This is a genomic window from Eubacterium sp. BL-380-WT-2B (genome assembly GCF_009696115.1).
Classification (GTDB): domain Bacteria; phylum Bacillota; class Clostridia; order Eubacteriales; family Eubacteriaceae; genus Eubacterium; species Eubacterium callanderi.
Genome location: NZ_VUMP01000006.1, coordinates 287,595 through 345,265, shown reverse-complemented (window position 1 = coordinate 345,265; position 57,671 = coordinate 287,595). Strand labels below are relative to the sequence as shown.

The following is a 57,671-nucleotide window of genomic DNA, read 5'->3' as shown; positions in this document are numbered from 1 at the left end:
GCTTTAACGAAAGTCCTGTGACTGGCCCGGGTGTGGAGCGTGGTATGATGTTCCAAACGCCAGTCCTGTTTGACTGGCTTACTGTCGCGGGTAATGTGGCCTTTGGCCTCAGGCAGGCAGGTGTGCGGGGAAAGGAGCAGCAGGATCGGGTAAACCGTTTTATGGCTCTCACAGGCCTCGCTGATTTCAAGGACTACTACCCTGGCGCCCTGTCGGGCGGTATGCAGCAGCGAGCAGCTCTTGCACGGCTGCTGGTTATGGAACCCCAGTGCCTGCTCATGGATGAGCCCTTTTCCGGGCTGGACGCCCAGCTGCGGCCGAAGATGCAGGAATTGGTATTATCAGTCTGGCGGGATCTGCGGCCTACTGTGCTCTTTGTTACCCATGACGTCGAGGAGGCTTTGGTTCTGGGGCATCGGATACTAGTTTTCAGCAAACGGCCAGGCCATATTGTTAAAGATATTGAGCGAGCGCTTGAAAAAAAAGACCCTCTGGATCAGCTCACAGACCCAGGTTTTGGAAAAGAAAAAAAGAATATTCTGGAAATCCTCCGGGATCTTTAAGTAAACTAAAATCAGATAGAAGGAGCGGCACTTACGGCATACCGCTCTTTCTTTTTTGTTTCTTAAGCCCGAAGTATAATTTAAAGCAGACCTATGCAAATAACAAAGGCTGTGTTAAAATCAATTAAACGGATGGTTTAACATGAGAGGCTTTTATAAACGAAGCTGGGAGGGAGATTAAATGAAAAGAGGTCAGCTGATTTTAAGAGGGGCCGGCGCATTGCTTGCAGCCGTCATATTTTTTTATGCAGCTGCCTGGGTCGGAATTCAGCTGTTTGGCGATGATGACCGCTATCTGAACCCGGAAAAAGCAAAGGTCGTCTCACCACTGGGAGCAGCCAGCGAATGGAGATACCACATTCCCAATACAGGGGATTACACTGTGGGCCTGAACGCTGAGGGAAAGCCTGTTTTTGAGGATCCCCACCGTGCGATCAATGCCTTTAAGAGGGATCATCGCCTCTACTTTATCAGGATAGGCCTGCACTTAGGACCGGTTTTCTTCGGACCGAAAAATTGGAAACGCTTCCAGGAGGAATTTTGGACTGCTGCCCCGAAGGTCTGGGGTGAGATGGATGGGGATCATGAGCTTTATGACTTTCTGAAGGTCTACAGCAACAGCTTTGATAATTTTATTTAAAAGTCATGGGACTGTTTTCATCAGAAGTAAAGTAAACATGTGAGAACCCGAACCGTGGGATTTTATCTTTAAAGGTAAAAATATTGAATATCCCTTTAAGGATAGAAATGTTACAATAGTACTTGTAAGGAAAAACAAAACGATAACCAAATCAACGAGGTGATTCATAAATGATAGAGCGAAATTTCGGACCCAACGATGCGTGGAAAATGCTGAATGATTATACGGTAACCTTTATTACCGACCAGTTTGTATTCAGAGACGGCGGTATGACAATTCCGGCGGAGCTGAACAAATTTTTTGGCGCGGAAAGCGGGGAAACACGGGTTGTTTTCCTGTTTGAGGGACGAGAGTTTCCCTCCTATATTGAGTGCGGCTTTGGCGAAAACAGTGTGAACAACATTAAGTTGACCTGGAGCAAAGCCCTGAGCAGCAAATTTATTGGCCTGTTTCCTGATTATGAAAATTTTTTTGCCAATATGACCGAAAATCAGATGGAGGAGCGGCCGATTCTTCTGTTTGAAAAACTTGAGGCTGACGAATTTCTGGTCAAAATGATTCTGCCCACCGATGAAGCGCTGACAAAAAAACAGGAGCTTTTCGATTATCTGGGACCCGGTAAAACAGTGGTTTCCTTTAAAAGCTCCTACGAGATGGTCTTCTTAAAAAACTATCTGGAGCAGGCGGACAACCGCGGCAAGGCCGATGTGTTTATGGTGTCTGCCGGTGTCAAAAAGTTTTACGAGGCCCGGGAGACACAGGGTAAGTCCCAGGATAAAAACGCGGATAAGACCATCGAAAACGTGAAAGAAGCAGGACTGGATGACGTACTGGCCTTTTTAATGGATGGCCCTTACGCGCTCATGGCAGAAAAGGGCTTTCTGGTCATGGAAACCATTGATGAGCATTTCTACTTTGCTCTTGAGGTCTCCATGCTGGACGAGCTGAGCACTGACGATAAACGGCTGATCATCGAGCTTCTGGATCAGAAAATTGAGCACTACTTTGAGCGTATGGACGGTCCCGGTCTTCAGGAAAATCTGACCAGTCTGATGGACGAGTATGGTCATTATTTTACCAGAGATTTCCGTTACTCCTTTAAAGACATCTTGACTGACGGTATCCCCGGCTGCATTGAAGCTCTGAAATTTGTGGACGGCGACCGCTATAAGGTCACAGGGTTTGCAGGGGTGGAGGAGTGGACCGAGATTCCCTGGGTAGCAATACTTGACCGCAGCATCACCAGGGTGCCGAATACCGGCGTCTTTGTGCAATACCTGCTCAACAAGGATACCCAGAAGCTGTATCTGACCCTGTTCCACGGTTTTAAAGAAATTGAGGAGGAAGCGCTGAAAACCGGACAGGAGGATGTGAAGCCTGTTGTGGCAGCTGCACTGCGTCCATTGGTGGCGGAAATCCAGAGAAGAGTGGACCCCAGAGGCTTTGATACAGGCAGCAAAGACGTGGACCTGTATGACGACCGCTTTCGTGAAAGCGTGATCTTTTACAGAGAATACGACCGCATGGTGCCTGGGGACACACAATTGGAGCAGGACCTTCAGGAAATGCTGGAGGTTTACAACGATTATTACGAGCGCTGTATTCTGAACCTTTACCCTGAGGAAGAAGAACCAGAGGAACCCGAAGCTCCTGAAGTGCATGATGAGGAAGTCTCAGAGATTGATGGGGCCGCCGAAGAACCGCTAACCGAAGCTGAAGCTGAAGTTCATGAAATGGAGGCAGCCGAGATTATTGAACCTGAGAATGAGGAGCGCAGTGAGCCTGAAATCATTGAATGGGAGCCGGTAGAAGAAGCGGTAGAACCTGCGGCCGAAACCAAGCCCGAGCACATGGCGTCTGCTCCTGAGCCGGATCAGCCTGAGCCTGCCTCTGTGGCAGAACAGCCGATGGCCGAGGTATCCAATGAAGCGCCCCAAAAGACTGCCCGCAGCATCAGCGAGGCAGCTTATCTGGAAACTAAGCGTGTTATGGAGGAATCCTCCGCTGAGACTGAGGAGGTCAACGCAGTGGAACGCATCCTGGAGCGGGTCGAAAATCTGGTGGAAGAACCGGTGGACATTCCTGGAACCCTCCGTCAAGTTGGGGGCTACATTACCGCCCACGGCTTTACATGTACACCGGGTATTGTGGAAAACCTCTATCTCTGTCTAAAGGCCAAGCCCTTTGTTATCCTGACCGGTATCGCGGGTATTGGCAAATCCAGCCTGGCACGCTTGTTCGCTGAGGCCATGGGAGCCAACACAGAAAACGGCCGATACAAACAGGTACCAGTCCGTCCAGACTGGAAGGACTCCAGAGGTCTGCTCGGCTATCTGGATTCCTCTGGACGCTTTGTCCCGGGCGCTCTCAATGACTTTATAAAAGAAGCAGTGGACAATCCCAGAAAGCCCTATTTCCTGTGTCTGGATGAGATGAATCTGGCCCGGGTCGAATACTATTTCAGTGAGATTTTATCTGTCATGGAGACCCGGCGTGACCGGGAAGGCCGCACCGTAACGGACCCGCTGCTGGGAGATGAGGCTTTTGGCCGTGACGAGCTGGCAAGGGAACGCTACGGCGAGCTTTACCTGCCGGAAAACCTCTATATCATCGGTACTGTCAGCAGTGAGGAAACAGCTTTTTCACTGAGCCGCAAGGTTCTGGACCGGGCGAGCCTTATCGAGATTGGACAGGTGAGCCTGCATCTGCAGAGCCCGCCGCGCACCATGCCAGAGCCAATCCATCTGGGCAACAGGTTTTTAAAAAGTGATGTTCTGGTTCTGGCTAACTGTACCCGCCAGCGGGACATGATTCAGGAGGTTGTCACGCTGCTTGAGGCGATGAATGGTATTCTCATGAAGGCCAACGCCCAGATTGGTTACCGGGTGCGTGACGAAATCTGTTTTTATCTGCTCTACAATGCCGAGTACGGCCTCATGAGCCAGGAGGATGGGCTGGATCATGCCATCCTGCAGAAGATTCTGCCGCGTATTCAGGGCGGCGGCTCCGCTGTGGAGTCTGTTCTGACCGATCTGTTCAAAATCTGTGCGGGTACCCGTTCCGGCAATGCAGTAAGAAACTATGCAGGCAACCGCGGAGGCCTCTTCCCCAAGAGTGCGGAAAAGCTGAGCGCCATGGTCAAACGCTTTGACCAGGAAGGCAAAACTTCCTTCTGGAGCTAAGCTGTCCACATATTCACATGTATCCACTGGTATTGTGGATAAACTGTTGATGATGTGGATAGATACAAGATATTGAGATTTTGAAATGAGTATGTTTGAAAAATAACAAAATATAGATAGCATCATTCAAAAAACACAGCGGTGCAAAAATTTTTCTGTGGATAATGCTGGTAGGTCATTATTAAAAGATAAATTAAGCTTGCGCTGTCCTCAACTTTGGATTATAATAAGGCGATGATGAAGCATCCGACAGATGTGTATCCAAAACAGATGATTCCTTTTTATTGGAAAGTAAGGAGGGACTGTGACGGCCAGGCACTGCTGTAAACCTACCTTTCTCCACCTATCATGTTGTTAGATTTTCGAAAGCGAATGGCTCTTGTAGGAAACAGCACTCCCCAAACGGTGTTATGGCCCGCGGTTCCGGCCTTACCATTGATAAAAATTAAAACGCAGGGAAAGCTCAAGGTTTTCCCTGCGTTTTTTTAGTGTGAATTAAAATGAATAGAATCTGAGGCAAGGTTTAAAATTTCAAGCGCTGGTATCCGTATCGTTTCAGCGTCGGTCAGTCCTGCATCCATGAGCTTTTGACGTTTACGGATAAGAATATTCCAGCTGTTCATTTCCAGCTGGCGGGCAAAGCTCTCTTTGTCACCAGATTTTAGCAGGCTAATCAGAAGGTCAAGTTCCTCACCCTTTGCGTCCATATCGGAGTCGCCAAGGTAACTTAACGGTATCCCCCAGGACATAATATGGATGAGCGGGCTGAAAATCGCCCGTATTTCAGAGTTTTTATGAGAATAAAACACAGTTTTTAAAATCTGTCCATGAGTATAGAGGTAGTTCCTGCTCTGGGTTTCCTGTTCATAGAGGCGGATGATCTCGTCAATTCTTTCAGGGGTGATTGCGTTAAAGCTTTCCTGGGCAACGGTACGGACGTTAATGGTGACGAGCTGGAGTCCCATGAGGTAAAAAATCAGGCTTTTACGAGTCCCGGGACTGGAAAGATCCAGACTTTCTAAAGGCTTGCGGTACAGGCTTATCCGCGTTCCGCATCCGTTTATGGTCTCAGTCATGCCAACACTATTTAACAATGCGATGGTTCTTCGGATGCTGATCAGGGAGACACCGTATTTTTCGGCAAGAGTAGCCGGTGTTGGCAGAAATTCCTGGTTTTTATAAACGCCTTTTCGTATATCCGCAATTATGCTAACTGCCACGTTATAATATACCTGTGGTCTGCCTGCCTGTATGTGCCATACAAAGGGCAGTTGGTTGGGATTTTTGCCAAACCGATCGGTTACCTCCTTGTTCAAAAGGCCGATCTGTTCCGATAAAAGGCGGCAGACTCTGGTGAGAACCTGGCACATGCCAGCGTAATCCCCGGTGGCCTTGAAATCGGACAACTGGCTGAAGCCGTTCAAAAAAGAGGCAAAGGTGCCCAGATCATAGGGAAGGCCAATGGCGCTCATCTTTTTGGGGGAAAGATAAGTAAACATGGAGGCATCCAGGTGTACGCTTTCCAAAAGAGGGTTTCCAAGACTTGCGAGGACAAATCGCAGAGGATAGAAGAAGGGCAGGCTGTCCTCAAAGCTCGTCTGCAGAAGCAAATCCATCAGCTTTTCGGAGTCCTTTGGCTTCATAAAATAAAAAGCATGGAGCAAGGTCTTGGCAAATATTCCGGGCAGAAAGGCACGAAGCTCCTCCAGAGCGTCATGGCGGGCGGTGAAATGTTCAATATAACGCTCGCGGCATTCATCGTCACTGTAGGTAATGGTAACGATGGCGGGCCTTCCCCTTGTCAGGCGGATAAAGCCGTCTCGTTCAAGATTAATGAGGGATTGCCGTACCGTGTTGATGGAAATATTAAACTGTCCGCTTATTTTTTCAATGGTTGGCAGGGAGTCTCCTTCCCGGTAAAGACCAAAACGGATTTTGTTAGCGTAATGTTCATAAACAATTTGATAGAGATCTTGTGTATCTTTCAAGGTATTCATCCTTTATATTTAGTGTATAATCTATATTTTACCATTTATAGCCTCAAAATACCATGAATTGAGCGGCGAAATGCAATGCGGTTATGATTAAGGTGTAAAAAGAAAAAACTTCACCAAACGGTCACATTGCTGTCAGAAAGCCATCAGATTGGTTTGGTATCCTATTGATTATCAATTTACAAAGGAGTTAACATGAAAACGGAAGCTAAAAAGAAGAATAAAGCCAGTTTGGCCCTCTACATTGCCGCTGTGCTTTTCGGTATTTACGCAATTTTTTCCTTAATTAATACGGCTCTCTATATTTCAAATTTGATCAGTACCCAGTATATTACGGTATCTGAGAGCCTGACGGATATCATCGTTTATTTTGTCACTAATTGCGGTCCGTATATTTTCTATGCAGCTGCCCTGGGAGGTATGGGGTATCTGGTAGAAATGACAGCAGGACCCCGCAGGGAAAAATCAGCTGCGGATGAGAGTCAGACAGAGGAGAATACGGCAGAGGTAACCCCGGATGCCGATCTGAGTTCAGCGATGGAAACCATTGTGGATGAAGCAGCACCGGAGGAAGAAAGCACTGGAGAACCAGCAGCTTCTGGAGAAGCCGAAGCCAAACCGGAAGCAGATTCAGACGAAAAAGAGAACAGTGATAAAGAGGCGTCAGAGCTTTCAGATATTGAGAAAGCTATTTAGACCCTGTAAAAACAGAATATATGTTATTATCTATAACCATAAGACCGTCCGCCATCATGGCAGGCGGTTTTTGTGTTACTGCCCTAAAAATAATCATAAAATACGGTAAACTGTAATTAAAAATAAAATTTACAGGAAAAAATGAAAAAAAATAGAATAAATGATAGATTTCATCTATCTAATTAATTATTTTTATGATAAAATATACAAAATACATGGGAGGTAACAGTGATGGATGGGATTACTAATCAAAAAGAATACGTTGAGAAAAACGCACGTATTGTTGAAGAAAAAATAGCCTCTGTTGAAAAGCTGATCCAGGCTGGAGAAGACAAAACAATTGTACGCGCTGCTTTTAAGGAGCTAAAGCAATTTGTGCGCACAGAATATGATACTTTTCATAAAAAGAAGTATTTTGGGACCTACATCTTTGACTGCTATCACCCTCTGGTTGAAGGCATTCATTTGTCTGCCCTGGGAGAAACGCGTGTCAACGCTACAGTGGAAAACATTCAGGAGGCGGTTCAGGAGGCGCGTGCAGTATTGGAAAGCTGGCGTGCGGACGCCAATGACGAACAGTAAAAAGGCCCTGCTTTAATCAATAAGCAGGGCCTTATTTTATTCGGACAGCAGGTTGATGCCGCGCACCATCAGCTCTTCAAGCCGTTCCTTCTGACCGGTAAGCTCAAGATAACCGACAAGGGCCTCGAGACCGGTGGCGTAACGATAGTCGATGGTTCTGGCATGTTTGGGTACATGGGAGCGGGTATTGCGGCCACGTCTTACAATAGTCTGCTCCTCATCGGTCAGAGAGTCCATGAGGGCCAGCGCCATTTTGGACTGTCCGTCGGCCCTGACGTACTTTATGGATTCCTTTGTCAGGTGGTTAACATTGGAGATACCGCCAGATACCAGAAAACGGCGGATATACTCGGAATAAACACCATCGCCGATATAGGCAAGGGTCAATGGATTGAGGGCCCTTGCCTCAGCGATGGTGTATTTTTTTTGCAGACGTTGTTTTACGCTTTCTTCCATTTGACTCCTTCGCGCGTATCTTCAAGTATAATGCCTTTGGCCAGCAGCACGTCGCGAATTTCATCGGCCAGAGAAAAATCCTTATTTTTACGGGCTTCCTGGCGCTGAGCGATGAGGGCTTCAACCTCAGCTTCCAGATCCGTTTCTTTTTCCTTTGCTGCCAGCCCAATAACGCCGGTCAGCTCCTTAAAAAGATCCAGTGCGGCTTTTACCGCCTCTCTGGAAGAGGCTTCGCTCAGATTGGAGTTGGTATCCCGTACCAGCTCAAAAATGGCGGCTATGGCGTCGGCAGTATTCAGGTCGTCGTTCATGGCGTCAATAAAACCTTTTTTGTATTGGGCCAGATTGTCCATCCATGTTTTTTCATCTTCGCTGGCGGCTTCTGACTTGTTGTTTTCAAGCAGATATTCCATCTGGTATTTGGCATTGTAGAGCCGCTCCAGAGCGTTCTGGGCTTGTCCCAGCAGCTCGTCGGAGAAGTTGACAGGACTTCTGTAGTGAGCCATAAGCATGAACATGCGAACCACCTCCAAATCATAGTGCTTGGCGATGTCGCGCACAGTAAAGAAGTTGCCCTTGGATTTGGACATTTTTTCATTGTTGATGTTGATATACCCGTTGTGGACCCAGTAGTTGGCAAACTTGCAGCCACAGGAACCCTCGGACTGGGCGATCTCATTTTCGTGGTGGGGGAAGATCAGATCCTGGCCGCCGCCATGAATATCAATGCTTTCCCCCAGATGCTTGCGGGACATGGCGGAGCATTCGATGTGCCAGCCTGGGCGTCCCTGGCCCCAGGGGCTTTCCCAGTAGGGTTCTCCATCCTTTTTCTTCTTCCAGAGAGCAAAATCCAGAGGACTGCGTTTTTCGTCGTTCACATCGATACGCGCGCCGGATTTCAGATCGTCGATGGACTGCTTGGAGAGCTTTCCGTAGTCGTGAAAATGGTCGACCTGATAGTAGACATTGCCGTCCACGTTGTAGGCCAGCCCGCGTGCCTCAAGCTCTTTAATCATTTCGATGATCTCAGGCATGTGGTCGCTGACACGCGGGTGCACGTCCGCCCGGCGGATGCCCAGAGCGTCGGCATCCTTGAAGTATTCTGCAATGTACTTGTCAGCGACTTCGGCAGCGGTAATACCTTCCTCAATGCTGCGGTTGATGATTTTGTCGTCCACATCGGTAAAGTTCTGGACAAACTTGACATCGTAGCCGATATATTCTAAAAAACGTCTGAGCACGTCAAAGACGATGAAGGGACGGGCGTTGCCGATATGAAAGTAATTATAAACAGTCGGCCCGCAGGAGTACATCCGTACCTTGCCTTCTTCAATGGGAACAAACGCTTCCTTTTTCTGGGTAAGGGTATTGTATAATTTCATGGCTTTCTCCTTCTTTATTTTTTACGATTGTGTTTATTATAGCATAGGCAGAGCGGTTTTCCTATAAAGGAAATAAAAATCTGTTTACGTTCTCATGGAAAAGTATTGTATACGGGCAGGAGGGGCGTGGTATAATGATTAAAAGGTTTGTAAATTTAGAATTGAAAAGAGATAAAAATGCAGTATTTAAGCCGTTTTAATGTTTTTATCGAAAAGTGGATGCCGCTGGTTACGCCATCCTGTCTGTTCATTGGGGTTATTTTCGCGGCGTGGCTGGGTCGGTTTGCGCCATTGGTACCGTGGCTTTTTGCTTTTATGACCTTTGCGGGCAGCCTTAGTTCCGGGTTCCGGGATATGAAGAAGATCGCCATGCATCCGATTTCGCTGATCGTGGTTCTGCTGATCCTGCATATCGTGGTGCCGGTTACCGCTTTTCTGGTGGGCAGCCTGATTTTTGATGATCCGCTGCTGGTCACCGGGATTATACTGGAGTTTATTGTACCTACGGGCATTGTGAGTCTGGTCTGGGTCAATATTTACCACGGCAATTCGGCGCTGACGCTCTCTATCATTCTCATAGATACGCTGGTCGCGCCCTTTCTGGTGCCCTTCAGCCTGCATGTGCTCATGGGTTCGGCAGTGGAGATTTCGGTTGCCGGCATGATGAAGGATCTGGTGCTGATGATCGCTGTTCCAGCGCTGCTGGCTATGGCACTCAATCATGCCACAAGGGGGCGTGTCAAGCATACACTGTCTCCAAAGCTTGCGCCTTTCAGTAAAATAGGACTCATTCTGGTCGTCATCATCAACTCTACCAAGGTCGCCCCTTTTTTCAGCCAGATGACGCCTGCTCTGCTGTTGGTAACTCTCGTCATCTTTTTGCTGGCAGTCAGTGGCTTTTTCTGGGGGTTTCTGGCCTCCAAAATCTTTAAGGAGGACAATGACGGGCGGGTCTCCATGATCTTTAACAGCGGTATGCGCAACATCAGCGCCGGGGCTGTGATCGCCGGGCAGTATTTTCCGCCCGAGGTCATGTTTCCAGTTATGATCGGGACTCTGTTTCAGCAGATTCTGGCTGCCATGGCGGGCTTCTGCCTGGACCGGCTAGCGAGCCGCGAACGTGTTGTCGAGAAAGTATCTTGATAAAGCTTGAAAATTTATCAATCTGCTCTCGTATGAGGGCTTTTTTTAGTGTATACTATATAGAAATACAAAAACGAAAGAGGGTGTGTACGGATGAAGATGATTTTATCGCCTGCCAAGAATCTCAGAACCTTTGAACTGCCAGGTGCGGTAACCAGTCTGCCGGTGTTTGAAGCAAAAACGGCAGAGCTGGCGGATATTCTTAAAGCCATGACAGAGGATGATTTTAAGGCGGCAATGCAGCTGAGTGATCAGCTGGCAGCTCTCAACAGAGATCGTTTTGCGGCATTTCGGTTTGATACAGACGGCACACCGGCCCTGCTGGCCTACGATGGACAGCAGTACAAAGCTCTGGCGGCCGAAACCTTCACGCCGGAGGACTGGCAGTACGCAAATGCGCATCTGCGGATTCTCGATGCCCTCTACGGTGTGCTGAAGCCCCTTGACAGCATTTATCCCTACCGGCTGGAAATGAAAAATAAAATTCTGAAAAAACAGTCCCTGTATGCCTTCTGGGGTGATTTGATCTACCGGGAGATTACAGGTGGGGGAGATCTGCCTATTGTGAACCTGACCTCCGGCGAGTATGGCAGGGCGGTCGAAAAGCATCTGAAATCTCCGGATGAAATGATTACCTGCACCTTTAAGGTCATGAAAAACGGCGAACCTAAAACTCATTCTACCCAGTCCAAGCAGGCAAGAGGCCTGATGGCAGGCTGGATTATCCGTAATCGGGCAAAGAGCACTGAGACATTAAGAGGCTTTGATGCGGATGGTTACCATCTGGATGAAGCGCTTTCGTCTGACAGTGAACTTGTCTTTGTGAAAGACCTTTCACAAAGGTGATTTTTTGATATTTCTTTGCTTTAGCTGTTCAGCATGATATAATAATCCCATACGCTTTAATGGAGTATAAGATAATTTTAAGTGTTATCAAAGATAATGATTTTAATTTAAGAAAACAGAGGTAAAACCATGGATACAAATGATAAACGCAAAATGTTGGCTCAGGCCATTCTATCAATCGAATCAGAAGAAGAATGTTTTGAACTGTTAGAGGATATCTGTACAATAAAAGAGGTTGACGATATGGCCAACCGTTTTCAAATCGCCCTTTTATTATATGAAGGAAAAACCTTTATCGACGTAGAAAACCAGACCGGCGCAAGCTCTGCGACCATCAGCCGTGTCAACCGCTGCCTGAAGCATGGAAAGGGGTATCGTCAAATCATCGAGAGGATGTTTGACCAAAATGAAGGTGAGGATTAATGAGAACTTTTAAAAAATCCAAAAAGCTGGACAACGTCTGTTATGATATCCGCGGACCGGTCGTAGAGGAAGCAGACAGGATGACGGCGGAGGGGATTGACATCATCATGCTCAATACTGGAAATCCGCCGACCTTCAACCTGAACGCTCCGGACGAGGTTATCCGTGATATTCGCTATAACCTCAGAAGCTCTGAGGCTTATTGCCACTCCAAGGGGATTTTCCCGGCACGAAAAGCCATTGTGCAGTATTATCAGACAAAGGGACTTATGGACCTGAATGAGGAGGATGTGTATATCGGAAACGGCTCCAGTGAGCTGGTCTCTTTCTGTATGCAGGCACTGGTGGACGACGGCGATGAGATTTTAATCCCGGCGCCGGATTATCCGCTCTGGACCGCCTGCGCCACTCTGGCAGGGGGCAGGGCTGTCCACTATATCTGTGACGAGGAGTCCAACTGGTATCCGGATCTCGAGGATATTCGAAAGAAGATTACGCCCAACACCAAGGGAATTGTCGTTATCAACCCCAACAACCCCACGGGGGCTGTTTATCCGAGGGAAATCCTTGAGGGAATTGTCAAGATTGCGGTTGAAAATGAGCTGATCATTTTTTCCGATGAGATTTATGACCAGATCATTTACGATGAAATCGAGCATGTGCCTATGGGAACCCTTACTGATGAAACCCTGGTGGTCACCCTCAATGGGCTGTCAAAATCCCACCGTGTTCCGGGCTTCAGAGTTGGATGGATGGTTTTTTCAGGAAACAGGGAAATGGCCAGAGACTATATCGAGGGTATCAATCTTCTGGCAACCATGCGTCTGTGTGCCAATGTTCCGGCCCAGTACGCTATCCAGACCTCCCTCGGCGGATATCAGAGTATCGACGACCTGGTGCGTCCGGGGGGACGTCTTTACGAGCAGCGCAACATTGTTTACAAGCGGCTCAACGAGATCCCGGGTATCAGCTGTGTCAAGCCTGACGGCGCGCTGTACTGTTTCCCGAAGATTGACATCAAACGCTTCAACATCACAGACGACGTTCAGTTTGCCCTGGATTTCCTCAAAAGGGAACGCGTGTTGCTGGTACAGGGCACAGGCTTTAACTGGGCCGAGCCCGACCATTTCAGAGTGGTTTTTCTGCCAGCGCCCACACAGCTTGAAGAGACCATGGACCGCCTTCAGCGCTTCATGAGCGGTTATATACAAGGATAATACAATTTTATGAGTAATCGAAAAAAACGTCTGCTCAGAGACAAGCAAAACGGAATTATCTCCGGCGTGTGCCAGGGGATCGGGGAATATCTGGGCGTCTCGCCCTGGATTTTCCGGGTATTATTTATTCTGCCCGTACTGCCGTTTGTACTCAATTTTATCTCCGGTGTGGTCAGCATTCTTCTCTATGTGCTTTTATCCGCAGTGATCAAGGATAAGGGCGGAAGCGCAGGAACAGGCCAGGATGACAACGTGGTAGAGGTTGAGTATGAGATTGTCGATGACGAAGACGATCAGAAAAAATCGGATAGTTAGGAATGTTCATGAAAATCACAATAAAGACGGAATCTCCTGAAGCCACAAGACGGCTGGGAGCAGATTTCGGCAGCCTGTTAAGCGGCCCTCATACCATCCTGCTGACAGGAGGTATGGGAGCTGGTAAAACGGCTGTCACTAAGGGGATTGTCGAAGGGATGGGCATCTTTGACGATGTCAGCAGTCCGACCTATACCCTGGTTAACGCCTATGAGGACGGGGATAAAAAGGTCTATCACTTTGACCTGTACCGCCTTGGGGACCCTGAGGAGCTATACGAAATGGGTTTTGAGGACTACCTGAGAGAGGGGTGCAGCCTGATCATTGAATGGCCTCAGGTGGCTTGTGACTATCCCTTTACATCCAAAATAATCTTTGTTCTGGATCAAACCGAAAAACCGGAGGAACGCCTCATTACTATTGAGACAGAGGAAGCAGCAGTCATTGACGGCCTTAAAGAATTGGGATGGTGAAAGTATGGAAAAGATAAAAACCAGTGTCATTATCCCCGCCGCCGGTCAGGGAACGCGCATGAATGCGCCCATCAACAAGCAGTACCTGACCCTGCGGGGAAAGCCGATTCTGTCCTATACGCTGGATGTTTTTGAGCGCTGCTCCCTCATAGATGAGATTATTCTGGTCATCAATAAAAATGAGTTTAAAATCTGCCGCCAGCAGGTTTTAAATCCTCACAGCTACTCCAAAATCAAACTGGTGGAGGGCGGATCGACCCGTCAGAAGTCTGTTTATGAGGGGCTGAAAAAGGTCAGCCCTCAGACCGATATTGTATTGGTCCATGACGGTGCAAGACCTTTGATCAAGGAGGACATCATTGTTCAAAGCATCTATGAAACCATCCAGCACAAGGCCACCATTGTGGCCGTACCAGCCAAAAACACCATTAAGGTTGTCGAGAAGGACGGCTTTGTGGAATATACGCCCAACAGGGACTTTCTCTTTGAGATCCAGACGCCCCAGACCTTCACCTATGATCTGCTTCTGGACGCCCACGAGAAGGCTATCCAGGAGGATGTGGAGGGCACCGATGACGCCTTTTTGGTTGAGCGCATGTGTGTGCCGGTCAAAATTGTCCGGGGTCACTACAACAATATTAAGATAACAACGCCTGAAGACCTGATCATCGCGGAGTCGCTCATCGACCTTTTTTCAGGAGAGCATTAGAAAAGACCATTTTCCAGCGGGAAAATGGTCTTTCTATTTACGCTTTTATAAAAGATTAAAAAAGACGCTGGCGAGCAGCCCGGCTACTAAGCCGCTCAGAAAATTGACGACATCATTGTTCATAATTTTAAAGCCTTTGACCAGCACCGCAGCCTCGCCGTGATGCTCAGTCTTTTCTGTCAGGCGGCCACAGCTGCAACAGCGGTACTGTGCCTGAACTACAGCGCCCAGAATACTGTCGGTCACACAGCCCAGAAAGCCGCTGACGGTGATGATGAGCAGCCATGAAAGACGGAGAACCGGAAGTCCCCAGAACAGCCCGCCGGACAGGCAGAAAACCAGAGCGATGAACAGCGCGCCGGCAAAGGAGGCGGCCATCCCCAAAGGACTCACAGCGCCTGAAGTACCAGCCTCCATGGGTTTAAAGCCAATGATTGAAACCGGCGGCTTCCGGTTTAAAACGCCAATCTCCGAGGCCCAGGTATCCGCATTGGAGGAAGCAAAGGAGGCAGCATAAATGATAAGGAAAACAGGATTCTGATAAAACCAGAAGAGGATTGCTGCAGCCATGCCCGGGGCACCGTTGGCAAAGACCTGTACAGCGTCGCGCTGACCGCCCTTTTCATTGAACTGCTGAGCAGCTTCCTTTTTGTTGGATTTGATAAAGGTCAGAAGGCTGGAAGAAATGAAAAAGGCGATCATGGTCAGCCAGAACAGGAGGCCGCCGCAGAGGTAAATAACGGTGCCAAGCACCACTGCCGCCACAAAGCCGCTAAGGCTCAGGGCCTTTTTTTTATAGGCTGCAAAGCCAATGATGGCGCTCAGAAGAACGCCGAGTAGTAAAGCTTTCATTGATTACTCCTTAAAAAAACAGCTGGTATAGGAAAAAGGTAAGCAGAGGAACGGTCAGGTTATCAAGACCAAAGGGGGAGACAGCCTCTACTACCGTGGCAAAAACCGCAAGAATCAGGGCCTGAAGCAGGATGGTTCCCAGAAAGACTGGTGTTGCAGCCCAGAGGATCACGGTGCAGACCACAAAGGAAACTACCAGCATGGTCAGGCTGCCTACGTAGCTTTTGGTATTGCCGAAGATACGGTACGCCATTATGCCATAGCGTTTTCCAATGACTGCAGCCAGACCGTCACCATATCCCATGATAAAGACGCCGAGGGCCCCGGCATAGGGCGGGCTGTAGCCGCCAAAGCATAGGATGGTCAAAACCAGCAGGGAGATGGGGTAATAAACGGTACCCAGATCCCCTTTGCCCTCGTGGCGCTCCATGGCGCTGAACAGATCCTTCCGATAGGAAATAGCGTTAAGCACAATAAAGACTGCCGGCACCACGGATGCCCACACTACGTTATTAAAACAGGCCATGGCAATGAGCCACCAGTTAGATACACCAATGTGCACGAGCTTACGGGAGCCTTCTGTGGACAGCCCACGCTTTTGCAGCAGGGTGGACAGCCCCAGTATGATAAAAACATAGATAAAAGACAGAATGATCCCGAGAAGATTTGTGTCGATCATAAAGGGTTACCTCTCAAATTTCGAACCGCCTGGGTGCTTTGGCGGTAGAGTAAGAGCTGCCGTGCCTTTGGCACCACAGCCCTTTTGCTGAAGCAGTCGTATTGGTTGTCCCGGACAGCGGTCAGTATCTGGCGGTAGAGGACAGTGGCCAGGAGTACAGGCAGGCGGCTGTCTGCGTCAAACAGAGGAAGTCCCATCAGCGCTTTTTTATAGAGAAACTCGGATCGGCGGGCCTCATGTTCCCAGAGCTGTTTAAAGGTGTGGTTGACAGTCTGTCCGTGCAGTTCCTCGTCGGAGTAGCCGTAAAGCAGCTGGATTTCCCGGGGAATATAGACCCGTTTGTTTGTCAGATCCTCACCCACGTCCCGGAGGATATTGGTCAGCTGCATGGCCTTGCCGAGATCCACTGCGTTTTGCGTAAGAAGCCGGTGATGTTTTGAGAGCACAGGCAAGATCATGAGCCCGACACTGCCGGCGACATAGTAGCAGTAGCTCTCAAGGGCGGTTTGGGTAGCAGGCTGTTCAAAGTTTAAGTCCATACGCTGACCAGTGAGCATATCATCAAAGGGCAAAAAATCAATATTGTAGTGCTCAGCTGTGTGCCGGAGCGCCCGCCACATGGGCTCATCCGGGGTGAGCCCGGCTTTGAAAGCTTCAAAGGTTTCCTGAAAGGCTTCAAGCCCGCGGCGATCCTGTTGAATATCGGCCAGATCGTCAGCCCTGCGGCAAAAGGCATAAATGGCAAAGATGGATAAAGCTTTTTGACGGGGCAGCGCCGAGAAAGCCCGGTAAAAGCTTTTGGAATTTTCCTTGATCACGTCCTCACAGAAGGCGTAATCACGTTCGAGAGTGGCGTTCATAGCAGGCCGTCATCCCTTAAAAGCTCATCCACCGCCAGCTTGGCTGAGGTGAGGACAATGGGAACCCCGGCGCCGGGATGCACACTGCTGCCACAGAAGTAAAGCCCCTCACAGTGATCAGCCTTGTTGTGGGGACGAAAATAATTACTCTGGAACAGGGTTGGCTTCAGCCCAAAGGTCGCACCCTTATAGGCGTGGAAAGTATCCTGGAAATCCAGCGGGGTCAGGCTTTTCTCAAAGACGATGTGGCTTTCGATATCCTCAAGTCCCGGGATGGCGGACAGCTTGTCCAGAATTTTTTCACGGTAGGCTTTGATGGTTCGGTTGTCCCATAAAACATCGCCCTTGGAGAGCTCGGATACTGGTACCAGTACATAAAGCGCCTCACAACCCTCAGGGGCCATGGACGCGTCGATTTTTGAGGGCAGATAAAGATAGATGGAAGGATCATCGGGCAGAGTATAGGTTTCAAAAATTTCACGGACATTCTGGTCAAAATCGCCGCCAAAGCGGATATTGTGCACTGCCAGATCCGGGATTTTTTTATCCAGCCCCAGGTAGAGCAGAAAGCAGGAGCAGGAGTATTCCAGCTCGTCGATCTTATCGTCCGTATATTTGCCCTTTGCCTCCACGTTATGAACCAGGGATTTCATGACATAGGGGAAATCCGCACTGCAGACGATGTAGTCCGGAGATTCCACAGTATCACCAATGTGGACGCCCACAGCCCGGCCGTTTTCAATATCGATGCAGTCAACCGGTGTGTCCAGCCGCAGGGTGCCGCCAAGCTCTTCAAAGAGACGCACCATGCCCTCAGCCATGGTATACATGCCGCCGGGCATGTACCACACGCCGTAGAGCAGCTCGATCATGGGAATGATGGTGTAAATCGAAGGACCCTGATAGGGTGAAATGCCAATATAAAGGGTCTGGAATGCCAGAGCCTTCCGCAGGTTTTCATTTTTTACAAATTTGGAAATCGAGGTGTAGGCGTCGTCAAAGGTCTTGAGCTTCATGGCGTTGGCCAGGGATTTGAGGTTATAAAAATCACCGCGGTCCCGGAAGGATTTATCAATAAACTCATCCTTGGCTACCAGATAGCGTTTGTAGACATCAGCCAGATAGTTAAAATAGCCGAGAGTATCCTCGGGGCTGATGGCCTCCAGCATACCAGTCAGCTCGGTCAGCTCTGAGGATACCCGCTGCTGCTCGCCGTCCGGAAAGGTGAGAACATACATGGGGTCCAGCCGTTTCATGGGAATGTAATCCTCGGGGTTTCTTCCGGCGTATTCAAAAATTTCTCTGTAAATATCGGGCATCATGACAATGGTCGGTCCCACGTCAAAGGTAAAGCCCTGTTCTTTGATCTGGTTCATTTTACCGCCAGCCTGGGGCAGGCGTTCGCAGATATCGACCTCATAGCCGTTTTTTAAGAGTCGGATACCAGCAGCAAGTCCGGCTGTTCCGGCACCTATAACTGTAACTTTTTTGGCCAATTTAATCAGCTCCTTATCTTTTGTTTAAAGGTTATATACCCTTAAACCGAAAAAGGAAACTATTAAGCGATGCGGCGAATACTAAACCTATAGGAATAAATGAGTTTTCCGGTTATCTTACACAGTGCCGGATCAGCTCAGGCGGCACTGCGCGGATCAGCTCAAGGGCGGCGTTGATATCATAAAGCCAGGCCTCTGCCTCAGCTCTCGGGATAATGACCGGCATCCGGTTGTGGATCTCGGCGACCAGACTGACAGGCTCTCTGGTCAGAATGACAAATTCGCGGGTATCGCCTGTCTCACGGTAGATGCCTGCCAGATAAATGAGGGAAGGGCCACTGCCCTCAAAGACAAAAAGCTTTTTCTCCGGCGTCCACTCATAAAAGCCTTCGGCGGGGACCAGACAACGGCGGTTTAAAAAATCTTCCCGGAAAGTCTCTTTTTCAAGCAGTGTTTCGGAGCGGGCATTGATGATTAAAGCTTTGCGGTAGGGATTGGGATAACCCCACTTCATGACTGTTGGCACCCTTCCGTTTTTATCTCCGGCGATATAAACCGGTGCGTACTCGGAGGGAGCGATGTCGCCCTTTGACGCAGGTGCTTTGGTCTCTGCACTCATCAGAGCCTGCCAGAGCCTCCGGGCTTCCGTATCGGTTTTATGTGAGAATAGGGTGTAACGTCCGCACATAGACAGACCTCCTTTATAATGCTGCCCGTATTATAAACCGGGCAGCTGAAAACAGGCTTTAGTTTAGCTGGCGTGTTTACGGGCGAAAGCTGCCGTTCCTGCGAGGACTGCCGCCAGCAGGGTAAAGGGCAGGACTGGTGAGGCGGCGTTATCTGTACTGGTTTTGGGGTTGACTGGGCTGGCTGTGGTTACTGGCTGTGGTACCTCTGGTTCATCGGCCGGTGACTCGCCCGGTGCAGCGAGCGTACCGCTATAGACAGCATTGTTATGGCTGTCATAGGCAGTAACACGAACGCCGAGTGTTTTGCCGGCCATGCTTTCATCAATGGGAATATCATGTTTAAATTCAAGCTCAGAAGGGCCCGACGCGCGTACCAGTGTATCGACAGGCTTGTCAATATTTAGGTCGACACCATCGCCAGTGATATCATAATGAAGACGGGTAATTTTGTTGTTCAGGGTATAGGAATTGTCGCCGTTGTCGACAATATCCTCAGAGGCCAGTTGAATGGGCGCAGTAACGCCATAGATTGCAAGAGTTTCTCCGGCATCTCCGCAGGTAATGCCATCTTTGGTGTCGAGGTCTGCCGCGGTGACAATATCGGCTGTATTGTAGTTGTTTTCATCCGTAGCACCTGCGATTACCTCAGCCCGGGTAATGGCAACCTTTTGCCCGGCGGGCAGCGCCTCCAGCTCTGCCTTAACAGTATTGCCGCCGATCGTGAGAGAGGGTTCTCCAATACTGTAATAGTAATAAGCCATACGGTCGGGACTGTCAATAGCGCCCTGGGCCTGGAGAGCGCCGAGCTCAACGCTGTAGCTGGAGCTTGACTTTTTCAGGTTGTACAAAACACAGTGGACCTTGCCGGAAGCGTACTCGGCCGCATCAGCAGCGCGCCATTCAGGTAGGATCTCACAGAAAATACTTTGTGACCAGTAGCCGGGAAAGGGATCGCTGTAAACACGGTAGCCGTTATCGTCTGCCCAGGTTTTTACAAAATTAAAGTGTTCATCTGGAGAAAAACGTGCCAGTACCTTGTTTTCAGAAACGCCGATGGTGATGGCCTTTTGAGTCTGGGCGAGTACTGTGGAGTCTTGTTCCTCCAGCGTAACTGTGATGGTATAAGTCCCCTCAGAAAGCTCTGGATAGGCCGCACCATTTGCGTCCCGCCATTTCATCTGGTCAATCTCATTGCCTCCTGCGATCATAGCATAAAAAGATTTATCATTATAGTAGCATTTGATAGAGGCGTTGTTAAAGTCGCTCCCATTAACTGGGTCGGTGCTGATCAGCTCTGGCATGCCGGAGCTTTTGATATCCTCTGTGGTAACCGGACTGTAGTAATTCAGATTGTTGGGTAGATAAAGACTTGTGTTTCCCTTGACCGAGGTAGTGACATTTCTGACTGAAGTGCCGTCTGCATCTGTCAGCGAAACGGTCAGGACAGCGTCATCTGGCAGACTGCTTCTGTTTTCGATGCTGCCGAGAACATAAAAGCTTCTGCCAGGGGCGATGGTGGTTTCTGCTTCAGAGGGTGTTTCAATGCTCAGGGATGCGGAGGGCGCAGCCGCAGCGCCGGCCTCCTCAGCTAAAACGCCAAAGGGCCAGACGAGCAGTGTCAATGCCACAAAAGCACAGCAAAAAAGCCTTGAGAAGCGGCTTTTTAAATGGAATGATCTTGCATTTGATTTCATAATAAACCTCTCCTTTTAAATGTAATCATAAAAATAGTATATCATTTGAAAAGGCCCGTAACAACCGGCTTTTGCCGTCTTGAAAAACACTTGAAGAATTCAGGAAGATGTTTCTGCTTCATTCTTTTTTCAGAAGGGAATTAATACTTTCCTTTTAAGCCAAAAAAAGCTATAATATTATATAATGAACAATAAATAATGGGTAAATAGGACATTTGCCCGGCCTTAGAACATCAAAGATACGAAGATTTGGAGGATTATCGATGATGGAATTTGATAAAGAATTATTAACAAAAATGTATTATAGAATGAACCAGGCCCGCTTTTTTGAAGAAAAGGTAGCCTGGCTGTTTTCAAGGGGACAGGTCCATGGGACCACCCATCTGTCTATGGGACAGGAAGGCTCTGCAGTAGGGGCCTGTCTGGCTTTGGACGAGGGAGACCTTGTGTCTCTGACACATCGCGGCCACTCCCAGGCCATTGGCTTTGGCCTTGACGTCAAGCTGATGATGGCGGAATTTTTAGGCAAGGAAACCGGCTACTGCAAGGGTAAGGGCGGTTCCATGCACATCGCGGATTTGAAATCCGGAAATATCGGAGCCAATGGCGTGGTCGGCGGTGGTTATCCACTGTCCTGCGGCGCGGCATTGACTCAGAAATACAAAAAAACCGGCAAGGTTGTGCTCTGCTTTGCAGGCGACGGGTCGACCAATGAGGGGAACTTTCATGAATCCCTGAATCTGGCATCGGTCTGGAAGCTGCCGGTCATTTTTTATGTTGAAAACAACCTGTACGGCATGTCAACCCCCATCGAAAAGCATATGAATATCGAAAACATTTCGGACCGTGCGGCGGCTTATGGCATTCCAGGGCTTACCATTGACGGCAACGACATAATCGAGGTTTATAAAATTGTCAGAAAAGCCCGTCAGTACGCTCATTCCGGCAAGGGCCCTGTGCTCATCGAGAGCAAGACCTACCGCTACAATGGCCATTCCAAGAGCGACGCCCAGGTTTACCGGAGCAAGGAGGAAGTAGAGGCATGGCGGCAGAAAGACCCCATCACCCGCTTTGAGCGGTACCTGGAAGAAGATAAGGTCATGCTACCGGATCAGATGGTACAGATAAAGGAAGCGGCGTACCAGAGTATTGAGGACGCTGTAGAATTTGCAAAAAACAGTCCTGAACCGCCAGTTACCGCAGTTCTGGAAGACGTATACGCTTAGGAGGTGCTTTTTATGGAAATGCAGGAAATGACTTATCGTGAAGCAATCCGCCTGGCCATGTCAGAGGAGATGCGGCGCGACAATGATGTGATTTTTATGGGAGAGGATATCGGCGTTTACGGCGGGGGCTTTGGTGTCTCTGTTGGCATGATCGACGAGTTCGGTGAGGAGCGCGTCATGGATACGCCTATCTCTGAATCAGTAATCGTAGGTGCAGCTGCGGGAGCAGCTGTGACAGGACTACGCCCCATTTGTGAAATGATGTTTATGGATTTTATCTCGTTTGGGATGGATTCTTTAGTTAACCAGGCGGCCAAGCTGCGCTATATGTTCGGCGGTGAGGCCCAGGTGCCAATGGTTGTGCGTCTGCCGTCAGGCTCCGGCACAGGAGCGGCGGCTCAGCACTGCCAGACGCTGGAGGCATGGATGTGCCATGTGCCGGGGCTTAAGGTGGTCACGCCGTCCACTCCGGCTCAGGCAAAGGGACTTTTAAAAGCAGCCATCCGGGATAATAATCCGGTCTGTTTCATTGAACATAAGCTTCTTTACAAAATGAAAGGTATGGTGCCCGTTGATGACAATTACCTCATTCCCATTGGTGAGACATTTGTGGAGCGCCAGGGAACAGACGCCACCATTGTGGCATGGGGCACACTGCTTGTGAAGGCCATGGAGGCCGCAGAAAAGCTGGCGGAGGAAGGTATTGAGGTAGAGATTGTCAATCCGATGACGCTTTATCCCATGGATATGGGGCCCATTATGGAATCCGTCAGGAAGACTGGCCGTCTGATCATTGCCCACGAGGCAGCCAAAACCGGCGGAGTTGGCGGAGAGATCGCTGCACGGATTGCAGAGAGTGACTGCTTTGACTATATGGACGCGCCAATTATCCGTCTCGGCGGACTGGACGTGCCCATTCCATATAACCGTAATCTGGAAGCCGCTGTGGTACCACAGATAGAAGATCTTATGGATGCCGTTTATCAGGTAGTCGGATGCGACGATTAAATAGAAAGGGATTACAAATATGGCAGCAGATATTATTTTACCAAAGCTAGGAATGGACATGCAGTCCGGAACCATAATGACATGGTATAAAAACGAGGGAGACACCGTCAAAAAAGGTGAACCGCTGTTTGAGCTCATGACCGATAAAGTCAATATCGAGGTTGAGGCCGAGGATAATGGTGTCCTTCTGAAACGCTACTATGAAACAGGCGTGGAACTACCGGTATTTACAGTCATCGGCTGTATCGGGGAGGCTGGAGAACAGGTGCCGGAGCATCAGACGGTTTCGCTGCGCGGCAATATGCAGAGCCCGGGCCACCTCACAGATGAGGACCGCGCAGCGCTGAAGGCCATGCGCAGCTCTACCCGCGAGGGATTTTCAAGCGCGGGCAAAACCATACGCGCCACACCGTCCGCCAGACGTTTGGCGGCAGAGCATAAGATTGATCTGGCAAACGTAGCTGGCAGCGGCCCTAAAGGGCGTATTCAGGTAGAGGATATCGAGGCATTGCTGGAAGTATCCAAAAAAGTAGAGAAAACCGAGGTGCCTCAGCAAAAAGTCTTTACTGAACCAGAGGAAAAAAAGATTGAGGCATCAAGCGTTCCAGAGGAAACCAATGAGTTGGCTGACGAACCGGAAAGCATTGTGGCTGAAGAAACCGAAGAAGCCTTTACCGCAGAGCCGAATCCGGGAATGACCGGAGCCCTTGATATGACCCTTGAGGACCTGGTAGCTGGGATGGGCAGCCTTGAAGCCGAGCTGGGCAGCGAAGCCCATGAGGAGGATGTCATGGAGGGTGCTGCTCAAAAGGCGGAAACAGAGGCAGAAGAAGGGCCACATGCAATCAGTGCGTCACCGCTGGCCGAAAAAATAGCGGCGGTCGAAAATATTGACATTCACAGTATTCCCGAGGGCAGCGGTCCGGACGGACGCATCATGAAGGAGGATGTCCTGAAAGCCATGGCCGAAGGATCAAGCCGCCATGAAAGCGTGATTGAGGAGGTTGAGGTTCAGGAGAGAGCACCTGAGGAAGAGGAAACCACCGAAGAACCCATCCTGGCAGAACCGGAGCCGAAGCCTGAAAAACAGAAAGAACAGTCAGAGCCCGACAATAGAGATGAAGAAGAGAGCATTGTCGTCACAGGCCCTGAGCCAACCACCCCGGTGTCTGAGGAAGCAAAAGGAGCAGCTGATAAACCGCCGGTAAACGGCAGACTTGAAGCCATGCCGTCAAAACGCAGAATTATTGCGGACCGCATGGTAAAGAGCAATCTTGAAAACGCAGTGATCACCCTGACAACAGAGGTAGATATGACCGAGGTTAAGGACCTGCGCAAGAAAATCAGCAAAAAAGTTGAGAAGGAAACAGGCTATCGCTGTACCTATACGGATTTCCTGCTGGTTTCCGTTTCAAGAGCCTTAATGGAGCATCCCTATATCAACAGCAGTCTGTGTGAGGACGGCGTTGTGCTGCATGATTTTGTAAATCTGGGCATGGCTGTGGGAATGGATGATGGCCTGATCGTCCCTGTTATCCGCGACGCCCATGCCGCAAGTTTTTCCGAAATGGTCGAAAAACGCAGCGAGCTGCTCAAGCTTGTCAAGGCGAAAAAACTGACAGGCGACCATTTTAAGGACAGCACTTTTACAGTAACCAATCTGGGCATGTATGGTATCCTGGAATTCACAGCTATTATCAACCAGCCCAACAGCGCGATTCTGAGCGTGGGCGAGGTGGTAGACAGGGTTCGGATCTTCAAAGGCGAGCCGACTCCGAGATCTATAATGAAGATCAGTCTGAATCTGGATCACCGCGTGGCAGACGGCATGGCAGGAGCCAAATTCCTCCAGACTGTCAAGAGCTATATGGAAAACCCGGCCCTGCTGTTATTTTGAATGGGTAGAAAGAGTCAGAGAAAATGAGTGAGAGTAAAGATTTTAAACATTATGACCTGGTGGTACTGGGCGGGGGATTCGGTGGCTATACCGCAGCCATAAGAGCCGCCCAGCTTGGAAAAAAGGCCGCGGTAATTGAAGAAGACCGCCTTGGCGGCACCTGCCTGAATGTCGGCTGTATTCCCACTAAATTTATGCTTCAGAACGCGAAGATTATAAAAGCCTGTGACGGCGCGGCAAAGCGCGGCGTTGTCATGTCACAGCCAAGCGTCAACATGGCGCAGATGATTAAAAATAAAGATGAAAAGGTCCGCCGGCTGGGAGGCGGCATCAAAATGCTGTTAAAAAGCAACGGGGTGGACGTCTATCAGGGAACTGGCGAGGTTTTTCCGGACTATTCCGCTAAAATTACGGATATGGAGGGCGGAGAGGAAATCATCGGCTGGGAAAAGCTGGTCATCGCTACCGGCTCCAACCCCGCCATTCCCGATTTGTTCAGGGATATTCCTGGGCTGCTGACCAACCGCGAGGCTCTGAACCTTCCGTATCTGCCCAAGGAGCTCATCATTGTGGGCGGCGGTGTGGTGGGTTGTGAGTTTGCCACCATTTTCAGTATTTTTGGCACAAAGGTGACCATGCTGCAAAACGGCAGCACCCTGATCAATGGCTTTGATAAGGAGGGTACCGCCTGTGTAGAGGAAAGCCTGGTTAAAAACGGCGTTACCATTCATTACAACGCCTTTGTCCGGGATATTTACAAGGATTCCGCTTCCAACTTCCACCTGGAGGTTGAGATGCGCAATGAGGAACAGCCAAAAAGCTTTTGCTGCGCCGATGTGCTCATGGCCACCGGACGCTGTGCAAACTTAAAAGGGCTGGACAGCCTGAACCTTGAGCTTGACCGCGGCTGGGTAGATGTCAATGATTACCTTGAAACCTCTGTAGCAGACGTCTACGCCATTGGAGACGTGACAGCCAAATCCCATCTTGCCCACGGCGCGTCCGCTATGGCCATGCGGGCCGTTGAGAACATGTTTGGCGGCAGACCCACTAAGATGAACTACAGCCTGATTCCCTCCTGCGTGTATACCCTTCCCGAGGTGGCCTCAGTCGGTATGCGGGAGGAAGCTGCGAGAGAAGCCTATTCAAACGTCAGGGTGGGGAGCTTCCCCATGAGCGCCAGCGGCCGAGCGCTGATCCGTGATGAAAGCCAGGGCTTTGTCAAGGTCATCACCGAGGATAAATACGGTGAGATTCTGGGCATTCACGTCGCCGGTCCAGGCGCTACAGAGCTGATCACTCAAGCCGAGACCATCATGGCTCTGGAGGGAACCATTGAGGATATGTGCCGGATCATCTATCCGCATCCCACCATCTCCGAAGCTCTGTTTGAGGCGGCTATGGATACCTTTGGCATGTCCATCCATCTGCCGAAGAAAGAAGCCTGAAAAGCCTATGAGAACACTGGGAAACATCATCTGGTTTCTGTTTGGCGGGTTGATTTGTGCCCTGGGATGGGTGATTTCAGGCTTGATCTGCTGTGTGACCATCATCGGTATACCTGTTGGGCTCCAGGCCTTTAAATTCGCCAGCTTTGTGCTCTGGCCTTTCGGGCGGGATATTGATTTCAGCGGAATGGGTACAGGCTCTTTTCTGGTGAATATCCTCTGGATCATCTTTTTTGGGTGGGAGCTGGCGCTTGCCTCACTGGCCTTTGGTCTTGTCTACTGCGTTACCATTGTGGGAATTCCTTTTGGCCTTCAGCATTTTAAATTTATGAAGCTGGCACTGATGCCCTTCGGCGCGGAAATTATTACAATTGATTGACGATTAACAGAAAATACTGGCTGAAAAGGGCTTGACAAAGCGTGATTAACGGATAAACTATATACATTAACTCATCAAGGAGGAAAAATGGCAGAAAGAGAAACAATTCTGATCATCGATTTTGGTGCCCAGTATAACCAGCTCATCGCCCGCCGGGTGCGTGAAGCAAGCGTTTATTCTGAGGTGGTACCCTACGATGTATCCATTGAAAGAATTAAGGAAATCAATCCAAAGGGGATCATCTTTACAGGGGGTCCCTCCAGTGTTCACGAAGAGGGCGCTCCAAAGTGTAACCCGGATATCTATACATTGGGGATTCCTGTGCTGGGAATTTGTTACGGCGCCCAGCTTATGGCCCAGCAGCTGGGGGGAGACACCGACTCGGCTGAGATCCGCGAATATGGCAAAAAAGCTGTGAAAATCGGGAAAAAAGACAGCGTGCTGTTCAAGGATGTCAAAGACGATTCCATAGTATGGATGAGCCACACCAATTATATCGCTCAGGTCCCCGATGGCTTTGAGATTGCAGCCACCACCGAAACCTGCCCGGTAGCCGCCATGGAAAACGCAGGGGCAAAAATGTATGCTGTGCAGTTTCATCCAGAGGTAGAGCACAGCCAATACGGAAAAGAGCTGCTTCGCAACTTCATCTACGATGTCTGCGGCTGCCAGGGCCTGTGGACCATGGAAAACTTCATCGAAGAGCAGATAAAGGCTATCCGCGAACGAGTCGGTGATAAAAAGGTGCTCTGTGCTCTGAGCGGCGGTGTGGATTCATCTGTAGCCTCAACCCTGGTGCACCGCGCCATCGGTGACCAGCTGACCTGTATCTTTGTGGACCACGGTCTGCTGCGTAAAGACGAAGGCGACCAGGTTGAGGAGATTTTTAAAAATCGTTTTAAGATGAACTTTATCCGTGTCAACTGCGAAGACCGCTTTCTCGGCAAGCTGGCCGGCATAGATGATCCTGAACGCAAGCGCAAGATCATCGGCGAAGAGTTTATCCGTGTTTTTGAAGAAGAATCCAGCAAGCTGAAAAATATTGATTACCTTCTCCAGGGAACCATTTATCCAGATGTTATCGAGAGCGGCACCAAAAACGCCGCAGTAATCAAAAGCCACCACAATGTTGGCGGCCTGCCCGAGGATGTGGATTTTGAGCTCATTGAGCCTCTCCGCAACCTTTTCAAGGACGAAGTCCGCGAGCTTGGCGAGGAGCTTGGGCTCGACCATGACTTGGTTTGGCGCCAGCCCTTCCCAGGCCCGGGTTTAGCCATCCGCGTTATGGGCGAAGTCACCAAGGAAAAGCTTGATCTGCTGCGCGAAGCTGATTTTGTTTTCCGCGATGAAATCGCAAAAGCCGGTCTGGACGAAGAAATCTGGCAGTACTTTGCGGTCCTTCCAGGTAACCGCAGCGTCGGCGTCATGGGCGACGAACGGACCTACGACTACACTGTTGGTCTGAGAGCCGTCACCTCTGTCGATGGTATGACTTCTGACTGGGCAAGAATCCCCTTCGATGTAATGGAAAGTATCTCTACCCGCATTGTCAATGAAGTTCCCCACGTTAACCGTATCGTGTACGATATTACGAGCAAGCCGCCATCAACGATTGAATGGGAATAGATAATAAAACAACAAAACCCTCGAAAGGTTTATACAAAACCCTTTCGAGGGTTTATTTTATTGTATAAGATTTATGATATTTTAACAAAAATCAAAAAATATTAACAAAATATTTACTTAGCCCTGTATATAATCATATACAGGGCTAAGCTCAAAAGAAGTAACCGGCACGAAGACGCTTTGTATATATGTCCGTTATCCGTTTTGTGGAGAATCAGATAAAGACATATTTATTTTATGTGGACATGTATCATGAAAATGCGCATTTATTCTTTCTTAATATCTTTTTTAAATTATGTACACTTTATTTATATGAAAACAGATAGAATAAACTGGCAATATCAAATAGGCAAACAGGAGGAATAAAAAAATGATGGATGTAATTATGGTAGGGACATTGATTGTCTGTATCGTTTCAATGCTGGGCTTCACTGTTTTTTGCAGTAAGCAGGTAGACAAAAAAAGTCCTGTCAAAAAGGAGGAATAGAGAATGCTGGTACTTGGAATTATTATTGTGGCAATGTTTGGTTATCTCACCTACGCACTCATAAATCCAGAAAAATTTTAAAAATAAAACATATTGCTGAGATGGCAGTAGCACTAAAATAAAAAAAGAGATGAAGGAGTATTAAATGTTACAAGTTGCTTTAACTTTAGCATTGTTTGTGATTATTATTTTTCCGTTGGGAACATATATTTATCACATCGCAACCAATAAAAAGACCTTTGCTGATCCGGTCTTTGACAGAGTTGACAATGCCATTTATAAAGTATGCGGCGTCGATATGGATCGACAGATGAACTGGAAACAGTATGCTGTTGCTCTGGTCGTCACAAATGCTTTTATGATTTTTATTGGTTACATCATTTTAAGAATTCAGTTTTTACCTGTTTTCAACCCAAATGGGATTGAGGGAATGGAAGCCAGTTTGTCATTTAACACAATCATTAGTTTTATGACCAATACAAACCTCCAGCATTACTCGGGTGAATCCGGCCTTTCCTATTTGAGCCAGATGCTTGTCATTATTTACATGATGTTTGTTTCAGCGGCCTCGGGTTACGGCGTTTGCGTGGCGTTTATCAGGGGTCTGGCTGGCGGTAAAGACGGCAGAAAAGCCATGGGAAACTTTTATGCGGATCTTATCCGTATCACTACCCGCGTTTTATTGCCGTTATCCATTATTTTGGGGACTTTCCTTATTTCTCAAGGGGTTCCGCAAACATTATTGGGAACCGCAACGGTTGCTTCCTTGGAAGGTGGTTTGCAGGATATTGCGCGCGGACCTGTTGCGGCGCTTGAAATTATCAAGCATTTAGGCACAAACGGCGGTGGATTCCTTGGCGCGAATTCATCAACACCGATTGAAAATCCAACGATTTTAACAAATATCTGTGAATTATTATCAATGATGATCATTCCAGGCGCTCTGGTCGTTGCCTTTGGTCTTATGATCAAGGACAAAAAGCAGGGATGGATGGTATTTGGAGCAATGGCCATTATTTTCGTAATTGGCCTTGGCGTATGTATGACGGCTGAACACGCCGGCAATCCGGCACTGGCAGAAGTAGGCTTAAACCAGAGCATGGGTAATTTTGAAGGGAAAGAAGTCCGTTTTGGGATTGACCAGTCAGCACTGTTTACAACGGTTACCACCTCGTTTACAACAGGTACTGTTAATAATATGCATGATTCCCTGACACCTCTTGGCGGCATGGTTCCGCTGCTTCATATGATGCTGAACTGCGTATTTGGCGGCGAGGGCGTCGGATTGATGAATATTTTGACCTATGCAGTGCTGACGGTCTTTATCTGCGGGTTAATGGTTGGCCGTACACCTGAATTCCTGACAAAGAAAATTGAAAGCAGGGAAGTAAAACTGGCGGCGCTGGTGATCATTATCCATCCACTGCTGATTTTAGGCTTTTCAGCCTTGGCGGTATCCGTACAGGCTGGTCTTGACGGCATTACGAATCCAGGCTTCCATGGGTTATCCCAGGTGCTTTATGAATATGCTTCTTCGGCCGCCAACAATGGTTCTGGCTTTGAAGGGCTTGCTGATAACTCAGTGTTCTGGAATGTTACAGCCGGCCTGGCAATGTTCTTTGGCCGTTATTTAGCGATTATCCTTCAGCTGGCTTTTGCAAGCTCCCTGATGAATAAAGCGTCTGTCAGCGTAAGCGCAGGCACGATGAAAACAAACAATGTTATGTTCATGATTTTGCTGGTTTTAATCGTCTATGTAGTCGGCGCGCTGACATTCTTCCCGGCTCTGGCACTTGGACCAATTGCAGAGCATCTTACATTGTGGTTCTAATAAAGGAAGGATTATAAATGAGTAAACAAGAAAAACAAACGAAATTTATAACAAGAGATATACTCAAAGATGCCTTGATTGGATCTGTTAAAAAACTAAATCCGGCCTACATGATTAAAAATCCAGTTATGTTTGTTGTTGAAATTGGATTTTTTATCTCACTGATACTGACCATTTTTCCAACTTTATTTGGAGATATTGGGGATGTCAGTCATCTGAGGCTTTATAATGGCATCGTAGCAGTTATTTTGTTGATTACGGTTCTTTTTGCAAATTTTGCTGAATCGGTAGCAGAAGGACGAGGCCGCGCACAGGCAGAATCATTAAAGAAAACCAAAAAAGACACACAGGCCAGAGTTATCAGAGCAGATGGAAGTGAAGAAACATTGAGCTCAAATGAACTCAAGAAGGGCGATATTGTCTTTGTTAAGGCAGGAGAGATGATTCCGAACGACGGTGAGGTTATCGAAGGGATAGCATCAGTGGATGAATCGGCGATTACTGGTGAATCAGCGCCGGTAGTGCGTGAAGCGGGAGGCGACTTTGCTTCTGTCACTGGTGGGACAACAGTTGTCAGCGATTGGCTGAAAATTAGAATTACAGCGGACCCGGGTGAATCCTTTTTAGACAAGATGATCAAGCTGGTTGAAGGCGCTTCACGTCAGAAAACACCAAATGAGGTTGCTTTGACAACTCTGTTAGTTGGCTTAACCATCATTTTCTTATTGGTAATTGTCACATTGTATCCGCTTGCGGGCTATTCCGGTGTTCAGATTCCGATTTCGACGATGATTGCTCTGGCAGTTTGCCTTATACCAACGACCATCGGAGCGCTGCTCTCTGCAATTGGTATTGCCGGAATGGATCGTGTTACCCGGTTTAATGTTATCGCAATGTCCGGTAAGGCCGTTGAAGCCTGCGGAGATGTCAATACAATGATCCTGGATAAAACAGGGACGATTACCTATGGCAACCGCTTAGCGGCGGATTTTATCCCTGTTGGTGTAGAAAGTAAAAACGATTTAACGGATTATGCTGTGATGTGCTCTATCAATGATGAGACGCCAGAAGGGAAATCGACAGTTGAATTAGGCAAACAGCTCAATACAAAGGGTATAACAGAGGAAGCAAAAAATGCAGAATTTATTGAGTTCTCTGCTCAAACACGAATGAGCGGCATAGATCTGCCCGATGGTACAACAATCCGTAAGGGCGCTTCGGATGCTATTATAGACCGCGTCAAAAAAATGGGTGGTGTCATTCCAAGAGATCTTGAAGAAACCGTAAATAATGTTGCGGCTCTTGGCGGAACACCTCTGGTAGTGTGTGTTAATGAGCGCATCTATGGGGTTATCTATCTGAAGGATACGGTAAAGCCTGGATTGGTAGAACGTTTTGACCGCCTCCGCCAGATGGGGATTAAAACCGTTATGTGTACTGGGGACAATCCTCTGACAGCGGCCACCATTGCGAAGGAAGCAGGAGTTGACAGCTTTATCGCAGAATGTAAGCCAGAAGATAAGATTGAAGCTATCAAGAAAGAACAGGCTGAAGGAAAGCTGGTGGCAATGACCGGTGACGGAACAAATGACGCCCCGGCACTGGCGCAGGCAGATGTCGGCTTGGCAATGAACAGTGGGACAACGGCTGCAAAAGAAGCCGCAAATATGGTGGATCTTGATTCAAACCCGACCAAAATTCTCGAAGTTGTTGAGATTGGAAAGCAGCTGTTAATCACACGTGGCGCCTTGACAACTTTCAGTATTGCCAACGACATCGCGAAATACTTTGCTATTATTCCGGCGATGTTTACATTGGCAATTCCTCAGATGCAGATTCTTAACATTATGCATTTGTCTACTCCCTACAGTGCTATTTTATCAGCGTTAATTTTTAATGCGGTGATTATTCCACTTTTAATCCCGTTAGCAATGCGCGGCGTCAAGTATAAGCCCATGAAATCAGAATCCATGCTGCTGCGCAACATTCTGATATATGGCCTTGGAGGCGTGATTGTGCCTTTTATAGGGATAAAACTCATAGACCTGATCATTGCGCCACTGGTCATGGCGATCGGGCTGGGAATATAAGAAAGGATTGATTTATAATGAAAGAAATCATCACGACAACGCTAAAGCCTGCTTTATTAGTAACCATTGTTTTACTGGTAATATGTGGTTTGCTTTATCCGCTCGCGCTGACAGGTATTGGACAGCTTGCCTTTAACCATCAGGCGAACGGCAGCATTATCACCGTTAACGGCAAGGAAGTGGGATCAGAACATGTTGGTCAGCAGTTTACAGAGCCATATTTCCTGAAGGGACGTGTCTCTGCCTATAATTATAACACTTACACAGAAGAAGACTTGCAGATAGATCCGGAAACGGGAGAGGCGAACTACACAGGCGTCGCATCAGGCGGTTCAAACTATGGAAACAGTAACCCTGAGCTGCAGGCCCGCGTGGAAGAAAGCATCAATGAATTTTTAGCGGCCAATCCAGGTGTCAAACGCGAGGACATTCCAGCTGATCTGATGACAGCCTCTGGTTCTGGGCTCGACCCGGATATCTCACCGGCATCTGCTGAGATTCAGGTGCCAGCTGTTTCAAAGGCAAGCGGTATTCCGGAGGATGAGCTGCGGCAAATGATTGCCGATAATACGGAAGGTAAGGTTTTAGGCATTTTTGGTCAGGACCGTGTTAATGTGTTAAAAGTAAATATTGAGATTGCTCAAAAAATGGGCCTTTTATAAACCTGAGAAGAACATCATAATTTTAAGCAGTAACATTTCTGTAAAATAACAGCCGTATATGAGCCAGCAATATTTTGTCTGGCAAGCATATACGGTTTTTTTGATTTTTTGAAAAAAACGCTTGACTTGAAGTGAACTTCAAGTGCTAAGCTAGGGGATGTAGAAAAGAGGGAATAAAATGACAGAAAAATCAAAGGAATACTTTAGTGGACTTTTTTCAGAAAACGACGGGAGCCTGTTTGGGACAGATCCTGAGTTTACAGATTTTTTCAGCCGTTTCGCGTTCGATGAAGTGCCAAACCAGGATGATTTGGACACGCATACCCGTACATTGGCGATTTTGGCAGCACTGATCGGCTGCCAGGGCGTAGAATTGTTCAGGGACATGCTGCCTGAAGCCATAGATTACAAAGTGACACCCGTTGAGGTGAAGGAAATGATCTATCAGGCAACGGCCTATCTTGGAATCGGCCGGGTATATCCCTTTCTAAGGGCAGCCAATAAGGAATTTACAGACCTGGGTGTAAAGCTGCCATTGCCAGGGCAGGCAACAATAACGGCAAATGACCGTGTTGAAGCCGGAGAGCAGCTTCAGGTCGATATTTTTGGTGAGCAGATGAAAGGTTTCGCTGAATCTGGCCCTGAGGAGAGCCGGCATATCAATAAGTGGCTGTCAGGCAATTGCTTTGGGGATTATTATACCAGGACAGGGCTTGATCAGCGCGAGCGTGAAATGATCACCTTTTGCTTTTTAGCTGCCCAGGGGGGCTGTGAGCCGCAGCTCATAAGCCATGCGGCGGCTAACATGCGTATTGGTAATGATAAGGCATTTCTAATTAAAGTTATTTCCCAGTGTATCCCTTATATTGGGTATCCACGCAGTCTAAACGCACTGCGGTGTGTCAGCGAGGCAGAAAAAGAATAAGCATAAGAAGGAGTTAGTGAAAATGATTTATAAAGAATTTCAGGATTTAAAACTTTCAGCCCTGGGGTTTGGCGCGATGCGCCTTCCAGTAAAAGATAATGACCCGAATGCGGCCATTGATGAGGCAGCAGCTGCGAAAATGGTTGACGAAGCCATTAAAAATGGGATCAACTATTTTGATACGGCGTATGGCTACCATAACGGCCAGTCAGAGATTGTGATGGGAAAAATATTGAGCAATTACCCGCGTGAAAGCTACTATCTGGCCACCAAATTTCCAGGCTACGACCTGTCCAATATGAGCCGGGTAGAGGCGATTTTTGAGGAACAGCTGAGAAAATGCGGAGTTGATTACTTTGATTTTTACCTGTTCCACAATGTGTATGAAAAAAATATTGATCCCTATATGGATGAAAAGAACGGGATAATGGAATACCTCCTGAAGCAGAAGGCTGCGGGCCGGATAAAACATCTGGGATTTTCTGCCCACGGCAGGTATGATACCATCAAACGCTTTCTGGAGGCCTACAGCGACCATCTGGAGTTTTGCCAGATACAGCTGAATTATCTGGACTGGACCCTTCAGGACGCCAAGGCCAAGGTAGAGCTGCTCAATGAATATCATATGCCGATCTGGGTGATGGAGCCGCTTCGCGGCGGTAAGCTGGCAAGCCTTTCGGATGAGAATATGGCAAAACTCAGAGCATTTCGTCCGGAAGCAGGCGCACCGGAGTGGGCGTTTCGATTTTTACAGTCGATCCCTGAGGTGACAATGGTACTTTCGGGCATGTCGAATGAAGAACAGCTAAGGGTCAATATGGCAGTCTATGAGGAGGAAAAACCGGTAAATGAGCAGGAGCTGGACTGTCTCATGGAGGTGGCAGACAGCATGGTGGACAGTCTCCCGTGTACAGCATGCCGCTACTGCACCACCTATTGCCCCAAAGAACTGGATATTCCAACCATTCTATCACTTTATAATGACGCCCGCTTTACCAACAGTGTTATCACACAGATGGCCGTGGGCGCCATGCCGGAAGAAAAACAGCCGAGTGCCTGCATTGGCTGTAAAAGCTGTGAGGAGGTCTGTCCGCAGCAGCTCAAAATTTCCTCGGCCATGACTGATTTTGTGGATATACTAAACCAGCCAGCTGGGTTATAATAGGTTATGAAAGTACGAACATAAACAGAGCAAAAGCCCTGAAAAGACAATACTTTTCAGGGCTTTTTTGATGGAAAGAAGGGATTGCTATAAAAAAGCTGCATAATGAAATAAAAACAGATCAATACAGAGAGCTCACCATTGACTGTGAAAACTGCTGTGGGCTGTGCTGTGTCGCCCTGTATTTTTCAAAGAGTGAAGGGTTCCCGGAAAATAAGCGGGCAGGCAAGCCCTGTGTCAATTTACAGAAGAACTTCAGATGCAGGGTACATACTGAGCTTGAAAAAAGGAAACTAAAGGGCTGTATGGCCTATGATTGTTTTGGAGCAGGACAAAAGGTGACGCAGACAGTTTATCATGGGAAAAGCTGGCAGGATAAAGATGTTAAGCCTGATGAAATGTACCGGGTATTTCTTGCGGTATATCAGCTCCACCAGATGCTCTGGTATTTGAACGAAGCGGCGCTGCTGATTCCCGCAGCGGACATCGATGGAGTAATTGAAAGTGCCATTCAGGATTTAAACAGGCTGACCCGGCAGACACCAGAGGCGCTGCTGAAGCTTGATCTGGAAGCATGCCGCGAGAAGACAAACCGGCTTTTGAAAGAGGTCTGGCACAGGGTTCAGAATACGGTAAAATCAACTGTTGAACCCCAAAAATCAGTAGATTTTATCGGTAAAGATTTCAAAAAAGCAGTGCTGGACGGACAGGACTTTAGCATGAGCCTGCTCATTGCGGCCAATTTGGAGGGATGTTCTCTAGGAGGTGCTAATCTTCTGGGGGCAGACCTCAGAGATGCAAATTTAAAGAATGCCGACCTGCGTGAAAGTATTTTCCTGACGCAGGCCCAGGTTAATACCGCAAAAGGAAATGCGTATACTAAGTTGCCTGAATTTATAACATGTCCAAAAACATGGAGAAAATGACAGGCTGCAGAATTTTAGCAGGGACAAAAGACACCCTTTAAATCAGCCAAATTACTTGTGTTTATGCGAATTATCATGTAAAATAAAAACAAGTCTATTTTAGCTTGGTTTCTTATAAATGTGAGTTAAAATAATTTAAGATGATGAAAGGGAAACGGATGATTGATAAAGATAACCAGCACAGCTTTGTAAAAACCTATGTGATTGCGGTCATTATCTGTATTGGATTCCTTGCTTTCAGTCTTTTGTTCATTTTTCACATTATGAGATTGAATCAGCAGGAAAGCGCAAACTACCTTAACGAATCGGCCCAGCAGAGCCAGACCTCTGTGGAGAAGCAGATCAGCGGTGATTTTCAAACGCTGGACGGCATTGCGGAGTGTGTCGGCGATCTGGATGTTTTAAACGCAGACCAGATCGGCCAGCTGCTCAAAAGGATCAATGACAACAATGTCTTTATCCGGATGGGATTTGCGGATAAAAACGGTATTATTGATTTTTATGATATTAATGGGGATACCCATAAAAATGTAGATATTTCAAGGGAATATTTTTTCAACGACGCCCTGACAGGTAAAGATGTGATCTCACGCACGGTAGAAGATCCAATAAATCCAGGGCAGTATATCAATTATTATGCGGTACCTATACGACATAACAACGAGGTCGTCGGGGTGCTCTGTGCGGTCAATGAGGCATCAGTGCTCCGAAAGATAATTGACACGCCGGTCTTTAATGACCGGGGATTTACCAATATTATCGACAGCAGCGGTGATATCATCATGCGTTCAGCGCAGACTGGTGAACGCTATAGCAATGTGACCAAGCTGAATGAGCTCGGAATATTGTCTGTCGGGGAACAGGAAAAACTAAATCAGGCTTTAAAAGAGGGCAAAAGCCTTAGCTTTGTCTATGACAGCGAAGATGGAAAGGAGATGGCTGTGTTAGAGCCTGTTGGTATCAACGGGTGGTTTATTTTAACCGTCGCACCTCAGTCCATCGTTAGAGATTATTATAATAAAACCGCCATTGGCATGATTTTGATTGTGCTGGCTGCCTGTCTGATTTTTCTTTATCTCTTGTACCATCAGAGCAAAATTATGTCTAAAAGCCGGAATGAGCTTTTGAGAGCCGCCTATGTTGATCCCCTGACTGGACAGCGTAACAACACGCGTTTCCGTATTGATGGGGAAGAGGTACTGAAGGAGAACAAGAACGCCCCCTATGGTATCTGGTACTGCGATATAAAGAAATTTGAATTTTTAAATGACTTGTATGGCTATGAAAATGGCGATAAAATACTGAAATGCTTATCGGATATTTTGCTGGATCACAGCAGAAAGGACGATCTTTTCTGTCGGGTTTCGGCGGATAACTTTGCCGGTATCCGTTCTTATCATGAACGTGTTGAGCTTACGGATTGGTTTAACGAGCTGGTCTGGGAAATCTCGGAATCAGTGATGGATAAAACCAGACATCTGCCCATCGAGCTTTGCATGGGTATATACTGTACCGATGACCAGTCTGAACAGCTTACACTCAATGATATGATTGACCGCGCGAATATGGCGCAAAAATCCATCAAGGATCAAGTCGGCAGTCAGATGACCTTTTATACAGAAGAAATTCGAAACCAGACCATCAAGGAAACCGAGATGGAAGCTCTTGGCAAAGAAGCGCTCGAAAAAGAAGAGTTTGTCATCTATATGCAGCCTAAGGTTAACATACAAAAGAATAATATCATTGCCGGAGCCGAAGCTCTGGTCCGCTGGAACAGCCGCCAGAAAGGGATGATCTCCCCAGGCGAGTTTATTCCGTTATTTGAAAAGACCGGTTTGGTCGTTGATCTTGATCGGTATATGTTTGAGAAGGCCTGCCACTGGCTCAGAAATTATCTGGACGCTGGACGGCCAGCTCTTAATGTGGCTGTCAACGTCTCACGGCTTGGCTTATTCCAGGAGGACTTTGTAGAGTATTATTCTGGAATCAAACAGAAATACCGGATTCCAGACTTTCTGCTTGAACTGGAATTTACAGAGAGCGTGATGCTGGATGACTCCAGTACATTTAAAAATGTGGTCGAGATCTTAAAGAAAAATGGTTTCCGTTGTTCTCTGGATGATTTTGGCTCAGGGTATTCCTCGCTGAATGTGCTGAAAAACCTTTCCATTGATATTTTAAAACTTGATATTCTTTTCTTCAAAGAGGGGACAGACCTTCGAAGAGAAAGGGTGGTCATCGCGAATACAGTGGCCATGGCAAAGGAATTAAATATCAAGACCATTGCTGAAGGAGTCGAAGATACGGAACAGGTCGAGTTTTTAAAGAGTATCGGCTGTGATGTGGTACAGGGCTATGTATTTTCCAGACCGATGCCTCTGATGGAATTTGATGAGATGTTAAAAACATTGAGGGGACGGTCGATTGACGTCCTGAAAGACTAATAATGACGGCTTCCCACTTAGGGAGGCCGTTTTTTTACTGTTAAAAAACATTGACGAACGATTGTTTTGGCAATATAATAGATACAAATAAATGTTCTTTAAAAAAGGAGCTGATCGAATGAATGTATATTATGATGTGAAACAGGTTGGTTTTTGCTTTGATCAGAACAGGATTCCGGTCACTCTGCTCACTGACCAGAGGCAATTTCGTATTAACAAGGTCTTTGATACACGGCATGTGCTGCTGACCGGCGGCAGGGCTGTGCGCTATACCTGTCTGATTGAGGGAAAGGTAAGGTATCTGTATTTTTGGAATGGGCGATGGCTTTTGGAAGGGCACGAGCGAACAGAAGAACAGGAAGACGCTGGTGAGATCCTGTATATGTAAGATAAATTATTGTAATTTAAAGGAGAATCATAATATCCTCTGAAATTTGTGTTAAAATGGAACTTAGTGTTTATTATCCGTTGAAAATGGGAATGATAATATACTGGTAAAATTTACAGAAAAGGAGGAAGTTATGGATACGAAGTTGATTCTGGCCATTATTGCCATCACGCTGGCTCTGGTATTTTATACCATTGGGGTATTTGGCGAGCGCAGAGCAAAGACCCTGAAAAAACAGCACGTTATTATTTTTTGGCTGGGGCTGTTGTGCGATACGACAGGTACAACCATCATGAGCCTTATCGCCCGTTCTGGGGTTAAGGCCATCTCACCGGCGGCTCAGATGCTGCACAGTGTCACTGGTGTTGTTGCCATTGCCCTGATGCTGTTTCATGCAGTCTGGTCCACATGGGTCCTGAACAAAGGCGATGCGAAAAAAAAGGAAGCCTTTCATAAGTTCAGCATTGTCGTCTGGGCAATTTGGCTGATCCCCTATATTTTAGGCGCTTTTGTCGGGATGTCCGCGTAAGAGAGGTAATAAAAAAGCACTTTACAAAATAAAATGTAAAGTGCTTTTTTTATAAAGGTTTTGAGGCTGATCTTATTTAACCGGAGACATACCGTTATCCTTGAGCATAACGTCGTGAGCGCCGCCTTCCACAATGCTGGTAGAGGATACCAGGGTCAGCTTGGCTTTTTCCTGGAATTCAGGAATGTTTAGCGCGCCGCAGTTGCACATGGTGGAACGTACTTTGCTTAAGGTCAGACGGACATTATCGCGCAGCGGGCCGGCATAGGGCACGTAGGAGTCAACGCCTTCCTCAAAGGAAAGTTTTTTGTCGCCGCCCATATCATAGCGCTGCCAGTTGCGGGCGCGGCTGGATCCTTCACCCCAGTATTCCTTCATATAGCTGCCGTTAATGTTGACCTTGTTGGTCGGGCTTTCGTCAAAACGGGAGAAGTAACGTCCCAGCATGACAAAGTCAGCGCCCATGGCCAGTGCCAGGGTAATGTGGTGGTCATAGACAATCCCGCCGTCGGAGCAGATGGGAATATACACGCCGGTTTCTTCAAAATATTCATCGCGTGCTCTGGCGACCTCGATAACAGCCGTAGCCTGGCCGCGTCCGATGCCCTTCTGCTCACGGGTGATACAGATGGAGCCGCCGCCGATGCCGATTTTAATAAAGTCAGCGCCTGCTTCAGCCAGGAAACGGAAGCCTTCACGGTCAACCACGTTTCCAGCGCCCACCTTTACAGATTCACCGTAATGCTCACGAATCCATTCAATGGTAAGCTTCTGCCATTCTGAGAACCCCTCAGAGGAGTCAATGCATAAAACATCCGCCCCGGCTTCCACCAGTGCTGGCACACGTTCAGCGTAGTCGCGGGTGTTGATACCAGCGCCGACAATATAGCGTTTCTGAGCGTCCAAAAGCTCCAGCGGGTTTTCCTTGTGTGAGGAGTAATCCTTGCGGAATACGAAATAAAGGAGACGCCCGTCCGCTGCCACGATCGGCAGGGTGTTCAGCTTGTGGTCCCAGATGATGTTATTGGCTTCCTTCAGGCTGGTGCCTTCAGGAGCGTAGATGATTTTTTCGAGCGGAGTCATAAATTCCTTGACCTTGGTAGAAGGGTCCATACGGCTGACACGGTAGTCACGGCTGGTGACAATCCCGACAAATTTGCCGTTTGCGGTACCGTCAGAGGTCACGGCAACGGTAGAATGGCCTGTTTTTTCCTTTAAGTCTAGGATGTCCTGCATGGTGGCGTCAGGAGTCACGTTGGAGTCACTTGGAACAAAACCGGCTTTGTAAGCCTTGACGCGGGCGATCATGGCCGCCTCGTTTTCCACACTCTGTGAGCCGTAGATAAAGGAAATCCCCCCTTCGGTCGCCAGCGCAATGGCCATTTTTTCGCCGGATACGGACTGCATGATGGCAGAAGTCATGGGAATATTCATGTATATTGAAGATTCCTCACCTTTCTTGAATTTTACGACAGGGGTTTTCAGGTTAACATTAGCCGGCATACACTGTGAAGAGGAATAACCTGGTACGAGCAGGTATTCGCTAAAGGTACGGGACGGTTCTTCAAAATAAAAAGCCATAGATTTAGTTTCTCCTTCTTTACTTTAATAAAATAAATCAGCACTTAATTACAAGAAAAGCAATAACCACGGATATTTGAGGCTATTGCTTATTGAATGTAATTCTGGTACGTTTGTCAGTACGATCTGTTGTAAGCTTTAGTATATGGCTTTTCAGCCGAACTGTCAAGGCGAAAGGGCGGCTTTTTAGGCGAAATTAAACTGTTAACCGTTGTCAAATTAAAGGTGAAATGATTGCGAACAGGTGTACGTTGGTGTATAATGTTTTTAACAATAACGAAGGGGATATTTATGGAGACCTTAAAAGGAACAGTAGATCATATTATTTTCCATAATGACAAAAACGGTTATACCGTAGCGGATTTTGATGTGGACGGCCAAATGGTAACGGTCGTTGGCAATTTTGAGGAGCTGAAGGAGGGCGAATTTTTAAAGCTGACCGGCTTCTGGAAGGAGCACCAGAGCTATGGCGAGCAGTTTCAGATCGAGAGCTATGCGCTGGATCTCCCGACCTCTGAGGAAGGCATCATCCGTTATCTGAGTTCAGGACTCCTGCCGGGTATTGGCGAAAAGACCGCTATTGAGATCGTAAACCATTTTGGAGCCGACACGCTGGATATCCTGGACAACCATCCAGACCGGCTGAGCGAGGTTCACGGCATCGGCAAAAAGACACTCGACAAAATAAAAGAGGTTTACAGTGAACAGAAGGAAATCCGGGATGTCATGATCCAGATCCAGGAATATGGCATTTCCTCGACCTATGCCATGAAGCTGTATAAAACCTATCAGAGTGATACGGTGCGTGTTCTTTTGGATAACCCCTACCAAATCATCAAGGATGTGCGCGGCATTGGCTTTAAAATAGCAGACCAGATTTCCGCTCAGCTGGGTTTTGAGTCCCAGAACCCTAAGCGGATTCTCTCGGGCATCAGCTTCTGCCTTCAGGACTGTTACTCAAGGGGCAACACCTACATGACCGAAAAAGACCTTATTGAGCACAGCGCCAGTATCCTCGGGGTTTCAAGGGAGGACATTGAATTTCAGCTTCAGGAGCTGGCCCTGCGGGGAGACGTACGCCTAGAGTTCATCGACGACGAGCCAGCCTACTATCCTTCAGCCCTTTTTGAGGCAGAGGACAATGCCGCCCTGTCCATGGTACGCCTGGCTGGCGCAGTCTTTGAGATGCAGGAAGTTGATATACCAGCCATGATCGCAGCCTATGAGGAGGATATGAGCATTCGTCTGGATAACCGGCAGGCAGAGGCCATTGAGGCGGCCATCGAAAATGGCATCGCCATTATTACAGGGGGACCAGGCACAGGGAAAACAACGATTATCAACGGTATCGTCTACATTTTTAAGCGTCTTGGCATGAAAACTGTTCTGGCTGCCCCCACAGGCCGCGCCGCCAAGCGCATCACAGAAACAACCGGTGAGCAAGCCAAGACCATCCACCGGCTTTTGGAGTATGACTATTCTGGTGACGATGATTTTCCATCCTTTAACAGGGACGAGGAAAACCCGCTTGAGGCTGACGCCATCATTCTGGATGAAGCCTCTATGATTGATATTGTGCTGCTCAACAGCCTGCTGGAGGCCATCAGGCCCGGCACGCGCCTCATTCTGGTAGGCGACGCCGACCAGCTGCCCTCCGTTGGACCGGGAAACGTCTTACAGGACCTGATCGAGAGCAACGTGGTCAAGGTTGTGCGTCTGGACCGTATCTACCGTCAGTCGGAGGAAAGCATGATCTCCATAAACGCTCATGCCATTAATGAGGGTATGATGCCGGAAATCAATAACCAGTCTGACTTTATGTTTATAAGGACAATGGACCCCGATAAGGTGCTGGATACCATTTTGGATCTGGTTGCCTGGCGTATTCCTGAAAAAAAAGGCTTTGACGCCATGAAGGATGTTCAGGTCATCTCACCCATTAAAAAAGGAAAGCTCGGCGTTATTTCGCTGAATAAGGAGCTCCAGGAGGTTCTGAACCCAGCGGCAGACTATAAAAAGGAAAAGACCTTTGGTACAGTGGTGTTCCGCGAGGGGGACAAGGTCATGCAGATTAAAAACAATTATAAGCTCAAGTGGGAGGATATCCACGGCTTTGAAACCGGAGAGGGTGTTTATAACGGCGATATCGGCAACATCATCCGCATTGATGAGTACAATAAAACCTTTGAAATCCTGCTGACAGATGACAAAAAAGTCGTTTATGAGTTTGACCAGCTCGACGAGCTCACCCATGCCTATGCCATGACTGTTCACAAAAGCCAGGGGAGTGAATTTCCAGTTGTTATCATGCCGATGGTAGGCGGACCGCCTATGTTTTTAAACCGGAAGCTGCTGTACACAGCAGTGACCAGAGCCAAAAAGATGCTGATGCTTATCGGGCCTCAGAATTATTTTTACCGGATGGTCAAATCCGGAGATACCAATGAACGGCGGACAGCCCTCAAACAGCGGATCAAAATGTATGGAGAGCTCAATGTCTGAGTCTGGATTTAAGGCAGGGGTGAAGATACTGCTCAGAGAGACACTGTTTCTGCCAAACGGTGTCTGTCCGGTGTGCGGCAAGGTACTTTTCAGAACAGAAAGCTATCTGTGTGAGCGCTGTGCACAGTCGCTGCCGAGAGTAACCATGCCTTCCTGCAAATATTGTGGAAAACCGCTGCCCGAAAAGGGACTGGATTTCTGCGGGGACTGCGGACCGCTGAAAGATCCAGTGCTGGCAGGCGGGGCAGTATGGCTGCATTACAGCGGCTCAGGACAAAGGCTGGTACACAGCCTGAAGTTTGGGCATCTCCCTCAGCTTGGCAGCTGGATCGGCCGGCAGATGGCTGAAGCCGTGAGGGAAAAGGACTGGGCGGGAAAGCTGGAACTGGTGGTGGCGGTTCCCCTGCATGAAAAACGCCTGGAGGAACGCGGCTATAACCAGAGCAGCTACCTGGCAGAGGGGCTGGCAGGCGCCCTGAACCTGCCCTATAAAAGAAAAGTACTGAAGCGTCTTTATGACACACCCCATCAGATCGGTCTGAGCCGTGAGGAGCGCCTGATAAACCTGACCGGCGCTTTCGATGTTCTGGAGAAAAAGGCTGTGTCCGGAAAGACTGTGCTGCTGGTAGATGATGTCAATACGACAGGCTCTACCCTGCGGGAGTGCGCCGAGGTGCTGAAGCGGGCAGGGGCAAGAGCCGTGTATGCAGCCGCCTGTGCCGGAGCCCAATAGGAGCAGGCAGCGGTTTGGCCGCCCAAAGATATTGAAGTTTTCATTGCGAATGTTTTCAACTTCTTATATAATAGAGCTAGTGAAACACAGGGGGATGATAAAATGATTGATATGCATAACCACGTATTATACGGTGTTGACGATGGAGCCCAGAGCATTGAGGACAGTGTCGAGATGCTTTTTAAGGCGAAAGAGATTGGCTTTTCAGGCGTTGTCTTAACGCCGCACTACATGTGCTATCAGAACTTTACCTCACCTGTAGCAGAAAATAAAAAACGATACGAAACCCTGAAAAAAATACTGGCGCGCGCAGGCCTGGAGCTGGATTTATATCTCGGCAGCGAGCTTTTATATGAGTATAAGCTGGTCGATTTAATCGATAAAGAAGAATTTACCACCCTGGCCGGCACCCCGTGGTTTCTTGTGGAGACAATCCGGCACGGTGGTACAGCCACCGGCGTTCAGAACTTTATGCACAAACTTAAGGAAAAAGGTTATAAGGCTATTTTAGCCCACCCCGAACGCTATGATTTTGTACAGGAGGACCCCAACGTGCTTCTGGATTTTATGAAAAGCGGCGTCCTGATCCAGTGCAATTATCTGAGTCTTGTCGGGTATTACGGCGAGCCTTCCAGACACACCCTTGAGATTTTACTCAAGCACCATATGGTGCAGCTCATGGGGAGCGACGCGCATCAGGTGGAGGGCTATGAGCGTTATCCCGAGGCCAGAGCGGCAGGCGTTTCCCTTGTCGGGGAGGAAGAATGGAACCGGATTATGTGCCGTAATCCAGAGCTCTTGATCAAGAATGAAGGCGGCATCGCCGTCAATCCAATCCCCTGCACAGAAGAAGTGAAGAGCAGCGTCATTGGGAGAACCTTTTTTTAATCCATACAATAAAAGCCAATCCTGTTAAAAGGAATGGCTTTTTTTAATGTTATCGTCAGCTTTAGTATGGTATAATAATACGGATACCCTTTGGAAGGAACGAGTAAAAGAATGAATAAAGAAATGATCAAGAATAAATTAATGGATGTCATTGCAGCAGAAAGGATTTTATGCGATGAACCCATGAAAAACCATATTTCCTTTAAGGTAGGAGGACCGGCGGATTTTTTGGTGGTGCCCGAGAGCTGTGAGGAATTTATAAACGTATTGGCTTGCTGCCGTAAAAACAATCTCCCTTTTTATGTAATGGGCAACGGGACCAATCTTTTAGTCAGGGATAACGGCTATCGCGGTGTCATGATAAAAACCCGTCAGCTTTGCAGGATCACTGTAGGGGATACCGGTATCAGCGCTGAGCCTGGCTCACTGCTCAAAGATGTTGCCCAAGCGGCTCTTGAAGGATGTCTGACAGGCATGGAGTTTGCCTCTGGAATCCCAGGCTCACTGGGAGGGGCTGTTGTTATGAATGCAGGCGCCTACGACGGCGAAATGAAGGATATTATCCGTTCTATCGAGGTTGTGACAGAGAGCGGCGAAATCCTTGAGCTTCCCATCGATGAGTGCCGAATGGGCTATCGAAAAAGCATTGTTCAGGAAAATCCCTGGTTTGTCACAGGTGTAAATCTGTTGTTAAGAAAAGGGGACTACAATACCATTAAGGCAAAGATGGATGACCTGAACGAGCGCAGAAGGAGCAAGCAGCCTCTGGAATACCCCAGCGCAGGCAGCACCTTCAGACGCCCAGAGGGATATTTTGCCGGAAAACTGGTTCAGGACTGCGGATTTAAAGGTTACTGTGTCGGCGGCGCCCAGGTATCCGAAAAGCACAGCGGCTTTGTCATCAACAAGGATAACGCCACAGCCGACGATATCATCACCCTGATTCAGACCATTCAAAAGAAAGTAAAACAGGACTACGGTGTGGATATGCGCACCGAAGTAATTATGATAGGAGAATAATGAAGCTACTCTGCGATATGCACACCCACACTACCTACAGCCATGGCAAAAATACCATTGAGGAAATGGTAGAGCAGGCACGTGCACTCGGCCTCAGGGCAATCGTAATTTCAGACCACGGCAGAAGCCACCCCATGTTTGGAGTGCGCAGAAAAAATTTCGAGAAAATGCGCCGGGAAATTGACGCGCTCAATGAAAAATACAATGATATTGAGATTTACCTTTCAGTGGAGTCCAATATCACCGGAGCGGACGGCAGCATTGATATCGGAAAAGAGGAGCGTCAGTACTGCGACTGGATCTATGCCGGATACCATTACGGCTACATACCAGCCAGCGTAAAGGACGTTTTTCGCTTTGCCATCCGAAATTATCTGACCGTGGTTTTCCCGTTTATGAAGGAAAAAACACGGAAGGTCAATACCAGAACCTATCTGGAAATGATGGACCGCTACGAGCTTAAGATGATTACCCATCCTGGAGATAAGCTGCCAGTGGACATTGAGCCTATTGCCAAAAAGGCGGCTGAGAAGGGCGTTATCCTGGAGATTAACCCAAGGCACAGTCATCTCAACAGCGAGGAACTCAAGATCGCTTTGAAGTACAATGTACGGTTTGCTGTCAACAGCGATGCTCACAGTGTCCAGGCTCTCGGACAGGTACAGGGGGCAGCGGCCATCATAAAAAAAGCCGGCGTTCCCTATGAACGCATTGTCAATATTGAAGAATAATACCTAAGGGAGAAACTATGAAAACTATTATCGTCACAGGTTTATCAGGAGCAGGAAAATCACAGGCCATACAGATTTTAGAAGATCTGGGCTATTTTTGTGTCGATAATCTTCCGCCAAAACTGATTAAAACCTTTATCGAGCTGTGTGAGAATACCGGCGCTGAAATTGAGAAGCTGGCGCTGGTAACCGATATCCGCGGGGATATTTTCTCAGAAGCCTTTCAAAACTCCCTTATCAATTTTAAGGGCGGCAGCAGAGACATCGAAATGCTGTTTTTGGAGGCTGATGATGAAACGCTGATTACCCGCTATCAGGAATCAAGGAGAAAGCACCCCCTGACAGGCATTGCCGGAAGTCTTTCCGAATCCATTAAGCTGGAAAGAGAAAAGATGAGTACCTTCAGGCAGGAAGCGGACTATGTGATCAATACGACCGATATGAGCAACAAGGAGCTGAAGGCAACACTTGAAAAAATACTGCAATCGGAGACAAGTGAAGCCTTTACACAGATCAACGTCGCGTCCTTTGGCTTTAAATACGGGCTGCCAATGAGTGCAGATTTCGTTTTTGATGTCCGTTTTCTCCCAAACCCATTTTACAAAAAAGAACTCCGCAGCAAAACCGGTGAAGACCAGGAAGTACGCGATTATGTTATGTCCTTCGAGGAAGCGCGCGAATTCTATGAAAAGGTCGAGGACCTGATCGAATTCGTCATTCCCCAGTACAGAAAGGTCGGGAAGGAGCATCTGGAGGTTGCCTTTGGCTGCACTGGCGGCCAGCACCGCTCCGTCACCTTTGCTTACCTTATCGAAGAGGCTTTCCGGAAAAAAGGCTATCTGACCAAGATTAGCCACCGTGACATCACAAAGGACCGGGAGGCCAATTAAAAAGCCTTATCCGATTATTAGGAGAAAAATATCATGGAAATGAAAGAATATATCAGGGAGTTTACCCTGAAGGATATTGTCACCGTCCGTAACCCAAAGGTGGTTGCACTGGGCGGCGGTACTGGCCTGTCCGTTATTCTGAGAGGCCTGAAAAAGTATACCAACCGTCTCACCGCCATTGTAACAGTGGGAGATGACGGCGGAAGCTCCGGGATGCTGCGGCAGGATCTGGGCATTTTACCGCCAGGCGATATAAGGAACTGTATTCTGGCGCTGGCCGACGATGAGAATGTTATGCAGTCTCTGTTCAATTACCGCTTTACCGAAGGCGGACTGGAGGGGCACAACTTTGGGAACCTGTTCCTGGCAGCCATGAACGGTATCAGCAACGACTTCTACGACGCAGTTCGCCGCACCTCAGACGTCCTTCAGATTAAAGGCCGGGTACTGCCTGTCACCCTGGATGACATGACCCTGAACGCCAGCCTGGACAACGGTGAAACCGTCGCAGGCGAATCGCAGATACCAAAGGCGGCCTGCGAAAAGCACTGCCGGATCGAAAAAATCTTTCTGAAGCCAGACAAAATCGAACCTTTGGAGGAGACGCTCGAGGCCATCAAAATGGCGGACATTGTCATTATTGGGCCGGGAAGCCTTTATACAAGTGTTATTCCAAATTTGCTTGTGGATGGAATCGAGTCCGCCATCAAGGAAAACAGAGGGCGCAAATTTTATGTGGGCAATATCATGACGCAGCCTGGGGAAACCGATGGCTATACTCAGTGCGACCACGTCCGCGCCATTGAAGCGCACCTGAAAATAAAAGAGCGCAGGCTTTTTCAGTACTGTGTTTTTAACAGCGGGAATCTGCCCGACTATGTGGCCAGGCAGTATCAAAAATATAACTCCGAAAAAGTGGAAATTGGCGAAATGCTGCCAGAATACCAGTATGTTACCGATGATTTTATCATCGTTGAAAATGGAAGAATCCGCCACGACGCGGACCTTCTGGCAAGACGAATTTTTGAAGCCTATGTAAACAGTAAATAAGGGAAGGAAGATTTGCGTGAGTTTTTCATCAATGATTAAAAAAGACCTCAGCGCCCTGGAGCCTGAATCCGATGGCTGCGCCCGCGCAGAGCTGTCCGGTATGATTGCCTCCACCGCGGTAATCGAGGTCGGTGAAAGATCCCGGATGTCCTTAAGCTTTAAAACAGAAAACCCGGCGGTGGCAGGACGGATTTTCAAGCTCATGAAAAGGCTGTATAGCATTGCGCCAGAGGTATTCATTAAAAAGACCAGAAAATTTAAGGAGCACCGCTACTACACCATTGCTCTTGAAGAAAATGAAAAGGTGCAAAAGGTTTTGAAGGATACCCGTATCCTCAGGCATAACGCTAAAGGAAAAATTTTCTTTACTAATGAAGTGCCCGGCTTGTTTTTATCAAAGCAGCGCTATATTAAAAGCTATATCCGGGGCGTGTTTTTAGCCTGCGGTTCCATCTCAAATCCTGAGAAGACCTATCATCTGGAGCTGGTGTGCCGTCAGAAAACCTATCTGAACAGCCTTCGGGAGCTGATGGAGCAGTATGACATTAAAGCCAGCCTGATCACAAGAAAGGGAAGCGGTGTTCTCTACATGAAGGAAAGCGAGAGTGTCGCTGGATTTTTAAATGTCATCGGCGCCCACAAGGCGCTGCTGGAAATCGAAAATATTCGTATCATCAAAGAAATGCGGAACGGCGTCAACCGCCAGGTGAACTGCGAGACTGCCAATATGAACAAGACAGCAGCGGCAGCCTACGAGCAGATCGACAATATTCTGCTGATCAAGGAAATGACAGGGCTGCATAAGCTCCCCAAAAACCTATTTGAGATGGCGGAGGTCCGGCTGAATTATCCGGAGCTTACAATTAAGGAGCTGGGTGAAAAAATGGACCCGCCGGTAGGAAAATCCGGTGTTTATCACCGCTTAAAAAAGCTTAACCAGATGGCAGAGGAGCTTCGAAACAGCGGGGATAATCAGAAAGCTTAAGGAATAAAAGTTTTCAGTACCGCCTGTCCGTTATTCGATACAAGGGACTTGCTGCCCGGGAAAATAGTCATTATAATAAAAGTGAGCTTGTATTACCGCACAGAAAATTTCACTTTTCCAATCTCTCATTACCTACCTCAAATTTCTTTTCTGTGCGGCTATATCTTTATCGGATTATAAAAATTAAGAGAGAAGCAGGACGCGAGCAGCCGCTCGGCCTGCTTTTTTGTTTTGTGGTGAAAATTTACAAAGGGTTAACGGAGGAATTACCAGGGTACATTAAAAGAGTGATATAATGCCATTAAATTATACAGGAAAGAAGACCATCCTATGAAACAAGAAAAACCCCTGATTATTTTAACTACCAATGATCTGCACGGTGCATTAGTAAGCGGCGCAGGCGTTGTTGGTGCAGACTATACAGCAGCTTTAAAAAGAGACTATAAAGGCGCTCTTTTACTGGACGCCGGCGATGCCATCCAGGGCAGCGCCCTGGCAGCTTTAAGCAAAGGCCGAGATGTTATCGCGCTCATGAACGCAGCGGGCTACGATGCCATGGCCGCCGGGAACCATGAATTTGACTATGGGCTGGATACCCTGCTGACAGACGCGCGCCGCGCCGATTTTCCAATCCTTTCGGCCAACGGTTTCCGGGACGGAAAACCTGTTCTGGCCGGAGAAGCCTACCGCGGCGGTCATAAAATTAATAATGGGGCCTACATCCTGTTAAAGAGACAGGGTGTCAGCGTTGGTATCTTTGGCATAACAACGCCGGAAATAGCTAACGGGACAGGAGAGGCAGAGCCGAAGGAAGTACGTGGGATACACTTTAAAAGCCCGCTGACCACCAGCCGGGAAACTATCAAGAAATTAAAGGAGCTGGGGGCGGAAATTATCATCTGCCTGGCCCATCTCGGAATAGACCCGGGCAGCGCGCCAGAGAACCAGAGTGTTGGTCTGGCGGAAGCCCTGGGAGAAAACAGCGGGCTTGACATCATCATCGACGGACACAGCCATTCTGTCTTTGCCGAAAAAAGAATCAATGGGATTCTCCTGCAGCAAAGCGGAAGCGGAGCCCAGCGTATCGGAAAAATTATGATTGATCCTGTAACGCACAGCGCCAGAGGCAGCTTTTTAGAAGAAGAGACCATTAAAAAAAGCTGCAAACCGGATAAAAAGGTAACAGAGCTTGCAGACTTGCTGGTAAAGAGCCATTCGGCGAAACTGGCGCCAGTGGTGGCAAGGGTTCAGACAGCTCTTTGGGGAGGCACTGTCAATGGGATCAATGAGGCGCGGGTTGCCGAGACGAACCTGGGAGATGCGATTGCCGACGCCATGGCAGACGCGGCAAAGGAACGTTTTAAAAGCCAAATGACCGGCGCCTGTATTTTTGAAGACATGCCTGTCATTGCCCTGCATAACGGAGGCGGTATCCGCGCCAGCCTTCACCGCGGTCAGATAACAGCCGGAGACTGCCTGGATGTACTCCCCTTTGGCAACAGGCTGTATTTCAGAGAGGCGACACCCAGAATCCTGTATCAGGCTTTGGAAAATGGTGTAAGCCGTGTCAGGGGGCAGGACCCAGAGACCGGAAGAATCATTGGCGCTGGCGGCTGTTTCCCGCAGATTTCTGGTATGACCATGGTCTACAGCCCTGACCGCCCCGTCGGAGAACGGGTGATGTCTGTAACGCTGGACTCCGGACAGCTCCTGGATCCTGAGGACGATAAAACGCCTGTGATACTGGTTATCGACGAAGCGAAACTTGACGGCGGCGATGGTTATACCATGCTCATGCACCTTCCAGAACTCGGTGACGCTGGAATTTTAGAAACAGTTTTCAGAGACTGGCTTACCAAAATAACAGAGGAAAAAGGCGCAGTGGAAAGGCCCCCCTCCATCAGCCGGATACAAACAGCCGGGGTCTATCAGCCAAAGCGCTATGACGCGTGTGTTCATATTACACAAGGCAACAGGCCAGCTCCGGGAAAGCATATTGCCGGCTGTATTGATGGGGAAACGCACTTCCAGGCAATTTTGGAAAAAGACAGTATATTACATTTGAGGGGCCTGGCAGACGGACCTCATACCATCAGCATAGATGGCGGAGACGAAGTGCTGGTCAATAATTACAGCGGCGCAGGACTGGCTAAAGATGGCATAGCAGTAAGCGTCACCCTTAAAAAAAAGAGTGGTTGCCAGGAAAAAAATTGCAGAACCCGCAGAAGAACAGCCAGAAAAAAAGAAGGCACTTTGACCCAGCGCTAAAATAAACAACCAGGATACTTTTCTTAAACAAAAGAAAAGACTTCTTTAAACAAAAAGTTGATACCGTTATCTATGGGGTTATTTTGAGCAGAAAGGTTGAAAAAATCAGGCATTAAAGTTAAGATGGAAACAGAACAAAAAAATTGGTTATTAATTCTGAAAGGAAATCAATAAAATGGCAATTACAGATAAAAATACAAAGCATAAAGTAAAGACAAAGGAAGCCTTCAGAAAGGCTTTCATTAAAAAAGTTGAGGAAGTCTCCGGCGAAGATTTCAGTGAGTCTACCACCAGACACCAGTATGAAGCACTGGCAGAGCTGGTGATGGAAGAAATCACAGCGGAGTGGGCTGTAAATAACAGCCGTCTGCATAAAATGGAAGAAAAACAGATTTACTTTTTCTCCATCGAGTTCCTGATTGGCCGATTGTTAAAAGCCTATGTCAACAACCTGGGCTGGGATACCATGGTTGAAGAAACCCTGGATGAGCTGGGGGTTGACTATGAAGCCATTCAGGCAGAGGAACATGACCCTGCACTGGGGAACGGCGGCCTTGGCCGTTTGATGGCATGCTTCTTAGACTCTACAGCCGCGCTCGGTTTTCCGGGCCACGGCAATGGCATCCGCTACAAATACGGTCTCTTTGAGCAGAAAATTATTAACGACGAACAGGTTGAGGTTGCGGACATCTGGCTTAAAAACGGCTATCCCTTCGAAATCGTAAAGCCCGATAAGGCTGTTGTGGTTAAATACAACGGGGATGTGCGTGTAGAAGAGGTAAACGGCAAAATGCAGTTTATCCATGAAAACTACGATCCAGTCCTGGCGGTTCCCTATGATATTCCGGTTAAAGGCTACCGAAATAACACTGTAAACTCACTGCGTTTATGGAGCGCCAAGCCTGTAGAAGATTTTGACCTGTCCACCTTTAACCAGGGACACTTCCTCAAAGCCATGCAGCGCAAATCAGAGGCCGAATCCATCAGCCAGATCCTGTACCCAAGCGACCATGGATTTGAGGGCAAGCTGCTGCGCCTGAAACAGGAATACTTCTTTGTATGCGCGGGCCTCAAACGGATTGTCCGCCGCTATAAGAAGCACAATCATGGCTCTATGGACGGCTTTCCGGATAAAATCTGTATCCACATTAACGACACGCACCCGGCGCTCTGTGTGCCAGAGCTCATGCGTATTTTAGTGGATGAGGAAGGCTATGACTGGGATGTTGCCTGGGATATGACCATTAAGTCCATCAGCTTTACAAACCATACCGTATTACCCGAAGCCCTTGAAAAATGGCCGATTGATATGGTACAGAAGTTGCTGCCCCGCGTTTACCAGATCATTGAAGAAATTAACCGCCGTTTTATCAACGATATGAACTGGTTCTATCCAGATCAGGTTGACCGTAACTACAGCATGGCTATTTTAAAAGACGGCCAGGTTCATATGGCACATTTGGCCATTATCGGCAGCCACTCCGTCAATGGTGTGGCAGAGCTGCACAGCAAGATCCTGCGGGAGGAAACCTTTAAGGATTTTTACGCGGTGTTCCCAGACCGCTTTACCTCTGTTACCAATGGGGTAACCCAGCGCCGTTTTATGATGGGCAGCAATCCGGGACTAAAAACCCTGCTGGATGATACCATCGGTACAGACTGGAAAAAGCCTGGCAATATGTGCAGCCTCGAAGCGCTGCTGCCTTATGCGCAGGACGCGGCGTTCTGCCAGAAGCTGGGAGACATAAAGCACGCCAATAAGGAACGGCTGGCTAAGTATATCAAGGAAACCCAGGGTATTGTCCTGAACCCGGATTCTATTTTTGACGTACAGGTCAAGCGTATCCATGAATATAAACGCCAGCTCTTAAATATTCTGCACGTCATTCTGACTTACAATCAGCTGCGCTCCAATCCGAATGCCGATATCGTACCAAAGACCTATATTTTCGCGGGCAAGGCAGCGCCCTCCTACGTATATGCGAAGGAAGTTATCCGCCTGATTAACGTGGTTGCAGACCGCGTCAACAATGACCCGCTGGTTAAGGATAAGCTCAAGGTTGTCTTTGTACCAAACTTTAACGTGTCCGTGGCAGAGCTCATCTACCCTGCGGCAGAGATCTCAGAACAAATTTCAACCGCCGGTAAAGAAGCCTCCGGTACAGGCAATATGAAATTCATGATGAACGGCGCCCTGACCCTTGGCACTATGGACGGCGCCAATGTCGAAATCGCTGAGGCTGTGGGAATGGACAATGTCTTTACCTTTGGCCTGTCCGATACAGAGGTGTACAATTATAATACCCATGGCGGCTACCGCTCATTGGAAGTCTACGAGTCCGATTCCCGCCTGCAGGAAATCCTTGGACAGCTGATCAGCGGTTTCTTTGGGGAAAGCGCGGGCTTCCAGATGATTTACGACTCCCTGCTGCTGCACAATGATACCTATTTTGTCCTGAAAGATTTTGCCCCGTATGTCGATATTCAGGATATCGTCAGCAACGTCTACAGAGACCAGAAGCAATGGCAGAAAATGTCTGCCATCAATATTGCCCACTCTGGAATCTTCTCAAGCGACCGCTCTATTGAGGATTACGAGAAACGGGTTTGGAAAGTTAAATAAGCATTAAAAAGAAAGCTGCCGTATCAGCGCAAAGACACTGATCGGCGGCTTTTTAAATTGGCTTAAAGCGTGGCTTTTAAGAAAAAATCTTGACAAAAACTTGAATAATACCCGATAAAAATTAAGTTATAATATAAAGCAGAGAACGATTTAATAAAGGAGTCCTATTATGAAAAAAATATTCCCAGAACGGTTTAAGGGGCAGGTCATCGTGTTAACAGGCGCTGCGCGCGGTATTGGAAAAGCCACAGCATTGAGGGCAGCAAGAGAAGGCGCAAGGCTGGTTCTGACAGACCGTCTTGAAAAGGAAGGTAGCGAAGTACTAAAGGCTGTGACAGAGGAAGGCGGCGAAGCGATTTTCCTGTGCCTGGATCTGTCGATTGAGGAAAACGCCCGGAAAATGGTGGAGGAGGCTGTAAAAGCCTATGGCCGGATTGACATCGCCATCAACAATGCCGGTGTGATGGGAAATCCAGACCCTGTGCACGCCCTGACAAAGGAGCAGATGGATTATACCATGGCCAATAATTTTTATTCGGTTTTTTACAGCTGTAAATATGAGCTTCAGCAGTTTATGAAACAGAAAAAAGGCGGCGCTGTCGTCAACAATGCGTCCATCGCAGGGCTGACTGGTTTGCCGGGCAACCCTGCCTATGTAGCATCCAAACACGCGGTAAACGGGCTGACCAAAAATCTGGCATTGGATTACGCGCGCTTTGGTATCCGTGTCAATTCCGTCAATCCGGCGGGTACAGATACGCCAATGGTGAAGGAAGCATATGAATTTGTCATGCAGAAACAGAAGGAAGCACAGGCGAACGGCGTCTCTGAACAGGAAGCGCAGTCCATGGCAGGCCAGAAAACAGAATCCATGCTCAAACGCGACGCACTGGCGGAGGAACAGGCAGCTTCCATTTTATTTTTGGCGTCTGACGACGCAAGCCATATGACCGGGGAAATCGTGGCCACTGACGGAGGATGGACGTCATTTTAAAAGCACAAAATTCATGTGAACAGCCTAAAGTCGTGACGAACGGTATTTTTTATACCGGATCAAAATGATATAATTGAAGCAATACTTATATATGGACAGCGCATTAAAAACGTTGCCGGAAGAGGAAGAGAAATATGAAGCAGGATGCCGTAGAGCTGACACGTATGATTATGCGAAAGCATTATGAAAGAGATCTGGATTTTGTGATTGAGCAGATGGCAGAAGATATTATGTGGATCGGTCCCCTTAAAAGCCAGTTTATCAACGGCCTGGATAACTTTAAAGAAATACTGGAGATTGAGCAGGGGATTCCTTTTCAGGTCAAAGACGACGTTTATGAGCTTGTTGGGGAAAGCGAGGAGGGCTGTGTTGTCAGCGGAAAATATACCGTTTATAACGAGGGCGTCCAGAACTACATTATGCTGGCTGAGCAGCGCTGCACCTTTGTGTACCGCAGGCAGGAGGGAAGGCTGCTTGCCATACATATCCATGTATCCAATACGGCAGACAATCTGCTGATTGGCGATGAGAAATATTTCCCCTTTAAAGCTGGCCGTGAAAATTATGAGTATATGCAAAAGCTGATCCAGGAAAAGATCGGCAAAGAGAAGAAGGTCTGCTTTAAAGGTTTGAACAAAGAAGAATACTTTGTGGACATCAACCAGATCATTTACATAGAGGCCGGACACCGTAAGAGCAGGCTGCAATGTGCAGATAAGGCCATGAATATCCGGGTGCCCATCGGAGAAATTGAGACAGAGCTGCCTGAACAGTTTATCAGAATTCACCGCAGCTACATCATCAATCTGGATTATGTATTAAACGTACAGTACCGTGAAATAAATATGTACGATGGCAGTACCCTGCCAGTTCCAGAAAAGCGCTATCCACAGGTACTTAAGAGCATACAGGATTATCATGAGAACCACTCATACCGTTAATGCTGTAATAAATTATGATAAAAAATCAAAAAAAGCAGCTCCTCTGTCTAAACGTGGAGCTGCTTTTTTATAAGAATTATTTGACATGATTATAAAATGTTTTACTGTAACATAACTATTATTTTATTATTAAACATCGTTTGTATAGATTTTGATCGCCAGTCGTTTATATTTTTAGTATCAATATCAGCTTTTAAAAGCGAGATGTTATTTTCCATGTTACCAGTTTTCAGATTGTATAAATCAGCATGATATATAAAGTCACCTTTGAATACAAAATAGCCGAAGAAATTATATTGTTTTATCTGATTACGGTTGTAACTCAGTTTACCGGTGTAAAGATAATTTCCAGGTACGGAAAAGCCGACAGACTCCAGTTCGTCGAGAAGCGAATTTTTACCGCTGGCAGATAACCGTGATTTCATAGAATCTAAAGTTTCAATTGGTGGGGGTGATATAAATCGCTGATCATATAGGAATATATACATACACAAGTTCTGATACATCATGCTTTCATAGAGATCAGGATGAAACATAGACACTCCG

At 47.9% G+C, this 57,671-nt stretch carries 51 protein-coding genes (2 of these 51 cut by a window edge); 40 read left to right on the top strand and 11 right to left on the bottom strand.

Annotated features, from left to right (window positions below; genetic code table 11):
• The 3 genes from FYJ53_RS13940 to FYJ53_RS13930 all read left to right on the top strand — a co-directional run.
• A protein-coding gene (locus FYJ53_RS13940; RefSeq protein WP_013379409.1) for an ABC transporter ATP-binding protein crosses the window boundary here: on the top strand, positions 1-563 show its 3' portion. It extends 178 nt beyond the left edge of the window; 563 of the gene's 741 nt are visible here — the last part of the coding sequence; its start codon lies beyond the left edge, outside the window; it ends in the stop codon at positions 561-563.
• Between the two features lie 181 nt (positions 564-744).
• Positions 745-1,203 (top strand): hypothetical protein, encoded by a 459-nt coding sequence (locus FYJ53_RS13935; RefSeq protein ID WP_090413503.1) that lies wholly within the window; start codon positions 745-747, stop codon positions 1,201-1,203.
• Between the two features lie 170 nt (positions 1,204-1,373).
• Positions 1,374-4,385, top strand: coding sequence for an MrcB family domain-containing protein (locus FYJ53_RS13930; protein WP_148428693.1), 3,012 nt, complete (start codon positions 1,374-1,376; stop codon positions 4,383-4,385).
• 485 nt (positions 4,386-4,870) lie between these two features.
• On the opposite strand, the gene FYJ53_RS13925 is transcribed toward FYJ53_RS13930, so the two are convergent.
• The gene (locus FYJ53_RS13925) at positions 4,871-6,373 is read right to left on the bottom strand and encodes a GntR family transcriptional regulator (RefSeq protein WP_013379413.1); all 1,503 of its coding nucleotides are present in this window, start codon (positions 6,371-6,373) and stop codon (positions 4,871-4,873) included.
• A 201-nt stretch (positions 6,374-6,574) separates the two neighbouring features.
• On the opposite strand from FYJ53_RS13925, the gene FYJ53_RS13920 reads away from it, so the two are divergent.
• Positions 6,575-7,075, top strand: a complete 501-nt coding sequence (locus tag FYJ53_RS13920) for a hypothetical protein (RefSeq protein WP_013379414.1) — start codon at positions 6,575-6,577, stop codon at positions 7,073-7,075.
• Positions 7,076-7,306: 231 nt separating this feature from the next.
• Positions 7,307-7,657 carry a hypothetical protein gene (locus tag FYJ53_RS13915; RefSeq protein ID WP_013379415.1) on the top strand — a complete coding sequence of 117 codons (351 nt, stop codon included), beginning with the start codon at positions 7,307-7,309 and terminating at the stop codon, positions 7,655-7,657.
• Positions 7,658-7,693: 36 nt separating this feature from the next.
• On the opposite strand, the gene FYJ53_RS13910 is transcribed toward FYJ53_RS13915, so the two are convergent.
• Both FYJ53_RS13910 and cysS read right to left on the bottom strand, forming a co-directional pair.
• A complete protein-coding gene (locus FYJ53_RS13910; RefSeq protein WP_013379416.1) occupies positions 7,694-8,113 on the bottom strand; it encodes a Mini-ribonuclease 3 in 420 nt (139 codons plus the stop codon).
• On the bottom strand, positions 8,098-9,495 hold the full coding sequence (gene cysS / locus FYJ53_RS13905) for a cysteine--tRNA ligase (protein ID WP_148428691.1): 1,398 nt from the start codon (positions 9,493-9,495) through the stop codon (positions 8,098-8,100). The genes FYJ53_RS13910 and cysS overlap by 16 nt, the downstream gene beginning before the upstream one ends.
• 177 nt (positions 9,496-9,672) lie before the next feature.
• Between cysS and FYJ53_RS13900 the strand changes: the two genes are divergently transcribed.
• The 7 genes from FYJ53_RS13900 (at position 9,673) to ispD (ending at position 14,621) form a co-directional block, all read left to right on the top strand.
• A complete protein-coding gene (locus FYJ53_RS13900; protein WP_148428689.1) occupies positions 9,673-10,638 on the top strand; it encodes a bile acid:sodium symporter family protein in 966 nt (321 codons plus the stop codon).
• 93 nt (positions 10,639-10,731) lie between these two features.
• A complete protein-coding gene (yaaA, locus tag FYJ53_RS13895; RefSeq protein ID WP_013379419.1) occupies positions 10,732-11,484 on the top strand; it encodes a peroxide stress protein YaaA in 753 nt (250 codons plus the stop codon).
• 129 nt (positions 11,485-11,613) lie between these two features.
• Positions 11,614-11,907, top strand: coding sequence for a YerC/YecD family TrpR-related protein (locus tag FYJ53_RS13890; protein ID WP_013379420.1), 294 nt, complete (start codon positions 11,614-11,616; stop codon positions 11,905-11,907).
• Positions 11,907-13,124, top strand: coding sequence for a pyridoxal phosphate-dependent aminotransferase (locus FYJ53_RS13885; protein ID WP_073382604.1), 1,218 nt, complete (start codon positions 11,907-11,909; stop codon positions 13,122-13,124). The genes FYJ53_RS13890 and FYJ53_RS13885 overlap by 1 nt, the downstream gene beginning before the upstream one ends.
• Positions 13,125-13,133: 9 nt before the next feature.
• Complete coding sequence (locus tag FYJ53_RS13880) at positions 13,134-13,439, top strand: PspC domain-containing protein (RefSeq protein ID WP_013379422.1); 306 nt, start codon at positions 13,134-13,136, stop codon at positions 13,437-13,439.
• 8 nt (positions 13,440-13,447) lie between these two features.
• Positions 13,448-13,912, top strand: coding sequence for a tRNA (adenosine(37)-N6)-threonylcarbamoyltransferase complex ATPase subunit type 1 TsaE (gene tsaE, locus FYJ53_RS13875; protein WP_013379423.1), 465 nt, complete (start codon positions 13,448-13,450; stop codon positions 13,910-13,912).
• A 4-nt stretch (positions 13,913-13,916) separates the two neighbouring features.
• Positions 13,917-14,621 (top strand): 2-C-methyl-D-erythritol 4-phosphate cytidylyltransferase, encoded by a 705-nt coding sequence (gene ispD / locus FYJ53_RS13870; RefSeq protein WP_041690090.1) that lies wholly within the window; start codon positions 13,917-13,919, stop codon positions 14,619-14,621.
• A 45-nt stretch (positions 14,622-14,666) separates the two neighbouring features.
• Here the strand turns inward: ispD and FYJ53_RS13865 are convergent, their stop codons facing one another.
• The 6 genes from FYJ53_RS13865 to FYJ53_RS13840 form a co-directional block, all read right to left on the bottom strand.
• The gene (locus tag FYJ53_RS13865; protein WP_154557383.1) at positions 14,667-15,473 is read right to left on the bottom strand and encodes a DUF92 domain-containing protein; all 807 of its coding nucleotides are present in this window, start codon (positions 15,471-15,473) and stop codon (positions 14,667-14,669) included.
• Between the two features lie 10 nt (positions 15,474-15,483).
• Positions 15,484-16,152 (bottom strand): diacylglycerol/polyprenol kinase family protein, encoded by a 669-nt coding sequence (locus FYJ53_RS13860; protein ID WP_013379426.1) that lies wholly within the window; start codon positions 16,150-16,152, stop codon positions 15,484-15,486.
• The gene (locus tag FYJ53_RS13855; RefSeq protein WP_013379427.1) at positions 16,149-17,012 is read right to left on the bottom strand and encodes a phytoene/squalene synthase family protein; all 864 of its coding nucleotides are present in this window, start codon (positions 17,010-17,012) and stop codon (positions 16,149-16,151) included. Before FYJ53_RS13855 ends, FYJ53_RS13860 begins: the two co-directional genes overlap by 4 nt.
• Positions 17,009-18,508, bottom strand: coding sequence for an NAD(P)/FAD-dependent oxidoreductase (locus FYJ53_RS13850; protein WP_154557382.1), 1,500 nt, complete (start codon positions 18,506-18,508; stop codon positions 17,009-17,011). The genes FYJ53_RS13855 and FYJ53_RS13850 overlap by 4 nt, the downstream gene beginning before the upstream one ends.
• Positions 18,509-18,620: 112 nt before the next feature.
• Entirely contained in the window at positions 18,621-19,196 is a 576-nt protein-coding gene (locus FYJ53_RS13845) for an SOS response-associated peptidase (protein WP_090413527.1), read from the bottom strand.
• A gap of 63 nt (positions 19,197-19,259) precedes the next feature.
• The gene (locus FYJ53_RS13840) at positions 19,260-20,891 is read right to left on the bottom strand and encodes a hypothetical protein (protein WP_148428677.1); all 1,632 of its coding nucleotides are present in this window, start codon (positions 20,889-20,891) and stop codon (positions 19,260-19,262) included.
• A gap of 263 nt (positions 20,892-21,154) precedes the next feature.
• Here FYJ53_RS13840 and FYJ53_RS13835 point away from each other — a divergent pair, with 263 nt between their 5' ends.
• From FYJ53_RS13835 to FYJ53_RS13760, 16 genes are all read left to right on the top strand, one after another.
• Positions 21,155-22,117: a thiamine pyrophosphate-dependent dehydrogenase E1 component subunit alpha gene (locus tag FYJ53_RS13835; RefSeq protein ID WP_013379431.1), complete on the top strand. Its 963-nt coding sequence runs from the start codon at positions 21,155-21,157 to the stop codon at positions 22,115-22,117.
• Between the two features lie 12 nt (positions 22,118-22,129).
• Positions 22,130-23,125: an alpha-ketoacid dehydrogenase subunit beta gene (locus tag FYJ53_RS13830; RefSeq protein ID WP_013379432.1), complete on the top strand. Its 996-nt coding sequence runs from the start codon at positions 22,130-22,132 to the stop codon at positions 23,123-23,125.
• Between the two features lie 19 nt (positions 23,126-23,144).
• Positions 23,145-25,022: a 2-oxo acid dehydrogenase subunit E2 gene (locus tag FYJ53_RS13825; protein ID WP_148428675.1), complete on the top strand. Its 1,878-nt coding sequence runs from the start codon at positions 23,145-23,147 to the stop codon at positions 25,020-25,022.
• 23 nt (positions 25,023-25,045) lie between these two features.
• Entirely contained in the window at positions 25,046-26,470 is a 1,425-nt protein-coding gene (lpdA, locus tag FYJ53_RS13820) for a dihydrolipoyl dehydrogenase (RefSeq protein ID WP_013379434.1), read from the top strand.
• Positions 26,471-26,477: 7 nt separating this feature from the next.
• A complete protein-coding gene (locus FYJ53_RS13815) occupies positions 26,478-26,849 on the top strand; it encodes a YccF domain-containing protein (RefSeq protein WP_013379435.1) in 372 nt (123 codons plus the stop codon).
• Positions 26,850-26,936: 87 nt separating this feature from the next.
• Positions 26,937-28,475, top strand: coding sequence for a glutamine-hydrolyzing GMP synthase (gene guaA / locus FYJ53_RS13810; RefSeq protein WP_013379436.1), 1,539 nt, complete (start codon positions 26,937-26,939; stop codon positions 28,473-28,475).
• 490 nt (positions 28,476-28,965) lie between these two features.
• Positions 28,966-29,043 (top strand): K(+)-transporting ATPase subunit F, encoded by a 78-nt coding sequence (gene kdpF / locus FYJ53_RS21890; protein WP_013379440.1) that lies wholly within the window; start codon positions 28,966-28,968, stop codon positions 29,041-29,043.
• 64 nt (positions 29,044-29,107) lie between these two features.
• Complete coding sequence (gene kdpA / locus FYJ53_RS13800) at positions 29,108-30,793, top strand: potassium-transporting ATPase subunit KdpA (protein ID WP_013379441.1); 1,686 nt, start codon at positions 29,108-29,110, stop codon at positions 30,791-30,793.
• A gap of 17 nt (positions 30,794-30,810) precedes the next feature.
• On the top strand, positions 30,811-32,883 hold the full coding sequence (gene kdpB, locus FYJ53_RS13795; RefSeq protein WP_013379442.1) for a potassium-transporting ATPase subunit KdpB: 2,073 nt from the start codon (positions 30,811-30,813) through the stop codon (positions 32,881-32,883).
• Positions 32,884-32,900: 17 nt separating this feature from the next.
• Positions 32,901-33,545, top strand: a complete 645-nt coding sequence (locus FYJ53_RS13790) for a K(+)-transporting ATPase subunit C (protein WP_013379443.1) — start codon at positions 32,901-32,903, stop codon at positions 33,543-33,545.
• Positions 33,546-33,723: 178 nt separating this feature from the next.
• Positions 33,724-34,470: a carboxymuconolactone decarboxylase family protein gene (locus FYJ53_RS13785; protein WP_013379444.1), complete on the top strand. Its 747-nt coding sequence runs from the start codon at positions 33,724-33,726 to the stop codon at positions 34,468-34,470.
• 22 nt (positions 34,471-34,492) lie between these two features.
• On the top strand, positions 34,493-35,632 hold the full coding sequence (locus FYJ53_RS13780) for an aldo/keto reductase (protein ID WP_013379445.1): 1,140 nt from the start codon (positions 34,493-34,495) through the stop codon (positions 35,630-35,632).
• Positions 35,633-35,937: 305 nt separating this feature from the next.
• Positions 35,938-36,558 (top strand): pentapeptide repeat-containing protein, encoded by a 621-nt coding sequence (locus FYJ53_RS13775; RefSeq protein WP_013379463.1) that lies wholly within the window; start codon positions 35,938-35,940, stop codon positions 36,556-36,558.
• Positions 36,559-36,716: 158 nt separating this feature from the next.
• Positions 36,717-39,002 (top strand): GGDEF domain-containing protein, encoded by a 2,286-nt coding sequence (locus tag FYJ53_RS13770; protein WP_187367931.1) that lies wholly within the window; start codon positions 36,717-36,719, stop codon positions 39,000-39,002.
• A 118-nt stretch (positions 39,003-39,120) separates the two neighbouring features.
• Complete coding sequence (locus tag FYJ53_RS13765) at positions 39,121-39,390, top strand: hypothetical protein (RefSeq protein ID WP_013379465.1); 270 nt, start codon at positions 39,121-39,123, stop codon at positions 39,388-39,390.
• A gap of 133 nt (positions 39,391-39,523) precedes the next feature.
• Positions 39,524-39,919: an HsmA family protein gene (locus FYJ53_RS13760; protein ID WP_038350754.1), complete on the top strand. Its 396-nt coding sequence runs from the start codon at positions 39,524-39,526 to the stop codon at positions 39,917-39,919.
• 72 nt (positions 39,920-39,991) lie between these two features.
• Here the strand turns inward: FYJ53_RS13760 and FYJ53_RS13755 are convergent, their stop codons facing one another.
• Positions 39,992-41,500 (bottom strand): IMP dehydrogenase, encoded by a 1,509-nt coding sequence (locus FYJ53_RS13755; RefSeq protein WP_013379467.1) that lies wholly within the window; start codon positions 41,498-41,500, stop codon positions 39,992-39,994.
• A 291-nt stretch (positions 41,501-41,791) separates the two neighbouring features.
• On the opposite strand from FYJ53_RS13755, the gene FYJ53_RS13750 reads away from it, so the two are divergent.
• The 12 genes from FYJ53_RS13750 to FYJ53_RS13695 all read left to right on the top strand — a co-directional run bounded on the left by FYJ53_RS13750 (position 41,792) and on the right by FYJ53_RS13695 (position 57,125).
• Positions 41,792-44,002, top strand: a complete 2,211-nt coding sequence (locus tag FYJ53_RS13750) for an ATP-dependent RecD-like DNA helicase (RefSeq protein WP_013379468.1) — start codon at positions 41,792-41,794, stop codon at positions 44,000-44,002.
• Positions 43,995-44,735, top strand: coding sequence for a ComF family protein (locus FYJ53_RS13745; protein ID WP_073382609.1), 741 nt, complete (start codon positions 43,995-43,997; stop codon positions 44,733-44,735). The genes FYJ53_RS13750 and FYJ53_RS13745 overlap by 8 nt, the downstream gene beginning before the upstream one ends.
• 102 nt (positions 44,736-44,837) lie before the next feature.
• Positions 44,838-45,623 carry a tyrosine-protein phosphatase gene (locus FYJ53_RS13740; protein ID WP_013379470.1) on the top strand — a complete coding sequence of 262 codons (786 nt, stop codon included), beginning with the start codon at positions 44,838-44,840 and terminating at the stop codon, positions 45,621-45,623.
• Between the two features lie 111 nt (positions 45,624-45,734).
• The gene (murB, locus tag FYJ53_RS13735) at positions 45,735-46,643 is read left to right on the top strand and encodes a UDP-N-acetylmuramate dehydrogenase (RefSeq protein WP_013379471.1); all 909 of its coding nucleotides are present in this window, start codon (positions 45,735-45,737) and stop codon (positions 46,641-46,643) included.
• Positions 46,643-47,374, top strand: coding sequence for a PHP domain-containing protein (locus FYJ53_RS13730; protein ID WP_013379472.1), 732 nt, complete (start codon positions 46,643-46,645; stop codon positions 47,372-47,374). Before murB ends, FYJ53_RS13730 begins: the two co-directional genes overlap by 1 nt.
• Positions 47,375-47,391: 17 nt before the next feature.
• Positions 47,392-48,264 carry an RNase adapter RapZ gene (gene rapZ, locus FYJ53_RS13725; RefSeq protein ID WP_013379473.1) on the top strand — a complete coding sequence of 291 codons (873 nt, stop codon included), beginning with the start codon at positions 47,392-47,394 and terminating at the stop codon, positions 48,262-48,264.
• 33 nt (positions 48,265-48,297) lie between these two features.
• On the top strand, positions 48,298-49,314 hold the full coding sequence (yvcK, locus tag FYJ53_RS13720) for a gluconeogenesis factor YvcK family protein (protein ID WP_013379474.1): 1,017 nt from the start codon (positions 48,298-48,300) through the stop codon (positions 49,312-49,314).
• A 16-nt stretch (positions 49,315-49,330) separates the two neighbouring features.
• The gene (gene whiA / locus FYJ53_RS13715) at positions 49,331-50,299 is read left to right on the top strand and encodes a DNA-binding protein WhiA (protein ID WP_013379475.1); all 969 of its coding nucleotides are present in this window, start codon (positions 49,331-49,333) and stop codon (positions 50,297-50,299) included.
• A gap of 330 nt (positions 50,300-50,629) precedes the next feature.
• Positions 50,630-52,567: a bifunctional UDP-sugar hydrolase/5'-nucleotidase gene (locus tag FYJ53_RS13710; protein ID WP_013379476.1), complete on the top strand. Its 1,938-nt coding sequence runs from the start codon at positions 50,630-50,632 to the stop codon at positions 52,565-52,567.
• Between the two features lie 175 nt (positions 52,568-52,742).
• A complete protein-coding gene (locus FYJ53_RS13705; RefSeq protein WP_013379477.1) occupies positions 52,743-55,190 on the top strand; it encodes a glycogen/starch/alpha-glucan phosphorylase in 2,448 nt (815 codons plus the stop codon).
• Between the two features lie 169 nt (positions 55,191-55,359).
• Positions 55,360-56,184, top strand: a complete 825-nt coding sequence (locus FYJ53_RS13700) for an SDR family NAD(P)-dependent oxidoreductase (RefSeq protein ID WP_013379478.1) — start codon at positions 55,360-55,362, stop codon at positions 56,182-56,184.
• A gap of 134 nt (positions 56,185-56,318) precedes the next feature.
• Entirely contained in the window at positions 56,319-57,125 is an 807-nt protein-coding gene (locus tag FYJ53_RS13695; RefSeq protein ID WP_013379479.1) for a LytTR family transcriptional regulator, read from the top strand.
• A gap of 101 nt (positions 57,126-57,226) precedes the next feature.
• Here the strand turns inward: FYJ53_RS13695 and FYJ53_RS13690 are convergent, their stop codons facing one another.
• Positions 57,227-57,671: the final stretch of a hypothetical protein gene (locus FYJ53_RS13690; RefSeq protein WP_148428665.1), read on the bottom strand. The gene runs 2,636 nt beyond the window's last position; only the last 445 of its 3,081 coding nucleotides appear in the window; the start codon falls outside the window, past its right edge; the stop codon is at positions 57,227-57,229.

Coding starts and splice junctions, on each gene's coding strand:
- FYJ53_RS13935 (WP_090413503.1), top strand. CDS start 745: ATGAAAAGAGGTCAGCTGATTTTAAGAGGGGCCGGCGCATTGCTTGCA.
- FYJ53_RS13930 (WP_148428693.1), top strand. CDS start 1,374: ATGATAGAGCGAAATTTCGGACCCAACGATGCGTGGAAAATGCTGAAT.
- FYJ53_RS13920 (WP_013379414.1), top strand. CDS start 6,575: ATGAAAACGGAAGCTAAAAAGAAGAATAAAGCCAGTTTGGCCCTCTAC.
- FYJ53_RS13915 (WP_013379415.1), top strand. CDS start 7,307: ATGGATGGGATTACTAATCAAAAAGAATACGTTGAGAAAAACGCACGT.
- FYJ53_RS13910 (WP_013379416.1), bottom strand. CDS start 8,113: ATGGAAGAAAGCGTAAAACAACGTCTGCAAAAAAAATACACCATCGCT.
- cysS (WP_148428691.1), bottom strand. CDS start 9,495: ATGAAATTATACAATACCCTTACCCAGAAAAAGGAAGCGTTTGTTCCC.
- FYJ53_RS13900 (WP_148428689.1), top strand. CDS start 9,673: ATGCAGTATTTAAGCCGTTTTAATGTTTTTATCGAAAAGTGGATGCCG.
- yaaA (WP_013379419.1), top strand. CDS start 10,732: ATGAAGATGATTTTATCGCCTGCCAAGAATCTCAGAACCTTTGAACTG.
- FYJ53_RS13890 (WP_013379420.1), top strand. CDS start 11,614: ATGGATACAAATGATAAACGCAAAATGTTGGCTCAGGCCATTCTATCA.
- FYJ53_RS13885 (WP_073382604.1), top strand. CDS start 11,907: ATGAGAACTTTTAAAAAATCCAAAAAGCTGGACAACGTCTGTTATGAT.
- FYJ53_RS13880 (WP_013379422.1), top strand. CDS start 13,134: ATGAGTAATCGAAAAAAACGTCTGCTCAGAGACAAGCAAAACGGAATT.
- tsaE (WP_013379423.1), top strand. CDS start 13,448: ATGAAAATCACAATAAAGACGGAATCTCCTGAAGCCACAAGACGGCTG.
- ispD (WP_041690090.1), top strand. CDS start 13,917: ATGGAAAAGATAAAAACCAGTGTCATTATCCCCGCCGCCGGTCAGGGA.
- FYJ53_RS13865 (WP_154557383.1), bottom strand. CDS start 15,473: ATGAAAGCTTTACTACTCGGCGTTCTTCTGAGCGCCATCATTGGCTTT.
- FYJ53_RS13860 (WP_013379426.1), bottom strand. CDS start 16,152: ATGATCGACACAAATCTTCTCGGGATCATTCTGTCTTTTATCTATGTT.
- FYJ53_RS13855 (WP_013379427.1), bottom strand. CDS start 17,012: ATGAACGCCACTCTCGAACGTGATTACGCCTTCTGTGAGGACGTGATC.
- FYJ53_RS13845 (WP_090413527.1), bottom strand. CDS start 19,196: ATGTGCGGACGTTACACCCTATTCTCACATAAAACCGATACGGAAGCC.
- FYJ53_RS13840 (WP_148428677.1), bottom strand. CDS start 20,891: ATGAAATCAAATGCAAGATCATTCCATTTAAAAAGCCGCTTCTCAAGG.
- FYJ53_RS13835 (WP_013379431.1), top strand. CDS start 21,155: ATGATGGAATTTGATAAAGAATTATTAACAAAAATGTATTATAGAATG.
- FYJ53_RS13830 (WP_013379432.1), top strand. CDS start 22,130: ATGGAAATGCAGGAAATGACTTATCGTGAAGCAATCCGCCTGGCCATG.
- FYJ53_RS13825 (WP_148428675.1), top strand. CDS start 23,145: ATGGCAGCAGATATTATTTTACCAAAGCTAGGAATGGACATGCAGTCC.
- lpdA (WP_013379434.1), top strand. CDS start 25,046: ATGAGTGAGAGTAAAGATTTTAAACATTATGACCTGGTGGTACTGGGC.
- FYJ53_RS13815 (WP_013379435.1), top strand. CDS start 26,478: ATGAGAACACTGGGAAACATCATCTGGTTTCTGTTTGGCGGGTTGATT.
- guaA (WP_013379436.1), top strand. CDS start 26,937: ATGGCAGAAAGAGAAACAATTCTGATCATCGATTTTGGTGCCCAGTAT.
- kdpF (WP_013379440.1), top strand. CDS start 28,966: ATGCTGGTACTTGGAATTATTATTGTGGCAATGTTTGGTTATCTCACC.
- kdpA (WP_013379441.1), top strand. CDS start 29,108: ATGTTACAAGTTGCTTTAACTTTAGCATTGTTTGTGATTATTATTTTT.
- kdpB (WP_013379442.1), top strand. CDS start 30,811: ATGAGTAAACAAGAAAAACAAACGAAATTTATAACAAGAGATATACTC.
- FYJ53_RS13790 (WP_013379443.1), top strand. CDS start 32,901: ATGAAAGAAATCATCACGACAACGCTAAAGCCTGCTTTATTAGTAACC.
- FYJ53_RS13785 (WP_013379444.1), top strand. CDS start 33,724: ATGACAGAAAAATCAAAGGAATACTTTAGTGGACTTTTTTCAGAAAAC.
- FYJ53_RS13780 (WP_013379445.1), top strand. CDS start 34,493: ATGATTTATAAAGAATTTCAGGATTTAAAACTTTCAGCCCTGGGGTTT.
- FYJ53_RS13775 (WP_013379463.1), top strand. CDS start 35,938: ATGGCCTATGATTGTTTTGGAGCAGGACAAAAGGTGACGCAGACAGTT.
- FYJ53_RS13770 (WP_187367931.1), top strand. CDS start 36,717: ATGATTGATAAAGATAACCAGCACAGCTTTGTAAAAACCTATGTGATT.
- FYJ53_RS13765 (WP_013379465.1), top strand. CDS start 39,121: ATGAATGTATATTATGATGTGAAACAGGTTGGTTTTTGCTTTGATCAG.
- FYJ53_RS13760 (WP_038350754.1), top strand. CDS start 39,524: ATGGATACGAAGTTGATTCTGGCCATTATTGCCATCACGCTGGCTCTG.
- FYJ53_RS13755 (WP_013379467.1), bottom strand. CDS start 41,500: ATGGCTTTTTATTTTGAAGAACCGTCCCGTACCTTTAGCGAATACCTG.
- FYJ53_RS13750 (WP_013379468.1), top strand. CDS start 41,792: ATGGAGACCTTAAAAGGAACAGTAGATCATATTATTTTCCATAATGAC.
- FYJ53_RS13745 (WP_073382609.1), top strand. CDS start 43,995: ATGTCTGAGTCTGGATTTAAGGCAGGGGTGAAGATACTGCTCAGAGAG.
- FYJ53_RS13740 (WP_013379470.1), top strand. CDS start 44,838: ATGATTGATATGCATAACCACGTATTATACGGTGTTGACGATGGAGCC.
- murB (WP_013379471.1), top strand. CDS start 45,735: ATGAATAAAGAAATGATCAAGAATAAATTAATGGATGTCATTGCAGCA.
- FYJ53_RS13730 (WP_013379472.1), top strand. CDS start 46,643: ATGAAGCTACTCTGCGATATGCACACCCACACTACCTACAGCCATGGC.
- rapZ (WP_013379473.1), top strand. CDS start 47,392: ATGAAAACTATTATCGTCACAGGTTTATCAGGAGCAGGAAAATCACAG.
- yvcK (WP_013379474.1), top strand. CDS start 48,298: ATGGAAATGAAAGAATATATCAGGGAGTTTACCCTGAAGGATATTGTC.
- FYJ53_RS13710 (WP_013379476.1), top strand. CDS start 50,630: ATGAAACAAGAAAAACCCCTGATTATTTTAACTACCAATGATCTGCAC.
- FYJ53_RS13705 (WP_013379477.1), top strand. CDS start 52,743: ATGGCAATTACAGATAAAAATACAAAGCATAAAGTAAAGACAAAGGAA.
- FYJ53_RS13700 (WP_013379478.1), top strand. CDS start 55,360: ATGAAAAAAATATTCCCAGAACGGTTTAAGGGGCAGGTCATCGTGTTA.
- FYJ53_RS13695 (WP_013379479.1), top strand. CDS start 56,319: ATGAAGCAGGATGCCGTAGAGCTGACACGTATGATTATGCGAAAGCAT.